This window comes from Nocardioides pacificus, assembly GCF_054775955.1.
The window spans coordinates 55,536-110,888 of the sequence record NZ_BAAHCI010000015.1 but is presented as its reverse complement, the minus strand read 5'-3'; the positions used below and the strand labels follow the sequence as shown (position 1 = coordinate 110,888).

Sequence of the window (55,353 nt, the reverse complement as noted above, 5' to 3'; positions counted from 1 at the left end):
CGAGCCTGCGCTGTCCTCGGCGAGTCAGGCCGGCCTGGTCAACAACCTCAACTTCGGCCTGTCGTGGGGACTCTTCCCGCTGCTGTTCGCCGGCTCGGGCCTCGAGGTCGCACAGATCGGGCTGCTGTTCGCGCTCTACCCCGGGGTGTGGGGTGTTGGCCAGCTCCTGACCGGCGTCCTGTCCGATCGTTGGGGGCGCAAGCACCTGATCACGACGGGGATGTTCACCCAGGCCACCGCCCTGGCCGTGATCGCCGCGGCCGACGGCTTCAGGCTCTGGGCGGTGGGGACCATGCTGCTGGGCGCCGGCACGGCGATGGTCTACCCGACCCTGCTCGCCGCCATCGGCGACGTCGCACACCCCGCCTGGCGCGGACGGGCTGTGGGGATCTACCGGGTCTGGCGCGACCTCGGCTACGCGGTCGGTGCCATCATGGGCGGCGTCGTGGCGGACCTGTGGAGCCTTCGTGCCGCCGTCTGGGTGGCCGCGGCCATCAGTGTCGTCTCCGCGCTCGTCGTCGCCATCCGGATGTACGAGACCCATCACGCACCCACCGACCACACGACTCGAGGAGCAGGCCATGGGTGAGCGTCCCAGCAAGGAGGCGCTGTTCGCCGAGTTCGCCGCGGTGGGCAAGGTGCTCGGCAATCCCAAGCGACTCGAGCTTCTCGATCTCCTGAGCCAGGGGCGCCGCAGCGTCGACGACCTCGCCGCCGCCGCCGCTCTCGGGATGAGCACCTGCTCGGCACACCTGCAGACGCTGCGAGAAGCAGGACTGATCAGCTCCCGCCGTGAGGGCAAGCGGATCTACTACTCCCTGGCCGGCGACGACGTGGCCGGCCTGTGGGACCACCTGCGCCGCGTCGCCCAGGCCCACCGACCGCACACCGAGCTCGCTCGACGCGCCTACCTCGGCCCCGAGGACACCGCCGCGGTCGACACCGACGAGCTGCTCCGGCGGATCCGCAGCGGGGATGCGGTCATCCTCGACGTCCGCCCCGAGGTCGAGTACGTCGCCGGCCACCTCCCCGGCGCGGTCCACATCCCCGTGGAGGAGCTGACCGACCGGCTGGCAGAGCTCCCCACGGGCCGCGAGATCGTCGCCTACTGCCGCGGCCAGTACTGCGTCCTGGCGCACGAGGCGGTCCGCCAGCTCAACGCCCGGGGCTTCGACGCGCGACGGGCCACCGACGGTCTCCTGGAGTGGCGCCTGGCCGGACTTCCCGTCGAGAGCGGCGCTGCCTGAAAGCCCTGATCGCCTGACCCTCGAGAGGACGTACCGGATGGCACAGACACAGCTTCCCCCGTGGAGGTCGGTGCTGGCAGTCGTCGCCCACCCCGACGACGAGTCGTTCGCGCTCGGCGGCCTGCTCGCCGCCTTCGCCGAAGCCGGCGCCGAGGTCTCCGTCCTCTGTCTGACCCGCGGCGAGGCGTCCACCCTGCACGGCGTCGTCGGAGACCTCACCGAGCTGCGCACCCAGGAGCTCGCCGCCGCTGCAGCAGCCCTCGGGCTGCACAACGTGACCCTCATGGGCTACCCCGACGGGCGCCTCCCCGAGATCGATCTGGACGAGCTCGCCGCGGACGTGGTCACGACCGCGCGAGACGTGGCTGCGGACGGCCTGCTCGGGTTCGACCTCACCGGGGTCACCGGCCATCCCGACCACGCGCACGCGACCGCCGCCGCCCTGCGTGCTGCCGAGACCCTCGACCTGCCGGTGCTCGGCTGGACCGTCCCGGACACCGTTGCCGCGAGGCTCCGCGAGGAGTACGGCGCACCCTTCGACGGCCACGCCGCATCCGACATCGACCTCGTGGTCACCGTCGACCGCGTCCTGCAGCTCCAGGCCGTCGAATGCCATCCCAGCCAGGCCGTGCCGGGCAGTGTCCTGTGGCGCCGCATCGAGCTGCTCGACGACAAGGAGCACCTGCGCTGGCTCCGCACCTGACGGCAGGACCGCTGCCGGTGGGGTCCACCGCTCAGCGCTGAGCGACCGTCCTCGGCCACGGCATCGCCGCCTCCAGCTGGGTCGCCACCGACAGCAGCAGCCCCTCCCCGCCGAGGTCCGCGACCAGCTGCACCCCGACCGGGACACCCGTCGAGTCCAGGCCGGCCGGCACCGACATCGCCGGCGAGCCGGTGACGTTGAAGACGCTGGTGAAGGCGGAGTACGTCGAGGCGTGCTCATAGATGCTCTCGGGACGCGTCGTGTCCAGCAGCCCGAGCGGCGGGGTGGGCTGGGCGAGCGTCGGCGTCAGCAGCAGGTCGTACGACGCGAACTCAGCCCCCACCCGCCAGCCGATGTCCTGAAGCGCGCGCAGGGCCCGATTGAGGTCGGCCGCCGACATCGTGGAGTAGTAGTCGTGCAGCATCCGCGTGAACGGCTCCACGTCGTCGTCGCGCAGGGCGCGGTCGAGCTCGGCGAGCCGGTCGCCGATGGTGACGACGAGGTGGGCGCCCATCACGACGCCCGACGCAGCAGCGACCTCGGCCGGGTCGTAGGGCGCGTCGATCTCGACGACCTCGTGTCCCAGCGCCTCCAGCTCCCGGGCGACGCGCAGCGTGGCCTCGACGCAGTGCGGGTCCGTGGAACGCGCGGGCAGCGAGGTGTAGACACCGACCCGCAGGCGACCCGGCTCCCGGGCGGCGAGCGCCACGAACGAGTCGGCCGGCGTCGGCGCCGCGAACGCGTCACCCGGCAGCGCCCCCGCCACCACGTCGAGCAGCAGCGCGCTGTCGCGCACGGTGGTGGTCACGGCGTGCTGCACCGAGACCAGGTTGGCCAGCGAGGCGGTCGAGGGCGCGGTCGTCACCCGACCCCGGCTGGGCTTGAGCCCGAACAGCCCGCACGCCGACGCCGGGATCCGGATCGAGCCGCCGCCGTCGCTGGCGTGCGCGACCGGCACCAGGCCCGCGGCGACCGCGACCGCCGACCCGCCGCTGGAGCCACCCGGCGAGCGCGCGGTGTCCCAGGGGTTGCGCGTCGGGCCCTGCCAGGTCGGCTCGGTGCTCGCGTTGAGCCCGAACTCCGGCGTGTTCGTGGTCCCGAGCACCACCATCCCGGCGCGGCGGTAGCGCGCGACGACCTCGGAGTCCCGGGCCGCGACGGCGTCGGCGAACAGCCGCGAGCCACCCGTCGCGGGCAGCCCGGCCACCTCCGTGCCGAGGTCCTTGATGAGCATGGGTACGCCGTGGAGCGGCCCCGCGGGCAGCCCGGCCGCGACCTCCGCGAGCGCCTCGTCGTACCTCCGGCTCACCATCACGTTGAGCTCGGCGTCCCCCGCCTCCAGACGCGCGATCGCCGCCGAGACGGCCTCGTGGGCCGTCATCTCGCCGGCCGCGATCGCCGCAGCCATACCCGTCGCGTCCCAGCCCTCCATGCCGCTCACCCGTTCGCCACGTGGTGGCACGCCACCGTGTGCCCGATCGCGATCTCCCGCATCACCGGCTCCTCGGCAGCACAGAGGTCAGTCGCCAGCGGACACCGCGTGCGGAACCGGCAGCCCGAGGGCGGGTTCAGCGGCGACGGCAGCTCGCTGGCGACCTGCTGGCCGTGCGGGTGGTCCTGCGCCTCGCCGGGGATCGAGGCGAGCAGCAGCCGGGTGTAGGGGTGCACGGCCTTGAGGTGCATCTCGTCGGAGGGGATCACCTCGCAGGCCTTGCCGAGGTACATCACCATCACCTTGTCGCTGATGTTCTTGACCACCGACACGTCGTGGGCGATGAAGACCATGCTCAGCCCGAAGCGGCGCGCGCTCTCCTCGAGCAGGTTGAGGATCTGGGCCTGCACGGACACGTCGAGGCTGGAGACCGGCTCGTCGCAGATCAGCACGTCGGGGTCCATCATCAGCGCCCGCGCGATGCAGACCCGCTGGCACTGGCCGCCGGAGAGCTCGTGGGCGTGCTTGTCGCGGACGGCGGCCGGGTCGAGACCGACCGCGCGCAGGGCCTCGTCGACCTTGGTGGCCTTGTCGTCGCCGTCGTAGCCCCAGATCGACAGCCCCTCCCAGATCAGGTCCTTGACCTTGCGTCGCGGGTTCAGCGCGGAGACGGGGTCCTGCATGATGATCTGCATCCGGGCGCGGGCCCGGCGCAGCTCCTTGGGGCTGAGCGAGGTCAGCTCGAGGTCGCCGAGCTTCACGCTCCCGGAGTCGGGCGAGGGCAGCTGGATCAGCGCGCGGCCGATCGTGGACTTGCCGCAGCCGGACTCCCCGAGGATCCCGAGCGTCTGCCCGGGCAGCACCTCGAGGCTCACCCCGGACACGGCGTGCACGACCTGGCCACGCCCGACGGGGAACTCCACCACGATGTCCTCGGCGCGCAGCGCGGAGTCGTGGACCCGGGTGCCGGGTCCGGCGGCGGGGTGCGGCGCGGCGACGGGTGCTGTGCTGGGTGGGGCGGCGTTCATGCTCCGACCTCCTGGTGCAGTACGGCGGACGCGGGCGGTTCGGGGGGCGCCGCGAGCGGGAAGTGGCAGGCGGCCAGGCTGTCCTCACGAGCCCCTCGGGGCGCGAGCTCCGGCGACTCGACGTGACACCGGTCGACGGCATAGCGGCAGCGCGCGGCGAACCGGCAGCCCACCGGCGGCGCGGTCAGGTCGGGCGGCGAGCCCTCGATGGTGGGGAGCAGCGTGTGCGGTCGCGAGCCGATGCGCGGGATCGACTCGATCAGCGCCTGGCTGTAGGGGTGGCGCGGGGCGCCGAAGACCGAGTCGGTGTCGGAGCACTCGGCGATCCGCCCGGCATACATCACCGCGACCCGGTCGGTGCGGCCCGCGACCGTGCCGAGGTCGTGGCTGACCAGGATGGTGGCCATGTCGAGCTCCTCGCCGAGCGTCTGGAGCAGGTCGAGGATCTGCTTCTGGACGGTCACGTCGAGGGCGGTGGTGGGCTCGTCGGCGATCAGCAGCTTGGGGTCGCAGGCCAGCGCCATCGCGATGACGACACGCTGGCGCATGCCGCCGGAGAGCTCGTGGGGATACTGCCCCGCCCGGCGCGCGGGCTCGGGGATGCCGACCAGGCGCAACAGCTCGACCGCGCGCTCCTTGGCGGCGCCGCGGGACAGCCCCAGGTGCAGCCGCAGGCTCTCGGTGAGGTGCAGCCCGATCTTCTTGACCGGGTTGAGCGAGGTCATCGGGTCCTGGAAGACCATCGCGACCTCGGTGCCCCACAGCGAGCGGCGCTGCGCCGACTTGAGCGCGTGCACGTCGCGCCCGCCGATGCGGACCGTGCCGGTGACCCGGGTGGTGTCGCCGTTGGAGATCAGGCCCATGATCGTGCGCCCGAGCACGGACTTGCCGGACCCGGACTCTCCGACGATGCCGAGGGTCTCCCCGGGCGCCAGGCTGAGCGAGACGCCGTCGACGGCGTGCATCTCGCCGCGCGGGGTGCGGAAGACGGTGTGCAGGTCGTCGACCTCGAGCAGGGGTGCGGTCACAGCTTCACGCTCCGGGAGTCCCAACGCTGGCGGGCCTTCTCGCCCACCAGGTTGAAGGCGAAAACGGTCAGGAACAGGAACATGCCGGGCACCAGGATGATCTGCGGGTGGTCCTCGAAGACGTCACCCTCGCCCTCGGCGATCATGTTGCCCCAGGTGGGCTCCGGCGGCTGGATGCCGAGACCGAGGAAGCTCAGCGACGCCTCGGCGACGATCAGCACCGAGATCATCACGATCGCCAGCGACACCAGCGGCAGCAGCACGTTGGGCAGCAGCTCGCGCAGCATGATCCGGGCCCGGGTGGCGCCCAGCGCGCGGGCGGCGACGACGAACTCGCGGTTGGCGTACGACATCGTGGTGGCCCGGCTCAGCCGCACCATGCTGGGGATCGTGAGCAGTGACAGCGAGAACGCGATGTTGCGCAGGTTGGGCTCGAGCACGGTCGCGAGCGCGATCAGCAGGATGAGCGGGGGTACGGCGAGCAGCGAGTTGGTGAAGACCCCGACGACCCGGTCGAGGGTCTTCTTGAAGTAGCCGGCGACCAGCCCGATGGCCCCGCCGATGATCGTGCCGATCACGACGGCGCTGAGCGCGATCAGCAGCGACGAGCGCGCGCCGTACACCGAGCGAGCGAGCAGGTCGAGGCCGAAGCCGTTGGTGCCGAGCGGGTGCTCCGAGGTCAGGTCGGGGCGGGCGAAGGGCTCCTCGAGCAGGGTGGTGGCGACGTCCTGGTGCTCGGCGAACGGCAGCAGCGGCGCGATCGCCGCGACCACGACGAGCCCGACCAGCCAGGCCAGCGCGAGCCAGTAGGTGAGGTCGAAGCCCGGCCCGGAGACCGTCCGGCCGATCCGGCTGCCCCCGACCATCGCCAGCGCGAAGCCGGCGAGGATCAGGGCCAGCTTGACCAGCCCGATCAGCGCGGCGGTGAGGGCGCCGAAGGTGAGCAGGGCCAGGCCGAGCACGGTCAGCGCGACGCCGACCAGGAGCTGGTTGCGGCGCGGCCCGCGGGCCGGGGCGGGCGCCGCCGCCTCGGGGGCGAGCGCGGCGGCCTCGGGAGTGAGCGCGGTCTCGGGGACCAGCGCCTTGGCGTCGGGGTCCTCGGGGGCGAGCGGGGTCATGGGCTCAGACATGGGCACGTCGCGTCCTCGGGTCGAGATAGCCGTATGACAGGTCGATGCCGGCGTTGATGAGCACGTAGAGCACGGCGATCACCAGCACCGCGCCCTGCACCATCGGGAAGTCGCCCTGGTTGGCGGCGTTGACGACCAGGGAGCCCATGCCGGGCAGCGAGAAGAGGTATTCGACGATCACGGTGCTGCCGATGAGGCGCCCGAGGCTGAGCCCCAGCAGCGTGACCAGCGAGAACGACGAGGGGCGCAGCGCGTCGGAGAAGAGGATCCGCAGCGGGTGCATCCCCTTGGCCCGCGCGGCGAGGATGTAGTCCTCGCGCAGCGTGGTGATCAGGTCGCCGCGCAGCACCCGGGCAAACATGGCGAGCTCCGCGAGCGCGACCGTCACCGCCGGCAGGAACGCGTGGTGCAGGTTGCCGAGGATGTCGCCGTCGCCGAGCCGCACCCACTCCGAGCGGGGGAACCATCCGGTCCCGCTGACCAGCAGCATGATCAGCAGCAGGCCGGCGAGGAAGCTCGGCACCGACAGCAGGGCGAAGGTGCTCGCCCCGATCAGCCGGTCGATCTTGCCGCCCTCGTGGTAGGCCGCGCGCATGGCGACCGGGACCGCCACGAGCAGGGCCATCAGCAGCCCCATCACGGCGATCTGGACGCTGACCGGCAGCGCCGAGGCGATCCGGTCGATCACGTCGGACTGCGGGGGGACCACGGACTGTCCGAGGTCCCCCTGCACGGCCGAGCCCAGCCACTCGAAGTAGCGGGTGAGCATCGGGTCGTTCAGACCGAGCTGGGTGCGCAGGGCGTCGTACGCCTCGGGTGCCCGCCCGGCTCCGAGGATCGCCACTGCAGGGTCGCCGGGGAGCAGCGCCATCAACGAGAAGACCCCGAAGCTGACGATCAGCAGGACGAGTGCGAGCTCCCCGACCTGCAGGGCGATCCTCCGGATCACGGCACGAGCCAGGCGTCGGAGAAGTCGGGCATGTACTCCGCCGCCATCTCCACGCCGTACACGTTGTCGTTCCACGCGTGGATGGCCGCGTTGGCGCCGGTGGTGATCACCGGGACCTCCTCGTTGAAGATCTCCTGGATCTTGTCGAGCACCGTCTGGATCTCCTCGTCGCTGCCGGCGGCCTGGAGCTCGACCAGCGCGGCGTCCATCTCCTCGGAGGCATAGCCGCTGGCGTTGCCATAGCTGGTGGAGCTGAGGTTGCTGATCAGGCGGTGGTAGGGGTCGGACTCCGAGACGCTCATCGCGCCGCGGGCGATGTCGAAGTCGTGGTCGACGAAGACCCGCGACGTCTGGTCGGCGATCGAAGCGACCAGGTCGGTCTTGACGGTGAAGCCGACGCGCTCGAGCATCGCCTTCATCGCGACGGCCTGGGTGCGCGAGGTGGGGTCGGTGCCGTCGAGGTAGGTGACGACGCCGTCGAACCCGTCGGCCTTGGCCTCCTCGACCAGCTTCGTGGCCTCGTCGAGGTCGGCCTCGAGGGCCTCGTCGCTGGTGTCCCACTTGGACTCCGGCGGGAACAGCTCCATGCCGGGCATGCCCTTGCCGTCGTAGGAGCGCTTGTAGTCCAGCTCGGGGTCGTAGGCCAGCGCGATCGCCTTGCGCACGCGCGGGTCGGAGCCCGGGTAGCCCTCGCGGTTGTTGATCGTGATCGTGTTGCCGAGGCTGGTCAGCGTCAGGTGGCCGGAGACGTCGGCGTCGACGGCCTGGTCGACGACCTTCGGGTCACGCATGAAGGCGACGTCGGCGGAGCCGTCGTTGAGGGCGTCGAGCTTGGCCTCGTCGGCCAGCGGCCAGAAGAAGCGCAGCCCGTCGAGGTGGGGCTTGCCGTCCCAGTAGTCCGGGTTGGCGGTGAGGGTGAGCTCCTCGGCCGGCTTGTACTCGTCGAGCGTGAACGCGCCCGCGCCGATCGGCTTGAACTCCGCACCCGCGTAGGCGGCCGGCGCGACGATCATGCCCGCGGCCTGGGCCAGCATCGAGGGGAACTTGGCCCACGCGTTGTTGAGGTTGAAGACGACCGTGCGCTCGTCGGTGACCTCCATGCCGGCCAGGTTCGGCGCGAGCATCGCGGTGTCGGCGCCCTGGCTCGTCATGTACCAGTTGATGCTGGCCACGACGGCCTTCGCGTCGAGCGGGGTGCCGTCGGAGAAGTTCACGCCCTCGCGCAGGGTCAGCGTCCAGGTCTTGAGGTCGTCGCTGCTCTCGAGGGACTCGGCGAGCTTGGGCTCGTAGGCCTGGGTCTCGGTGTCGAGGGTCATCAGCGTGTCGTAGACCGCGACCATCGCGCCGCCGCCCGAGGCGCCCGTGGCGTACGACGCGGCGGGGCTGAGGCTGCGGATCTCGCCGTAGTCGGCGAAGTTCAGCGTGCCGCCCTCGACCGGCTCGCCGGCCTCGGGCTGGTCGCCGATCAGCCCGAACGCGTAGCGACCGCGGTCGACGGCGGCGCTCGTGTCGTCGGACTTGCTGTCGGCGTCGTCGTCGGTGGAGGCGCACGAGGACAGCAGCAGCGCGCCGGTGACGGCGGCGACGGCGAGACGGGCGCTGAGACGGTGGGTCGACTTCACGGTGGTTCCTCCAGGTCGGGATGCAGATGCGATTCGGGGCGCATCCTGCGGGTCGGGACGCTAGGCGGGGTGTCCTGCATCACGTGACGCACGTCCCACTGATCGGAAGAATTTGAGACGCGTGTCTGAATCCTGTGGCGCCTGGCGGACGAGGGGTCTGGACCGGCAGCGGGAGCGGGGCCCGCCGCTGTTCGCCGTACGGCGGGGCAGGCGCGGCGCTAGGCTCGCTCTCGGCGTGCGCACGGGGGTGCCGGCCGGAGAGGAGTGCGCGTGTCCGAGGCGGCCAACGACACCCGGCGCCGGATGGTCGAGGTGGCCGAGCGGCTCTTCGCCGAGCACGGCACGGCAGCGGTCTCGCTGCGGATGGTGGGCCAGGAGGCCGGGCAGCGCAACAACTCCGCGGCGCAGTACCACTTCGGCGACCGGCAGGGCCTGATCGACGCGATCGTGCAGCTCAGGACGCCCCCAATTGACGCACGGCGTGCGGAGATGACGGCGCAGCTGGGCAGCGATCCCGACGTGCGCTCGCTGCTGCGCGTGCTCGTGCAGCCGCTCGCCGAGAGCGCCGCCGCCCCCGGACCGCGCACGCACTACCTGGGCTTCCTCGCCAACGTGATGGACGACTACCCGCCGTCGGACCAGTGGGAGGTGAGCCAGGTCCAGCCCGCGTCGTTCCAGCGGATCGTCATCCAGCTGGGCGAGGCGCTCCCCCACCTGCCCCCCAAGGCCTTCGAGCGCCGGATGCGCTGGGTCGCCCGGGTCAGCCTGCGACTGCTCGCCGACCACGAGCCGACGCTCGCCCAGGCTCGCGACCGGCCCGAGGAGACGGCCGAGATCCTGCACGACCTGGTCGAGATGCTGGCTGCGCTGTTGGAGGGGCCGGTGGGGGCGGTGGGGGCGGCTGGGGCTGGGGCGGCGGAGGTTTTGCCGGACAACATCAGCGTTCCCCGGCCGACCGGGGAAACCGACGCGCAGCGCCCCGACGCGTCGTACACGGGTGGGATGGGAGATGACAGCGGGACTGCCGAGCCTGATGAGGTAGTTCAGCCTGTCAATCACTGATGTTGTCGGGCGAAGCTTTGCCCGACAACATCAGCGTTCCCCGGCCGACCGGGGAAACCGCCGCCCCCGATCACCCGAAGTGCGCCTGCCCCCCGTCCAGCGGGATCGTCGCACCGGTGAGGTAGCGCATGTCCGGGCCCACCAGCGCGACGACGGCGCGGCCGATGTCGTCCTCGCAGTCGCCGATGCGCTTCATCGGGATGGAGGCGACGAACTCCTCCGCCTCCTCGGGGTTGGTCTCGGTCCACCACTTCAGGCCAGGCGACAGCGCGTGCGGGGCGATGCAGTTGGCGCGGATCCCGTCGGTGGCCCACTCGACGGCGGCGGTGCGGGTCAGCGAGCGCAGCGCCTGCTTGGAGGCGGCGTAGGCGCCGTAGTTGGTGAGGTCCCAGCGCACCATCGCCGACGTGACGAGGTTGATGATGTTGCCGCCGCCGCGCGCGGCCATGTGCGGATGGCAGGCCTTCATCAGCGTGAACGCGGCGAACGGCCCGCTCACGAACCCCTTGGTGAACGCGCGCTCGTCGAGGCTGAGCAGCGGCCCGTGCGCGCCGTCGTACGCGTTGTTGACGAGGATGTCGACGCCACCGAACTCCGCCACCACCTCGTCCACGACGCCGGGCAGCGTGTCGGTCTTGAGCACGTTGCAGGCGAACGGCTCGGCCTTGACGCCGCGCTCGCGCAGCTGCGCGCAGGTGTCCTCGAGCTTGGCGACGGTGCGCCCGAGCACCGCCACGTTGACGCCCTCGGTGGCCAGCGCGAGCGCGATGCCCTGCCCGACCCCCTGGCCGGCGCCGGTCACGATCGCGACCTGTCCTTCGAGCGTGCTCATGGTTCTCCTCTGTCGGTACGGCGTGCGGGGGCACGGCGCCGTCGGTACGGCGTGCGGCCGCCACCGTAGGAAGCCGTCCGCCGCGCGGGGGCCGAGGCGTCCCGATCACCGGGAGCCCGGCGTCGACGCGGCCGCACCGCCCGTTGGATGGGGCCATGGGAAGACTCGAGGGACGCGTGGCGATCGTGACCGGCGGCGGCGACGGGATCGGCGCGGGCATCGTGCGCCGCTTCGCCGCGGAGGGCGCGCGGGTGGTGGTCGCCGAGCTCGACGAGGAGACGGGCCGGGCGACGGCTGAGGCGGTGGGCGGCACGTTCGTCCGTACCGACGTCGGGGACCGCGCGCAGGTCGAGGCGATGGTCGACGCCGCGCTCACGACGTACGGCTCGGTCGACATCCTCGTCAACAACGCCTGGGGCTCGGGCAACATCGGCCGGGTCGAGCACAAGAGCGACGAGATGCTCGAGGCCGGCCTCCGGGTCGGCTACTACGGGCCGTTCTGGGCGATGCGCGCGGCGTTCCCGCACATGAAGGCGCAGGGCTGGGGCCGGGTGGTCAACATGGTCAGCCTCAACGGCGTCAACGCCCACATGGGCTCGCTGGAGTACAACAGCGCCAAGGAGGCGCTGCGCACCCTGACCCGTACGGCGGCGCGCGAGTGGGCACCGACCGGCGTCACCGTCAACGCGATCGCGCCGGGCGCGAAGAGCGCGGCGTTCCGCCGGATGATGGCCGAGCACCCCGAGCTCGAGGAGGCCGCCAACCAGGCGAACCCGATGGGCCGGATGGGCGACCCCGACGACGACATCGCGCCGGCCGCGCTGTTCCTGGCGTCGGAGGACTGCCGCTACGTCACCGGCAACACGCTCTTCGTCGACGGCGGCAGCCACATCAACGGCGTCAGCTGGGCGCCGGACCTGGGTGACTGAGCTGGGCGACTGACCCGCTGACTGACACGCTGGGGGCATGACACGCGAGCGGTGGCCCGGCTGGGTGTACGACGGGGGCGACGAGCCGGACTACCGGTTCAGCTTCGCCAACGAGCGGACCTTCCTCGCCTGGATCCGCACCTCGCTGGCGCTGCTGGCCGGCGGCGTCGCCCTCGACGTGGTCGACCTGTCGATGTCCGACGACGCCCAGCGCGGCCTCGCCGCCGTGATGGTCGGGCTCGGGATGCTCTCCGCCGTCGCCGCCTGGGTGCGCTGGGCGCGGGCCGAGCGGGCGATGCGCCGGCGCGAGGCACTGCCGTCGTTCGGGTACGGCGCCCTGTTCACCGCGTGCCTCGTCATCGCCGCGCTGGTGCTGATCGCGGTCGGGATCTGAGCGTGAGCGACCCGGTCGCCCCCGGCGCAGCCCCCACCCGGGCGGGCGCACCGGCCGGCGCCGAGGGCCTGGCCAACGAGCGCACCGCGCTCGCTTGGCAGCGCACCGCGCTGTCGCTGATGGCCGCCTGCGCGATCATGGCGCGGCTCACCTTCGCCGACCTCGGCGGCGCGGCGTTCGTGCCGCTGGGGCTGGCGCTGCTGCTGGCCGGGTGGGTCTTCGTGGAGAGCCGGGGACGCTACGCCCACGACGCCGGGCTGCGGCCACGACCGCGGCGACGCAGCGGTCGGGCGCCGACGACGCTGGCCGTCGCCACCGTGCTGCTCGGCGCGACCGAGCTCGGGGCGCTGGTGCTGCGATGAGCTGGAACGGGCGAGGCCGGCGGCGCGTCTCATCCCCATGAGCATTCTTCGGGTCACCCTCGCTGTCACCCTGCTGGCCGCAGCGCTGGCGGGCTGCAGCGGCGAGGGTCCGGCCGGCCCCGGTGACGCCTCCTGCGCGTCGCTCTTGGAGTACGACGGGCACGAGTACTCCGGATTCGGCGAGCTCAGGCGCACCCCCGCCGTCACCGGCCGGGTCGAGCCCGGCTTCGCGCCTGGCTGCGACGACGGCAACGGCGCCGCGGAGAGCTACGACGTCGAGGTCGCCGAGCTGGCCGACATCTCGAGTGACCGCGCGGTGCTCGTCAACGGGACGGTCTACGTGCGGACCGACCTGGACTTCCCCGAGGAGATCCGGATCTGGTTCACGTCGCCGAGGTGTGTGGAGGACGGGCCGTTCGAGGTCGACGGCGACTGGCTCGCGGTGTCGCCCTCGCTGACGACCGAGCCGGCCGGCGCCCTGCGCGCGCCGTACTGGGTGGAGCTGAAGGTGTCCGCGGGACCGCGCCGCTATCTCGGGACCACGATCCGGGTCCGGGTGACTGCGGCCACCGATCCCGGGCTCCGCAACGACGACGCCCGGACCTCTCTCCAGGAGGGCGGTGGGCTGCGGGCCGACGTGACCTGCCGCGAGGGTCGGTTCGTGGCTACGGGGCTGAGCAGCACGCCGGGGTAGCCACGGAGCTGTCGCTCGACACGGCACACTGACACGCATGGCCTGGCCCTGCCCCTGCTGCGGACACCGGACGCTGCCGAGCGGCCCCGGGGACTACGAGCTGTGCCCGGTCTGCTGGTGGGAGGACGACGGCGGCCAGCTGCGGTATCCGCTGCGCAACGACGGGGCGAACGGCGAGAGCCTGGTGGTGGCCCAGCGGAGGCATCGGCGCGGGCGAGGACTCCTCCTGCGGCTCAAGGGCAAGACTCGCCGCCCGCGTCCCGACGAGCCACTCGACCCCGACTGGCGGCCGTTCGACCCGGCCCGCGACTGGACCGACCCGACGCTCGAGAGCGAGCGGATGCCACGCAACCCCGAGGCGCTCTACTGGTGGCGCCCCACCTATTGGAACGGCGACCCGGACACGATGCCGCCCCCGCCCCGGGAGGTGACCAGCGCCGACCGGCTGGTGGAGCGCCTGCGCCGCGAGCTGCCCGAGGCGGCCGCGGTCATCGAGAAGGTCGACTGGACGTGGGGCCGGGTCGCGCCGTTCCGGGTGTGCGAGGCGATGGGCGAGCTGGCCGTCGCCGCCTACCGGGGCGGGGACCCGGAGCTGGGCGACCGGATCGCAGCCGTGATGAACGGCGGGCTCGCCGACGAGGAGATCCTGGCTCCGATGGCCGTCCGCGAGGGCTTCCTCGGGCGGCGCGACTGGCACGATCCCGACCTGGAGCACGTCGTCGACCGCTGGCCCGCGGAGCTCGCCCAGGACCTGCGCCGCCAGCGAGTCGCGAGGGTCGAGGCCGATGCGGAGGCGCTCGTCCCCCACCCGTGGGTCGACATCCCCGAGGCTCTCCACGACCTCGCCGGCACCCACCGCGGGCGCCCGCTGCCCGAGGCGGTCGCCACGCTGGGCGCGGCGCTCGAGGCGCAGGGCGTGTCCCTCGACGAGCGCACGCTCACCGAGCTCGCCGCCCGCGCCACCGAGCCGGGCTGGCGGTGGCGCCACCCGATCCGCGCCCGCCGTACCCGCGACCTGCGCCACCTGCGCCTCGCCGGCTGACTGCCTCTGTCGCCGGCTCTCAGGCCCCCGGCGCCAACGCGTGTACGACGAGCGACGCGAGCTCGGCGTATGCCTCCGAGTCGGTCATCTCCAGCCGCTGGAACATCTCGCCGCGCTGGATCCCGAACATGGTGGCCGCGACCATCTCGGCGACGAAGGCGGCGTTGACCGCACGGAAGGCGCCGGCCTCGATCCCCTCGGCGATCAGCTCGCGGGTCCGGTTGGCGGCGGCGGCGGTGTTGCGACGGTAGACCTCGGCGGCGGGCGCGAAGTCGGAGAGGTCGTCCATGAACTCCCGCGAGAGCGGCTGCAGCTGCGCGGCGACCGCCTCGAGGTAGGCCACCACCCGCCCGGCCGGGTCGTCGACCGCGGCGACCTTGGCCTCGACGTCGGCGACGGCGGTGCGGAAGTACTGCTTCGCGACCTCCACGACCAGCTCCTGCTTGGAGGAGGCGAGGGCGTAGAGCGTCGTCTTGGAGCAGCGCAGCCGCTCGGCCAGGTCGTCGAGAGTGAACGCCGCGAACCCCTCGGCGGCCATCAGCGCCACGAGCCGGTCGAGCAGGTCCAGCTGGCGCGCCGTACGGCGCCGGCCGGGCCGGGCGGGGGGCCGGGCCCGGGTCGACGCTCCCGCGGTGGGCATCAGCCGCGGAGCTCGGCGGCGCGCCGGGTGCGCAGCTGGAAGCGCTGGATCTTGCCGCTGGGCGTCTTCGGCAGCTCGTCGACCACGTGCACGGCACGGGGGTAGGCGTGGGCGGCGAGCTTGGTCTTGACCCGGTTCTTCAGCCGGTCCGTGAGCTCGTCGGTGGCCTCCACGCCGGGGGCGAGCACCACGAACGCCTCGATCACCTCGCCGCGCAGCTCGTCGGGCACGCCGACCACGGCCGCCTCGGCGACGTCCGGGTCCCCGACGAGCACGCTCTCGACCTCGAACGGACCGATCCGGTAGCCCGCCATGATGATCACGTCGTCGTCGCGGGCGGAGAAGAAGATGTAGCCGTCCGCGTCGCGGGTGCCGGCGTCGCCGGTGTAGTACCAGCGGCCGTCGCGGCTGAACCGCTCGGCGGTCTTGCCCGGCGCGTCGACGTACCCGGTGAACCACATCAGCGGGCTCGCCGCGAGGTCGATCGCGACCCGGCCGAGCTCGCCGGGCGCCGCGGGCTCGTCGGCGTCGTCGCGCAGCACGGCGGCCGACCAGCCGGGCATCGGGCGCCCCATCGAGCCCTCCTTGAGCTCGCCGCGGACGTCGTCGTGCCAGCCGTTGACGATCGACATGCCGAGCTCGGTCTGGCCGTAGGTGTCGTGGATCGGGCAGCCGAGCACCCGCTCGCCCCAGCTGACGACCTCGGGGTTCAGCGGCTCGCCGGCGGAGCTCGCGCGGCGCAGCCGGACGCCCTCGGGAGCGGGCACGTCGGCGCTGCGCAGCGCGCGGAAGACGGTCGGGGCGGCAGCGAGGTTGGTGACGCCGAGGTCGGCGATGACCTGCCAGGTGACGGCGGGGGTGAACCCGGCCTGGAGCAGGATCGAGCGCCGCCCGGCGGCAAGCGGCGCGGCGACGCCGTAGTAGAGGCCGTAGGCCCAGCCGGGGTCGGCGGCGTTCCAGTAGACGTCCTCGGCGGTCACGTCCAGGCCGTACTCGAGGTAGACCACGAACGTCGCCAGCGCCTTGACCGGGATCGGGACGCCCTTGGGGGTGCCGGTGGTGCCGGAGGTGAAGAGCCGGACCAACTCGGCGTCGCCGGAGACGCGGACGTCCGGGGCATCGGCGGGCTCGTGCTCCTCGAGCAGCGCGGCCAGGCCGAGGTCTCCGCCCTCGGCCTCGCCGCCGGCCTGGATGACCTGCCACGCCGGGTCGGCGGGGAGGTCCTCGCCGGGCTCGAGCTTGGCGCGCTGGCCCGCGTCGCACACGACGTACTTCGCCTGGCTGCCGTCGAGGCGCAGCGCGATCGCGGGCGTCGCGAACGCGGTGAAGAGCGGCACGTGGACCGCGCCCGCGCGCCAGATGCCGAGGATCGCGGTGACGAGGTCGGCCGACTTGCCCATCAGCGTCGCGACGCGGTCCCCGGGGCGTACGCCGCGCGCGGCCAGCGCGGCGGCGAAGCGGCGGGAGCGCTCCCCGATCTCGCCGTACGTCAGGTCGAGCGTGGAGAGGTCGGGCTGCACGACCGTGAACGCGACGGCGTCGGCCGGGTGCCGGTCGCAGAGCAGCTCGGCGACCGAGAGGTCGGGGACGTCGAAGGTGGCCAGCAGGTCGGCGACGCGCTCGTCGGGAGTCATCGAGATCCTCCAGGGTGACAGTGAGTACCAGAATCGATACTGTGGATCTGTCAATAGTATCAATATGATGCGACGTGCGCCACACTGTCCCTTCCGCCGCTTCCCTTCCCCTTCTCCCTCTGCGAGGTGCCGATGACCGCCAGCCGCGTGCTGCCCACCGACGAGGCCACCGACCTGCTCCGCCTGGTGCGCGAGCTCGCCGAGCGTGAGCTCGCCCCGCGCTCCGCGCAGGCCGAGGCCGACGAGGCGTTCCCGCGCGACGTCTTCCGGATGCTCGGCGAGACCGGACTGCTGGGGCTCCCCTACTCCGAGGAGTACGGCGGGGGCGGGCAGCCCTACGAGGTCTACCTGCAGGTGCTCGAGGAGATCGGCGCGGTCTGGTCGAGCGTCGGCGTCGGGGTCTCGGTGCACGCGCTGTCGTGCTTCGGCCTGGTCACCCAGGGCACCGAGGAGCAGAAGCGCGCGTGGCTGCCCGACATGCTCGGCGGCCAGCTGCTCGGGGCGTACTGCCTCTCCGAGGCGCACGCCGGCTCCGACCCCGCGGCGATGAAGACGTCGGCGCGGCTCGTGGGCGACGAGTACGTGCTCAACGGCGCCAAGGCCTGGACCACCCACGGCGGGCAGGCCGACTTCTACAAGGTGATGGCGCGGACCTCCGACGACCGCAACGGGATCTCCTGCTTCCTGATCCCCGCGGACACGCCCGGCCTCTCCGCGGACACCCCCGAGCGCAAGATGGGCCTGACCGGCTCGACGACAGCGACGATGCGCCTCGACGACGTGCGGATCCCCGTCGAGCGCCGCCTCGGCGCCGAGGGCGACGGCCTCAAGATCGCGCTGGCCGGCCTCGACTCCGGCCGCCTCGGCATCGCCGCCGTCGCCGTCGGCCTGGCCCAGGGCGCGCTGGACCGCGCGGTCGCCTACGCCCAGGAGCGCGAGACCTTCGGACGCCGCATCATCGACCACCAGGGCCTCGGCTTCGTCCTCTCCGACATGGAGGCGGCCGTCCAGAGCGCCCGCGCCACGACCCTGCACGCGGCCCGCCTCAAGGACCGCGGCCTCCCCTTCGGCCGCGAGGCCTCCATCGCCAAGATGGTCGCCACCGACAACGCCATGAAGGTCACCACCGACGCCGTCCAGGTCCTCGGCGGCTACGGCTACACCCGCGACTTTCCCGTCGAGCGCTACATGCGCGAGGCCAAGGTCATGCAGATCTTCGAGGGCACCAACCAGATCCAGCGGATGGTCATCGCCCGCCACCTCGACAAGGCGCAGGGCGGGCGGATCGTGACCGACCCCGGGGTCGCGCTGGGGTGAGGTGGGGCGCTCGGCGCTCGGCGCTCGACATGGGGCGGGTGGGGTGCGTGGGGTGCGTGGGGCGCGTGGGGCGCGTGGGGCGCGTGGGGCGGTTCGTTTCACGAGTTAACTCGTGAAACGGTCACTTCCCACACGAAGGTTCACGTGGGAAGTGACAGTTTCGTGTGGCCAGTACGACGCGCCGCGGCGCCGGCGTCGCCCCGCTACCCCGTCCCGCTACCCCGTCCCGCTACCTCGTCCCGCAGTAGTCCTCATAGCCCTCGGCGACCTGACCCGGCCGGCAGTACGACCCCTGCGCCGCCCACGCGATCCCGCCGAACGCCAGCACCGCCACGAGCGGCACCACCAGCGCCACTACCGCCAGGGTCCGCGCCCGCATCCGCCGCACCACCGGCGGCAGCCACAGGGCCAGCGCGACCGCGAACAGGACGCCCTGCAGGATCCAGCCGCCGGTCACGAGGAAGTTCGCGGACGCACACGGCGAGCAGTGAGCCGGGCTGCAGCTGTAGTTGTTGGTGCAGTCGGTCATCACCGCGAACGCCAGCCCGAGGGAGCCGAGCGTCGCCAGGAAGCCGGTGACGAGCGGGCCGGGCACCCGCGCGAGGACGAGGAGGGAGGAGGTCACCCCACCACCATCCGGCGCGCCCACCCCGGACCGCCTGAGCACGCATGCTCAACCCTCAACCCAGCAGCGCCGCCACCCGCCGTACCTGCTCCACATCCGATCCCGTCGGGATCAGCTGCACCTCGTCGGCGCCCAGCGCCTCCAGCTGCTTGAGTACGGCGAGCAGCTCGTCGCCGGTCCCCGCGAACCCGGTCGTCGGCAGCATCGCCTCGACCAGCGCGGGGTCGATCCAGTTGAAGTAGCGGCGCAGATGCCGATCCACCTGCGCCCGTGCCCGCCCTTCTCCCGGCACCCCATCCCCTGGCACATCGTCGAGCGCAAACCACAGCGACGTCGTCAGCCGCGGCGCCGGCCGCCCGGCCTCGGCCCACGCCGCCCGCACCTGCTCGAAGGTCCGCTCCACGACGCCCATGTCGAGGTCCATCGTGATCCCCGCGATCCCGTCGGCCCACGCGGCGGCGCTGCGGATCGACTTCGGCCCGACCGCTCCGATCAGCAACGGCGGCCCACCCGGCTGCACCGGCAGCGGCCCCACCGGGCGACACGCATCCACGACCTGCTCACCCGCCCAGACCGACCGCATCACCGCCACCCGCTCGGCCGTGTCCCGCCGGCTCCGCCACGCCAGGTCGGCCCCCACCGCCGCGTAGTCCTCGTCGCGCCCGCCCACGCCCAGCCCCACGGTCAGCCGCCCGCCGCTGATCACGTCGCCGGTCGCGAGCGCCTTGGCCAGCATCACCGGGTCGTGCAGCTGCGGCACGATCACGGTCGTCACCAGCCGCACCCGCCGGGTCCAGGCGGCGCACGCGCCGAGCAGCGTCAGCGACTCGGGGTTGTCGAAGGCCATCCGCTCCCCGAACGCCAGCGACGCGAACGGCCCCTCGTCGATCGCCCGCGCCCACGCCTCCAGCACCTCTCCGGTGAGATCGGGCTCCATCACCGGCATCGTCATCCCTACGTCCATGGCGCCACTGTGGCAGTCCCAGCCCCCACTAGGGTGGACGTGACCCACGCCACGCCGCGCCCTCGAGGAGCCCGCATGCCCGAGCCGTCACCCGTCCTGCAGGCCCGCCAGCAGTCGCTCGGCGACCTCCCCCGCCGTACGGCGCGCAGGGTGCCGACGCGCACCGCGATCGTCGACGGCGACGTGCGGCTCACCTTCGCCGAGCTCGACGCGGTCGTCGACCGTGTCGCGGCGGCGCTCGACGCGGAGGGGGTGACCAAGGGCGACCGGCTCGCGCTGTTGAGCCACAACTGCTGGCAGTTCGCCGTACTCTCCTTCGCCACGGCCCGCCTCGGGGTCGTGCTGGTGCCGGTCAACTTCATGCTCGGCGGCGACGAGATCGCGTTCATCCTCGACCACAGCGGGGCCACGACGTTCGTCGTCGAGGCGGCGCTGGTGCCGGTGGCCGAGCAGGCGATGGCGGCCTCGAGCGGGTCGGTCTCGCTGCGCGCCGTGATCCAGCCCAACGGCCCCGCGACGCCCCCGCCGACCGGCTGGCACGACGTCCAGGCGTGGTGCGACAACGAGGGCACCCCGCCCGAGGTGCACGTGGCCGACGACGACCCGCTGCGGCTGATGTACACCTCCGGCACCGAGTCGCGCCCCAAGGGCGCCCAGCTGTCGAGCCGCTCACTGCTGTGGCAGTACGTCTCCTGCACCGTCGACGGGTCGATGAGCGCCGACGACATCGACCTGCACACCCTGCCGCTCTACCACTGCGCGCAGCTCGACTGCTTCCTCGGCCCGGACGTCTACCTCGGCGCCACCAGCGTGATCCTGCCCGGCCCCGACCCGGCGGCGATCCTGCGCACCATCGAGGCCGAGCGGGTCACGAAGTTCTTCGCCCCGCCGACGGTGTGGATCGGGCTGCTGCGCGCGCCCGAGTTCGAGACCGCGGACCTCTCGAGCCTGCGCAAGGGCTACTACGGCGCGTCCGCGATGCCGGTCGAGGTGCTCAAGGAGATCCGCGAGCGGCTGCCCGAGGTCGACCTGTGGAACTTCTACGGCCAGACCGAGATGGCGCCGCTCGCCACGATCCTCGGCCCCGACGAGCAGCTCTCCCACGCCGGCTCCGCGGGCCGCGCCGCGCTCAACGTCGAGACCCGCATCGTCGACGACATCGACGCCCCGGTCCCGGCCGGCACCGTCGGCGAGATCGTGCACCGCTCGCCGCACGCGACGCTCGGCTACCACGACGACGAGGCCAAGACCGCCGAGGCGTTCCGCGGCGGCTGGTTCCACTCCGGGGACCTGGGCTACCTCGACGACGAGGGCCGGCTCTACGTCGTCGACCGCAAGAAGGACATGATCAAGACCGGCGGGGAGAACGTCGCCAGTCGCGAGGTCGAGGAGGCGATCTACGGCCTCGCCGACGTCGCCGAGGTCGCGGTCTTCGGCGTCAGCCACCCCCGCTGGGTCGAGGCGGTCGCCGCGGTCGTCGTACCCAAGCCGGGCGCGACGCTGAGCGAGGAAGACGTGATCGCCCACTGCCACTCGGTGCTGGCGGGCTACAAGACTCCCAAGTACGTCGTGGTGACCGACGCCCTGCCGAAGAACCCCTCCGGCAAGATCCTCAAGCGCGAGCTGCGCCAGGCCCACGGAGACATCGCCACCGCCTGACCACCCGTTGGTCGAGCAGGTTGCGCAGCAACCGACGTCGAGACCCCACTCGCTGGTCGAGCAGGTTGCGCAGCAACCGACGTCGAGACCAACCGACGTCGAGACCCCCGACCAGCAAGTAACTGGAGGAGTTCACGCACCTGGTGCGTGAAGATCTCCAGTTACCCGCCGGTCGGGGCACCACGGCGGGGTCTCGAGACGCTCGCTGGCGCTCGCTCCTCAACCACCGCGCGCTCAGAACCGCCGACTCCCGCCCGACCTCCGCGACGACCGCCGGCTCGACCCGCCACCCGAGCTCCGCCGCCGCGACGAGGTCGACCCCCGCCCGGAGGACCCCGACCCGGACGACCCCGATCCGGACGACCCCGACTCCCACACGAACGACACCGTCTTGCGCTGCTTCGGCGCCGTCGGCGCGGCGGTCGGGGACGACGAGCGGAAGTCCTTGTCGTCGGCCCGACGCACCCGCTCGGCGGCCGGGTCGGCGAACCGGTCGCGCTGCCAGTACCCGTTGAGGTAGGGCCGGCTGGCACGCCCGAGGTCCCAGTAGAACCGCCGATCGCCGTCGATCCTCACCGTCCGCGTCGTCGGGATCCGTTTGGCCTCGACCTGCGCCCGGCAGTCGACGCACACCGGCACTTCCCGCTCGGTGCCGCGCGAGGGCGTGAACGCGTGGGTGTCGACGCTGGGCCCGTGGCGCGGATCGAAGAAGCAGGGCGGTGTGCGAGGCGGCACGGGCCGGCCGTGGCGCAGCGCGTCGAGGACCGTCAGCTCGTAGCGGGCGTCGGCCAGCCGGGTGACGACCCCCTCCACGTCGGCGGAGGTGGCCAGCGTGTCGAGTCGCTGCCGGGCTCCTTCGATGAGGTCCAGGATCGTGCGCGAGCGACGTGCCTCGTCGGAGTCGGCGGGCGCGGGCGGCAGTGCGGAGATCGTCGCGGAGAGCTCGATGACCTCCTCGTTGAGGGGCTCGCGCCAGGCGTCGGCGATGGCGGCGTCGGCCTGCTGCTGGGTACGACGCCGGCGCCACCACCGCAGCCCGCCGTACCCGCCCGCGCCCGCGGCACCGGCCCCGCCGATCCACGCCGCCCAGGCCCAGAGGTTGGCCTCCTCCTCGCCGGCCTCGGCGATGAACCGCTCCAGCATCGGCGCATAGACGGGCGCGCAGCAGTCGACGGCGCTGTCGAGCGCGTCCTCGACCTGGAAGAACGGCCGCTCCTCGGCGAACTGGTAGGCCGTGAACGACCGGCTGCTCTCCGGGCTGTCGGCGGCGACGAGTACGGCGTAGGTCCCGTCGACGCCGACCCGGTCGTAGACCTGCGCGACCAGCTCCTCGGGGGGATAGACGAGGTTGTCCTCCTGGTTGGCCCACTCGACGGGGTTGTCGATGACGAGCGACTCGGCCGGTAGCACGGCGATCCGCACCGGGCCGGCGGTGTCGGCCGCCGCGTCGTCGAGCTCCGCAGCCTCCGCAGCACTCAGGTCGTTTGCCTCGATGACCGCGGGATCGACGTACACCCCTGGCCGCGCGAGCTCGATCGCCACGTCGTCGAGGTAGCGGTCCGCGGCGCCGCCGTTGCGGGGGCCCAGCGTCGGGCCCTCCGAGGTCTCCGGGCCGGAGCAGTTCCCGAGCGCGACGAACGCCAGGATCAGCACCACGAAGGCCGGGGCGACGACGTTGGCCAGGTTGATTCTCATGCGGTGATCTTCATGCGGTGACTCTCATCCGGTGATCCGATCGAGGCAGGTGCGGCAGACAGGGACGGGGCGCTCGACACCGCCGGGTGGCGCCCAGCGGGCGTCGGTCACGGAGATCCCATGGGCGGGGTCGACGAAGCACGGCACCCGGCGCGGCGGCGGCGGATCCCCCGAGAGCCGGGCGCGCGCGCAGGCGAGCTGCCAGCGGGCGTACTCCACGACCTCGCCGATCTGGCGCAGCCCCTCGTCGGTGGTCAGCGCGTCGACGCGGCGCGAGGCGTCGTAGTAGGCGTCCAGCCCGGCCCCGACGTGCGCGGCGACCGCCGGGTCGGTGGTCGGGAGGTCCTCGCGGTCGATCTCCTCGCCGAGGCGGGTGACGTCCTCGCGGGCCAGCGCGGCGCGCTCCTCGACAGTGTCGTGCTCGTCGTCGTGTACGGCGAACGCCGGGCGGTAGTCGGCGGGGCCGGCCCAGCGCTCGTCCTCGCTGGGCTGCCGGCTCGACCGAGCGCCAGTCCGAGCGCCGGTCCGAGCGCCGGCCCGCGACAGCGCCCACCACGCCACGATGCCCCCGGCGCAGGCCCCGAGGATGACGACGACCAGCACCCACCCCCACGGGAAGCCGCCCTCCCCACCGGGAGCGCCGAGCCCGTCGAGCACCCCGTGGAGGATCTGGTCGACCTGCCCGAGGGTGTGCTCGTCGACCTCCTCGGCGACGATCGGGCCGACCCTGTCGTCGGTGCCGTAGGCCGCGCCGTAGGTCCCCGCTCCGCTGAAGCTCACGACGTACACGCCGTCGCGGCCCACCTCGTCGGCCACCCCGTCGACGAACGCCATCGCCTGCGCCGGGTCGCTGCCGCCGGGCATCGCGGAGAGCGCGGCGGCCGGGACCACCACGACGTACACGTCGTCGCGCCAGCCGTCGATCCGCTCCTCGAGCACGTCGACCTGCGCGGGGGTGATCGCGCCGCTGTCGTCGCTGAGGTGGACCGGGCCGTCGGCCAGCGCGGCGGCGGCCTCGGCGACGTAGTCGGTCGCGGCGGCCGCCGGGAACGCGGGGGTGAGGAGAAGCAGGAGGAGTACGACGAGCAGCCGGCGGGTCACGCGGCAGTACCTACCGCGCGGCGAGCCCGGCCAAACCGCGTCACCGGGCGAACGTCGGCTTCTCCTTGGCCACGAACGCCCGCACACCCTCGGCGAAGTCGTCGCCGGTGTAGACCGCGCGCAGCAACTCGTCGTCACCGGCCGGCTCGGCCTCGAGGACGCGGGCGCGGGCGGTCAGCTGCTCCTTGGTGGCGCGCAGGGTGACGCCGGAGGCGGTGAGCAGGCCCTCGACGACGGCGTCGACCTCGGCGGTGAGCTCGTCGGCGGGTACGACGGACAGGAGCGCGCCCACGGCGTAGGCCCGGTCGGCGGTCGTCAGCCGCGAGGTCAGCAGCATCTCCCGGGTCAGGGACTCGCCGAAGACCGCGGCACAGCGATAGACGACCGACGCCGACAGCGCGTTGCCGAGCGTGCGCGCGATGGGATAGCCGAAGCGCGAGCCCTCCGTCGCGATTCGCAGGTCGCAGTGCGTCGCGACCGCGAGCCCGCCGCCCACGCACACGCCCTCGACGGCCGCGATCGTCACCTGCGGCAGCTCGAACAGCGCCCGCAGCAGCTCGCGGATCGACCCCTCGTAGGCCACCGCGTCCGCCTCGACGAAGTCGGTGATCTCGTTGCCCGCCGCGAAGGCCCGCCCTCCGGCCCCGCGCAGCACCAGCACCCGTACCGACGGGTCCTCGTGCAGCTCCTCGCAGAGCGCGCGCAGCTCGGCATACATCGCCTTGGTGAACGCGTTGTGCCGCGCCGGCCGGTTGAACACCACCTCCACCACCCGGTCGCGCCGGGTGATCAGCAGCTCGGCGGCTGCATCGGACGAGGAGGCAGAGGAGGAGGCGGGCGTGGGCTCAGCAGAGGCGGGAGGCTCAGCAGAGGTATCAGGCGAAGTCACGCCAGCACCCTAGTCCCCCGCCCACCCCCGAGTCGGCGCAGTTTCACCCCCCAGTCGGCGCATCTTCACCCCCCAGTCGGCGCAATTTGTCAGCCCAGTCGGCGCAATTTCGCCGGCGAGGGCAGGTACGGCGTGAAGTTGCGCCGACTCGGCGGTGAAGTTGCGCCGACTCGGCGGGGAGGGGGCTGGGATCTGGGTCAGGCCCGGAGGACCGTCACCACGTCGGCCACGTCCGCGCGCGTCGTACGGAACGCGTTGACCGGGTCCTCGAGGTCGGCGTACCCGAACGAGACGGCGCACACCACCATCCGGTCCTCGGGCAGCTCGAGGAACTCGCGGACGTGGTCGGAGTACATCGCGATCGCCGCCTGCGGGACGGTCGCGATCCCGAGCGTGTGCGCGGCGTGCATCAGGTTGGCGACGTAGCCACCGCAGTCGATCGCGCCGTACACCCCCTGCTCGCGGTCGGTGGTGATCACCGCGACGTGCGGGGCGCCGAAGAACGTGTAGTTCTTCAGCATCTGCACCAGCCGCGCGTCGCCGTCGGCGCGGTCGATCCCGAGGCTCGCATAGAGCGCGTAGCCACCCTCGCGACGCCGCTCCTGATAGACGCCGGAATAGCCCGTCGGCATCGGCAGGTCCGAGGTCTGCGGGCTGGCCAGCACGTGCTCGGTGAGGCTCTTCGAGAAGCGCTGCGTCGCCTCGCCGGTCGTGACGTGGACCTGCCACGGCTGGGTGTTGCACCACGACGCCGTGCGCTGGGCGAGCGCGAACATCTGCGTCAGCTGCTCGTCGGGGACCTCGTCGGCGAGGAACGCGCGGCAGCTCCAGCGCTGGTCCATCAGCTCGGGGAAGGTGAGGGGCGCCGGGGCTGCGGCGGGGGCGTCGTTGACAGTCACACTGTCAGGGTACGACGTGAGGTGCGGGTCACACAGCCACTCTCGCTCAGCGGGTCCAGCGGGTGCCGAGAGTTTCTGACGGGCCACCTGACAACTTGCGCCGACTCGGCGGTGAAGTTGCGCCGACTCGGCGGTGAAACTGCGCCGACTCGGCGGGGTGGGCGGGCGGGTGGTGGAACTCACATGGCGGTGTCGGCTGGCGGACCTACACTCAGACGACCCTGCCGCCCGACTCCCCCTGAGGACGTCAGCTGTGAAGCTCTCCACCCGCAACACCCCTGGTACGACGAACGCCCCGGCCCCCGCGAGCGCCGGGCGCGACCTCGCGCTGGTCGCGATCTTCGCGGGCGTCATCGCGGCGCTCGGCGTGATCCCGGCGATCACGCCGCTCGGCGGGAGCGTGCCGATCACCGCGCAGTCGATGGGGATCATGCTGGCCGGCGCGCTGCTCGGCCCGCGCCGCGCGACGATGGCGGTCGTCCTCTTCCTGGCGCTCGTCGCCATCGGGCTGCCGCTGCTCGCCGGTGGGCGTGGCGGGCTGGGGGTCTTCGCGGGCCCGAGCGTCGGCTACCTCCTCGGCTGGCCGATCGCCGCGTTCGTCATCGGGTGGCTGACCCAGGTCGCCGGCGCGCCGTACCGGCTGTGGACCGGCATCGCCGCCAACCTCCTCGGCGGCGTCGTCGTGCTCTACGCGTTCGGCGTCCCCGGCACCGCGATCCGCACCGACACCAGCCTGTGGGCCGCGCTGGTCGCCGCCTGGGTCTTCATCCCCGGCGACATCGCCAAGGCCATCATCACCGGCATCGTCGCGCGCGGGGTGCACGCCGCCTACCCCGGCCTGATCCGCGAGCGCCGCTCGGCCAGCCCAGCCAGCACAGCCGCGAAGCCCGCCGCCTGACCACGTGACCGCCACGACCGCGCCGCCTCCGGTCGAGGTGCTCCTCGCCGCCGACCCGGTCCAGGCCTTCCTCGACGCCGATCGCGACGGCCGCGACGTCGTCCTCGCGACGTCCGGCACCTCGACGCAGCCGCGCCACGTCGTACGCACCACCCGCTCCTGGACCGACTCCTTCCCCGTCGTCGCCGACCTCACCGGCCTAGCCGCGGAGAGCCGGGTCTGGGTGCCCGGCCCGGTCACCGCGAGCATGAACCTCTTCGCCGCCGTCCACGCCGCGTGGGCCGGCGCCGCGCTGGTCCCGGCCCTCGACGAGGCCACGCACGCCCAGCTCACCCCCACCGCGCTGCGCGGACTCCTCTTCTCCAGCCGCGCCGCGCTGGCCGGCGTGAGCGTGCTGGTGGCCGGCGACAGCCTCGACCGCGCGACGTACGACGAAGCGGTCGCGGCCGGCGCGCGGGTGCAGCACTACTACGGCGCGGCCGAGCTGTCGTTCGTCGCCTGGGGTCCGCACGCGGGCGAGCTGCGGGCGTTCCCGGGCGTCGAGGTCGAGGTGCGCGACGGCGAGCTGTGGGTGCGCTCGCCGTACCTCGCGAAGGGCTACCTGGAGCCCGGCGGGCGGCGCCCCGGCGCGCACCGCACCAACTCCCGCCGGGCCCACTTCCATCGGGGCAGCACCGGCCCGCTGCGCACCGACGCCGACGGCTGGGCCACGGTCGGCGACCGCGGCGCGCTGGTCGACGACGAGTTTGGGGGCAGGGTCGAGGTCCACGGCCGCGCCGGCGGCATCACCACCTCCGGCGTGACCGTCCAGGTCTCCGACATCGAGCAGGTCCTGCGCGGCCAGGCCAGCGGCCAGGTCGTGGTGGTGGGTACGCCGCACCCCGAGCTCGGCGAGGTCGTCACCGCCGTCCTCACCCGGGCCGACGACTTCGCGACGCTGCGGACCGTGGCGCGCGCCGAGCTGTCGCCCGGTCAGCAGCCCCGCCGCTGGTATCACCTCGAGCGGCTCCCCTCCTCCACCGCCGGCAAGGTCGACCGCGAGGCGCTCGCCCGGCTGGTCGTCACGCCGGGTGCCGCGCAGCCGCTGGTGTGAGGCGCACTAGCGTGGCCCTGCCATGACCTCCGCCTCCCCAGACGCTCCCGTGATCGTCGCCGCTCTGCGTACCCCGATCGGCACCGCCGGCCGCTCGCTCGCCGGCATCGACGCCGCCGGGCTCGCCGCCCCCGTGCTCGCCGCCCTCGTCGAGCGCACCGGTCTCGACCCGGCGCAGATCGACGACGTGGTGCTCGGCAACTGCATGGGCCCCGGCGGCGACGTCGCGCGCGTGGCCTCCCTGGCCGCCGGCCTCCCCGTCACCGTCCCCGCGCTCACCGTCGACCGCCAGTGCGGCAGCGGTCTGGCCGCGATCGACGTCGCGGTCGCGATGGTCCGCGGCGGCGCGCAGGTCGTGCTGGCCGGCGGCGTCGAGTCGGCCTCCACGGCCCCCTGGCGCTCGTGGCCGCCGGCGACGCCCGACGCGGAGCCGGTCCGCTACGAGCGTGCCCCCTTCGCTCCCGCCGAGCTCGGCGACCCCGACATGGGTCTGGCCGCCGACCTGCTCGCCGAGGAGTACGACGTGAGCCGGGCGCGCCAGGACGCATACGCCGCGCGCTCCCACGCGCTGGCGATGGCCGCGCGCGACTCCGGCGCCTATGACGAGATGCTCCCCGTCGCCGGCGTCGCGCTCGACGACCGGCCCCGCGCGGGCCTCGGCGTGGAGCGTCTCGCCCGCCTGCGCCCGGCCTTCCGCGAGGGCGGCACGGTGACCGCCGGCAACTCGTGCGGCATCAGCGACGGGGCCGCCGCGGTGGTCGTCGTCGACGCCGCGGCCCACGAGCGCCTCGGCCGGACGTCCCCGGACGCCAGCGCCCCCCGCCGACGCCTCCCCGGCCTGCGCGTCCTCGCCACGGCCACCGCCGGCGTCGACCCCACCCGCCCCGGCATCGGCATCGTCCCCGCCGCCCGGCTCGCGCTCAGCCGCGCCGGACTCACCCTGGACGACGTCGACGTGGTCGAGCTCAACGAGGCCTTCGCCGGCCAGGTCCTCGCCTGCTGCGACGCGCTCGGCCTGGACCCCGGCCGGGTCTGCCCCGAGGGCGGGGCGCTCGCGCTGGGCCACCCGTGGGGCGCGTCCGGCGCGGTGCTGGTGACGCGACTCTTCTCCCAGCTGGTGACCCGCGGGGCCCCCGGTCGGATCGGGCTGGCCGGCATCGCCGTCGGCGGCGGCCAGGGCGTGGCGATGGTGGTGGAGTCGTGCTGATCGAGGTCGCGGGCGTCTCGCACTCCTACCCGGGCACGGGCACGCCGCGCTTCGTCGTACGCGACCTCGACGTGACCCTCACCGAGCACCGCATCGGCGTCGTCGGAGCCAACGGGTCGGGCAAGTCGACCTTCGCCCGGATGCTCAACGGGCTGATCGTGCCGAGCGCCGGCAGCGTGCGCCTCGACGGCCTCGACACCGCCAAGGACGGCAAGGCGGTGCGCAAGCGGGTCGGGTTCTGCTTCACCGACCCCGACGCCCAGATCGTGATGCCGACGGTCGGCGAGGACATCGGCTTCGGCCTGCGTCGCCGTGGGCTGAGCAAGGACCAGATCGCCGCCAAGGTGGCCGCCGCCCTCACGTCGTACGGCCTCGCCGGCTTCGGCGACCACCCCGCCCACCTCCTCTCCGGCGGGCAGAAGCAGCTGCTTGCGCTGGCGTCGGTGCTGGTCACCGAGCCGGACCTGCTGGTGATGGACGAGCCGACGACGCTGCTCGACCTGCGCAACGCGCGGCGCGTCTCCGAGGTCGTCGCGGGGCTGAGCCAGCAGGTCGTGCTGGTCACCCACCACCTCGAGCTGCTCGCCGACTTCGACCGGGTGCTCGTCTTCGACGAGTCGCGGCTGGTCTTCGACGGGCTGCCCGGCGAGGCGGTCGCGCACTACCGGGCGCTGATGGGATGAGCACGATCGGGCTCTACCAGCCGGGTGGCTCGGTGCTGCACCGGCTGCCGGCGGGCGTGAAGCTCGGCGCGATGGTGCTCGCGGGCATCGGCTCGATCTTCCTCGACACCTCCGCGCAGGTGGGGGTGGCGCTGCTGGTCGTGCTGGTGGGGTACGTCGTGGCGCGCTCGCCGTGGCGGGTCGGGCTGCGGCTGCTCAAGCCGGTGCTGTGGTTCTCGCTGCCGCTGGGCGCCTTCCACGTGATCGTGAACGGTTGGGAGCGGGCCGCGGTGGTGGTCGGCGTGATCGTCGTGCTCGTGCTGCTCGCCAACCTCGTCACGCTCACCACGCGCACCACCGCCCTGGTCGACGTGGTGGTCGCGATCTGCCGTCCGCTGCGCCCGCTCGGCGTCAACGCGGAGCGGGTCGGGCTGCTGCTGATGCTCGGCATCCGTGCCGTCCCGATCGTGGTCGAGCTCGCCGAGGAGGTGCGCGACGCCCAGCGCGCCCGGGGGCTGAGCGCGAGCCCGCGGGCGTTCGCCGTACCCCTCATCGTCGGGGCGCTGCGCCGCGCCGACGCGCTCGGCGACGCGCTGGCCGCCCGGGGCCTGGACGACTGAGCGGCCCCGCCCGGCCCCGCCCGATATGATGCGACGTATTGGCTGCGATCGGGCCGGTTCTCCAGCCATTACGTCGCATTGTTTCGGGGAGTCAGTCGTTGCGCGTCCACCACGCGGCGAGCCCGCCACCGAGCGCGCCGAACAGGTGTCCCTGCCACGACACCCCGGGCTGGCCGGGCAGCACGCCCCACAGCAGCCCGCCGTACGCCACCAGCACCAGCACGCCCAGCGCGATCTGCCCCGGCCGGCGCGTGAACAGCCCGCGCAGCAGGAGGTGCACCAGCCACCCGAAGACCAGCACGGACGCCCCGAGGTGGATCGTCCACGGGTCGGCGGTCAGCCACACGCCGGCGCCGCCGATCAGCCAGATCGTCGCGGTCACCACGGCCCAGTGCTGGACTCCCGACAGTAGGATCAGGAAGCCGAGCACCAGCAGCGGCACGGTGTTGCCCGCGAGATGCCCCCACCCGACGTGCAGCAGCGGCGCGAACAGGATCCCCGCCAGCCCCTCGTCGGAGCGCGGGCGCACCCCGAGCCCGTCCATCCGGTTGTCGAGCAGCGTGTCGAGGAGCTCGAGCGCCCACAGCAGCGCGACGAACCCGAGGATCACGCGCATGGCCGTGCCCCACGCGGCGTTGCGGCGACGGGCCGGCGCGACCTGACTCATGCCCCCAACGCTAGACGTGCCTGCCAACCAGCCAGCGCGCGAGCAGGGTGCCGTCGTGCTCGAGGAGCGTGTGCAGGGTGAGGGGTACGTCGAGCGCCGGGCCGGTCGTGATCCGCGGATGGACCCCGCCCACCAGGCTCGGGACCACCGTGGCGCACAGCTCGTCGACGAGGCCGGCCGCAAGCAGGTCGCCGAGCAGCGTCGGCCCGCCTTCGCCGAGCAGCTGGCGCAGGCCGCGGTCGTGCAGCGCGGCGACGAGCCCCGGCAGGTCGACGGCGCCGTCGCCGGTGACCAGGACGTGCTCGTCCCCGAGCTCGGCGCGGGCGGCGGCCAGGCCGGGGGCGCCGGCACAGGTCGCCAGGAGTACGGCGCCCGCGGGTGCGCCGCGCAGCGTCTCGGGGACCTCGCCCCGCCCGCTGACCACGACGATCGGCGTGGCGCCCGGCCCGTAGCCCTCGGCCCGCGCCGTACCCGCCCCCACCACGACCGCGTCCGCCATCACCCGCAGCGCGTCGAAGACCCGCTTGTCGGCGGCGTTGTTGATCGACCCGGAGTGCCCGTCGGCGCCGGTCGCCGCACCGTCGACGGTGGAGACCATGTTGACCCGCAGCCACGGGGAGCGCGGCGGGGTCGCGTAGAGCGTGGCGAGGTCGGGGTCCGCGCCCGCGGGGATCAGGACACGCACTGCCACCGCACCACCCACCACTGCACGCCGTAAGGGTCGCCGGCCCACACCACCTCGGCCTCGCACCGCCCGGTCACCACGCGCCCCAGCGTCCGCAGCGCGGGGACGCCGCCCGCCAGCAGCTCGGCCCCGAGCACCTCGTCGATATCACGGAGCACCTCCACGTCGGCCCGCGCCAGGGCCGACCCGATCGCCTCGTCGAACGCGAACGCCCGCTCGTCCAGGTGCCCCGGCGCCTTCTCACCGCGCCGAGCGGAGCCGTCGGCGACGACCAGTACTTCGGCGTCGGTGATGTCGAGCAGCGTGCCGGGCTGGGTCGCCTCGATGATCTCGCCGGCATACCCCGCATCTGCGAGCAGCGAGCGCGCCACCCGCATCGACAGCGGCTCGGTGACACCGTGCGCAACGCTGACCGGGTCCGGCGCGGCTCCGAGCACGACCACCCGGGAGACCCCCTGGCCGGTCAGCCACGCGACCGCGTCGACGGCGGCCGCGCGCATCTCGGCGACCGGGTCGGTGAGGCTGGCGTACGACGCGAGCAGGGCCAGCGCGGACGGGACGACGACGACGCGGGCGGTCATGCCGCCCACCTCGGGCACGGGCGGCTCATGCCAGCCCCCGGATCGCCCGGGCGGGTGGCCGACGCCCGGCGATCGTCCACACCATGTCCACGGTCTGCCGGGTCTCGACGACCTCGTGCACGCGATAGATCCGCGCCCCGGCGAGTGCGCAGACGGCGGTGGCGGCCAGCGTGCCGGTGAGCCGCTCGCCGACGGGCAGGTCGAGGGTCTCGCCGACGAAGTCCTTGTTGGACAGCGACACCAGCACCGGCCAGCCGGTCGCGACCATCTCGCCGAGCCGGCGGGTGAGCTCGAGGGAGTGGAAGGTGTTCTTGCCGAAGTCGTGGGCCGGGTCGATCACCACCGAGTCCGGGTGCACGCCCGCTGCGATCGCGCGCTCGGCGTAGGCGACGGTGTCGGCGATCGCGGCCGCGACCACGTCGTCGTACTCCATCCGGTGCGGGCGGGTCCGCGGCGTCACCCCGCCGGTGTGGGTGCAGATGATCGCGGCGCCGTGCTCGGCCGCCACGTCGACGAGCTCGGGGTCGGCGCCGCCCCAGGCGTCGTTGAGCACGTCGGCCCCGGCCTCGCAGGCCGCGCGGCCGACGGAGGCGCGCCAGGTGTCGACGGAGATCACCAGGTCGGGGAAGGCCTCGCGCACCCGCGCCACGAAGTCCACGACGCGGCCGCGCTCCTCCGCCTCGTCGATCTCGGCGCCGGGCGCGGCCTTGATCCCGCCGATGTCGACCATCTCGGCGCCCTGGGCCACGACGTGCGCGACCCGCTCGAAGGCCTTGTCCTCGGCCCAGGTCGCGCCCTTGTCATAGAACGAGTCAGGGGTCCGGTTGACGATCGCCATCATGATCGTGGCGTCGTCGGCGAACTCATGGCGCCCCAGCCGCAGCGTCATGCCGTCGCCCCCGATCCCGATGCCGATCCCCCGGTCGTGTGCCCGAGGGCGCGCTCCGGCGCGTCGCCAGGCACACGACCCGGCCGCGACCCGGCTCCCCGTGATCCAGTGCCCCCCGGCAACGCGCCGGCGGGCGGCCGCTCCCCCGTGCCGACGTCGCGCACCAGTGGCGCGATCGCCCCGTCGTCGCCGCGCGCGTGGCCGAACTGCTGCAGCAAGACGGTGTTGTGACCGTGCGCCCCGGCGCGCCGCTGGGCGGCGGCGATGATCTGGGTGGCCATCGCGCCGAGGTCCTGCAGCGCCTGGTGGCGGTGCGCGCGCCGGCCGAGGTCGACCTGCGCGATCGCGTCGAGCCCGGGGCCGCGCGCCGTGTCGATCAGCGCGGCCAGCTCCACGGCGTACCCCGTCGGCACGTGCAGCGACTCGAAGAGCGAGCGCCGCACCGCCCACTCGCCGGCCAGCGGCTGCACCAGCCCGGCCAGCTCGGGGAAGAGCAGCGCGATCAGCGGTCGGGCGACGAGCTCGGTGACCCGCCCGCCCTCGTACGCCGCGGAGGCCGGGGCCTGCGCAGCGGTCTCGAGCATCGGGCGCTCGTAGAAGCCCTTGACCAGCGCCACCTCCGGCGTGGTCAGCAGCGGGCCGAGCAGGCCGGGGACGAAGTGGGAGTCCCAGTCGAGCAGGTCGGCGTCCATGAACACCAGCACGTCGCCGGAGGTGACGAACAGCGACTTCCACATCGCCTCGCCCTTGCCCGGCATCCAGCCCAGGTCGGGGCGGATCTCGGAGGCGCGGTGCACGACGGCGCCCGCGTCGGTCGCGACGGCGTAGGTGTCGTCGGTGGAGTCGGAGTCGATGACCACGATCTCGTCGAGCAGCCCGACGGTGTCGACGAGCCGCTCGCGGACCCGGGTCACCACGTCGCCGACGGTGGCGCCCTCGTTGCGCGCCGGCACGACCAGGCTGACGCCGGTGCCGGCCTTGGCCTGCATCAGGTCCTCGAGGGACCAGTCCTGCCAGCGGTGCGTCCGCCGCGCGAACCAGTCCTCACTCACTCCTGCACCCTAGCCAGTGCCCCCACCGACCCGGGTCGTGTGCCCGAGACCGCGCCCCGGCGCGCGCTCAGGCACACGACCGAGGTCTGGGTGGGGGGAACGCCCGGCCACTCAGAAGACGCTGTAGCCGCCGTCGATGACGACGGTGCTCCCGGTCTGGTACGACGAGGCGTCGCTGGCGAGGTAGACGGCGATGCCGGCGAAGTCCTCCGGCTGCCCCCAGCGCCGCGTCGGCACCCGGGTGAGCACCCGGTCCGCGAAGGCCGAGGAGTCCTGGGCCGCGACGGTCATGTCGGTGGCGATCCACCCGGGCAGCACGGCGTTGACCCGGATCCCCGAGCGGCCCAGCTCGACGGCCGAGGAGCGCACCAGTGCGGTGAGCGCCGCCTTCGTCGCGCCGTACGCGTGGTTGCGGCCCGCTCCCTCGATCGCGGCGAGGCTGGCGACGGCGATGATCGACCTGCCACGGGCGGCGGCGCCGTCCTCCGCGGCCTGCTCGGTCATCACCGCGGCGGCCTCACGCATGGTCCAGAACGCGCCGTCGAGGTTCGTCGCCAAGGTCGTGCGGTAGTCCTCGGTGGTCGAATCGACCAGCTTCGCGAGCGGCAGTCCCACGCCGGCGTTGACGACCACGACGTCGAGGGAGCCGAGCAGCCGGGCGGCCTCCCGCATGCCGGTGCGCACCTCGTCCTCCTGCGAGACGTCGACGCGCTGCGCGTGGGCGGTGAGGCCCTCGGCGACCAGGGCCTCCGCCGCGCCGCGGACCTTCGCCTCCGTGCGGCCCCACAGCGAGACGGCGGCGCCGGCACCGGCGAGCCCCCGGGCCATCGCCAGTCCGATCCCGGACCCTCCCCCGGTCACGACGACGCCGCGCCCGGTCAGGTCGAAAAGCTCACTCGTCATGTCCAGCTCCCTTGTTGTCGTCACGCAGGCGGCGCACCAGATCCGGTGACGCTCCCACCGTGTGCGCCGCGATCTCGGCGTACTTGCGCGCCAGCGCCGCCGGGGAGACCTCTCCCTCGGGGTGGTACCAGACGGCGATCGCCTGGACCATCCCGATGAGGGCCCGAGCGGTGTCGCGCGCGGAGCGTACGTCGAAGTGCCCGGCGTCCATCCCCGCCTGAACCGCCTCGACGAGCAGCTGCTCGACCTCGCGTCGGCGCTCGACGTAGGCAGCGCGCCGCTCGGCGCTCAGCGACCTGATCTCACTGTCGAGCGCCGCCAGCTTGGTGCTGTGCGCCATGTAGCGCACCAGCGCCTCGATCAGGTTGAGCAGGCGCTGCTCGGTGTCGTCCCCGGCGTCGACGACCGCGGCACGGCACAGCCCCGCCAGCCGGTCGATCGAGAGCATCTGGAGCGTGTGGAGGATGTCCTCCTTGTTGGCGTGGTGGTAGTACAGCGCCGGCACCGTCACCCCGACCCGGCGGGCGATGTCGCGCACGGTCGTGCCGTGGTAGCCGTGCTCGTTGAAGGCGTCGAGCGCCGCGAGCAGGATCGGGCTGAGCTCGAGTTGCACCGACGAGCGCCAGGCGCCCCCGAGAAGGGTGTCGTCGACCTGGGTCACGGCCGGTACCCCACGATGCCGAGCGAGAACTGGACGTACTGCGTCGCGATCTCCTCCGGGGTGAGCGGCCCGCCTGAGCGATACCAGTTCGCCACCGCCACGCACATCGTCACCACGGCGCGGGCGGCCTCGTGCGGCACCGGAGTCCGGAACAGACCCTCCCGCACGCCGTTCTCGACCTCGTCGTCGAAGAGCTGCTGCTGGGCCGTGCGCAGCGCGGCGTGGCGCCGCCGCTCACGCGGAGCCAGGCTGCGCAGCTCGCTCGTGCCGAGGAAGGCCAGCTCGCGGCGGTGGGCGTGGAAGAGGGTGAGCGCCTCGACCAGCAGCGAGAACCGCTCGACCGGGCCCGTGCCCTCGGCCCGAGCCGCCTCCCCTCGGGCGAGGAGGTCCTCCATCGCGTGCTCGAAGAGCGTGTTGAGCATCGCCTGCTTGCTCGGGTAGTAGTGGTAGAGGCCCGGCACGGACAGCCCGCAGCGCCGCGCGATGTCTCGCACGGAGGCTCCGTGGTAGCCGGTCATCGTGAACGACTGGAGCGCTGCCAGGAGGGCGGGGTCGTAGGCCAGCGGCGGGAAGGTGCGCCAGTCCCGAGGGTCCACTGCCGGGGGGTGCTCGCCGACGTGCTGGCCGGCCAGCTCGGGTGACAGCTCAGCGGGATCCACGTCGAGTGCGCGGGCCAGCTGGACCACTCGCGCCGGGCGGGCGCCGGCCTTGCCGGTCTCGATCTGGCTCAGCGTCGCCGCACTCACGCCGGCGAGCTCCGCGAGACCGCGCAGGCTCAACCCCTTCGCCTGCCGCATCGTGCGCAGCAGCGGCCCCACCTCGGGACCCAGCTTGTCCTCGCGCAACACCCACCGACTCCTCATCCGCCGTGCGGCACCTCCGGCCGACTCCCATGAAGCGTACAAGAGGTTTAGCGACTCGATCGCTCACTCTGGCCAAACAGTCGAAACTGGTCACTTCTCAGCGTAGACAAGCCCGACACGCCACTACTAACCTAGCGCTCACTCTGTATCACTAAACACTCACGGCAATGAAGGGCTACCGCCATGGACTTCGCGCTCCCCGACGGGATCCAGGACTTCCTGGACGAGATCGACGCCTTCATCGAGAAGGACATCGCTCCCCTCGAGCAGGAGAACATCCAGTACTTCGACCATCGGCGGGAGTGGGCCCGCACCGACTGGGAGGCAGGCGGCACACCGGCGAAGGCGTGGGAGGAGCTGCTCGCCGAGATGCGTCGCCGTGCCGACGACGCCGGCTTCCTGCGCTGGGCACTCCCCGAGGACCTCGGTGGCCGGGGTGCCTCCAACCTCGAGCTGGCCATCGTGCGCGAGCACCTCGCCCACCGGGGCCTGGGCCTGCACAACGACCTGCAGAACGAGTCCTCGATCGTCGGCAACCTGCCGTTCGTCCACATCGTCCGCGACTTCGGTACGCCGGAGCAGCGCGAGGAGCTGCTCGAGGGCATGATCACCGGCGACGTCATGGTCGCCTTCGCGCTCACCGAGCCCGACCACGGCAGCGACGCCACCTGGATGGAGACCAAGGCGGTCCGCGACGGCGACGAGTGGGTCATCGACGGCGCCAAGCGGTGGAACTCCGGCGTCCACCACGCCACCCACGACGTGGTCTTCGCCCGCACCAGTGGCAAGGACGGCGACGCGCGGGGGATCACGGCGTTCGTGGTGCCGATGGACACGCCGGGCCTCGAGGTCACCAGCTATGACTGGACCTTCAACATGCCGACCGACCACGCCAACGTGGCCGTCCGCGGGGTCCGGGTCCCGCACTCCGCCATCCTCGGGGAGGAGGACAGCGGGCTGATGATCGCCCAGCACTTCCTGCACGAGAACCGGATCCGCCAGGCGGCCTCGAGCCTGGGCGCCGCGCAGTACTGCATCGACCGCGCCGTCGAGCGGGCTCGCACCCGGGTCACCTTCGGCGAGCCGCTGGCGAAGCGCCAGGCGGTCCAGTGGCCGCTGGTCGAGCTGCACACCGAGGCCGAGATGGTGCGCGGCCTGGTGCGCAAGGCCGCCTGGACCCTGGACCGGGCCGGCGACCCCACCGAGGTCAGCGAGTTCGTCTCGATGGCCAACTTCCGCGCCAACCGGCTGGTCTGCGAGGCCGCGGACCGCGCGATGCAGGTCTTCGGTGGGGAGGGCTACTCGCGCAACCAGCCCTTCGAGCACATCTACCGCCACCACCGCCGCTACCGCATCACCGAGGGCGCCGAGGAGATCCAGATCCGCAAGGTCGCCGGCACGCTGTTCGGCTTCATGGGCCGCCGCAAGGCGCACGCCTAGCCGCGGTCGTGCAGGCGGCGGTTGACCACCGCCGCCTGCTCGTCGGTCCCGATCAGGGAGGCGATCACCTCCTGCTCGGCCGCCAGGCCGGCGGCGAGGTCGACCCGCCCGGCCAGGCCGACGAGCCGCTTGATCCCGCGCGTTGCCGCGCCGCTGTGCCCGGCGATCTCGCCGGCGAGGGCGGTCGCGGCGGCCAGCGGCTCGTCGGCGACCCGGGTGGCCAGGCCAAGCTGGACGGCCTCCTCCCCCGACACGCGTCGCCCGGTCAGCGCCAGCTCCAGCGCCCGGTCGCGACCGACCAGCTCGGGCAGCAGCTGGGTGCCCATCATGTCCGGCACGAGACCCCACTGGACCTCCATCAGCGCGAGCTTGGCGTCCGGCGCCACGATCCGGAGGTCGGCGCCCAGCGCCAGCTGCAGCCCTCCACCGAGCGCGACGCCGTGCACGGCGGCGATCACCGGCGCCTCGACGAGCGACCAGACGTGGACGGCCTGCTGGGCCAGCGCCTCGGCGGCCCCGAGTGGCTCACGCCGCGGCAGCGTCGGGCGCTCGCCCGCAGCGGTCTGCCCGGCCCCCTGGGCCATCAGTGCGAACTGCTCCAGGTCGAGACCGGCGCAGAACGCCCGCCCCTCGCCGCTGAGCACCACCGCGCGGACGTCGTCGCGTCCGATCAGGGAGGTGCCCGTGGCGACCAGCGCCTCGAACATCGCCGGGTCCAGCGCGTTCATCTTGTCCGGACGGGTCAGCCGCACCTGGGCGACGCCGTCGGCGACCGTGCAACTGACCCGGGCCGGCGCCTCGTGCCCGGTCGCGGCGCCCATCAGCGCCGGCCCACGATGTCGCGGCCGATGATGTGGCGCATGATCTCGTTGGTGCCGCCGTAGATCCGCTGGACCCGGGCGTCCTGGAAGGCCCGCGCGACGGGGTACTCCAGCATGTAGCCGTAGCCCCCGTGCAGCTGCAGGCACTGGTCGACGAGACGGCCCTGCACCTCGGTGGCCCAGAGCTTGGCCTTGGCCGCGTCGACGGCACCGAGGTCGCCCTCGTTGTAGGCGAGCAGCGCCTTGTCGACGAAGGCCCGGGTGACGTCGAGCTCGGTGGAGAGGTCCGCGAGCCGGAAGCGGGTGTTCTGGAAGTCGGCGACCGGCTGTCCGAACGCCTGGCGCTGCTGGGTGTAGTCCAGCGTCGTGGCGAGCACCGCCTCGGAGGCGGCCACCGACCCGACAGCGATGGAGAGCCGCTCCAGCGGCAGGTGCGACATCAGCTGGCGCAGGCCGCCGCCCTCGACTCCGAGCAGGTTCGCGTCGGGCACGAAGACGTCCTCGAAGACCAGCTCCGCGGTGTCCTGGGAGGGCAGGCCGATCTTCTTGAGCTTGCGGCCGCGGGAGAAGCCGGCCATCTCGCGCTCGACGACCAGCAGGCTGAAGCCCCGCGACCCGGCGTCGGGATCGGTGCGCACGACGACGACGACCAGGTCGGAGTGGATGCCGTTGGTGATGAAGGTCTTGGCCCCGTTGACCACCCAGCCGCCCTCGACGCGGGTGCCGCTGGTGCGGATGCCCTGCAGGTCGCTGCCGGTGCCGGGCTCGGTCATCGCGATCGCGCCGATCAGCTCCCCGGCACACATCCGCGGCAGCCAGCGCTGCTTCTGCTCCTCGGTGCCCAGCGAGACGAGGTAGGGGATCGCGATGTCGTCCTGGAGCGAGAAGCCCGACGTGAGCGAGGCGGCGTGCACCTTCGCGAGCTCCTCGAGGACCACCGCGCGGTAGCGGTAGTCCGCGCCCACACCGGCTCCGCCGTACTCGGTCGGCGTGGAGAGGCCGATGATCCCCTGCTTGCCGGCGGCCAGCCAGACGCTGCGGTCGATCAGCCCCTCCTCGTCCCACCGCTCCACGTGGGGCGCGACCTCGCGCGCCACGAACTCGGCGACGACGCCGCGGAAGGACTCGTGGTCGTCGGTGTAGAGGCCACGCCTCATGACTGCTCCTCAGGTCGGGTGCGGGTGGCCGGGCTGACCACGGGCGGCTGGTACGACGGAGCCGGGCGGCCGGCGAACAGGTCGGGGAGGTCGGCGGAGACGGTCAGCGGGAAGCGCGCGGGCCGCTTCTCCAGGAAGGCGGAGATCCCCTCGGCCGCGTCGTCGCTGGTGCCGCGGACCGCCAGGGCGTGGGTCTCGATCTCGTGGGCGGCCATCGGGTGCTCGGCGCCCCACATCCGCCACAGCATCTGGCGCGAGAGCGCCACCGAGACCGGCGCGGTGTTGTCCGCGATCTCGCGCGCCAGGCCGTAGGCGACGTCGAGCAGCTCGTCACGCGGGTGCAGGCTGCGCACCAGGCCGGCGGCCAGGGCCTCGCTGGCAGGGAACACCCGGCCGGTGAACACCCACTCCAGGGCACGCTGCATGGGGACGACCCGCGGGAGGAACCACGACGAGCACGACTCCGGGACCAGTCCGCGCCGGTTGAAGACGAAGCCCATCTTGGCGTCGTCCGCGGCGAGGCGGATGTCGGCGGCCAGCGTGAGGGTGATGCCGACGCCCACGGCCGGACCGTTGATGGCCGCGATCAGCGGCTTGTCCATCTCGAACATCCGCAGCACGACGCGGCCGCCGCCGTCGCGGCGCGGGGTCGCGGCCTCCCCTACGGGTGCCTCGCCTCCCCACTCGTCGAAGGCCGCGGCCCCGGCGCTGAGGTCCATCCCGGCGCAGAACGCGCGACCGGCTCCGGTGATCACCACCGCCCGGACGTCGTCGTCGCGGTCGCACGCGTCGAGCGCCGCCAGCATCTCGACCTCCATCCGGTCGGTGAAGGCGTTGAGCGAGGCGGGCCGGTTCAGCAGGATCGTCGCGATGCCGTCGCTGACGGCCAAGGAGATGTCTGACAGGGAGATGTCCTCCACGGGATCAGAGCCGCTCGATGATCGTGGCGTTGGCCATGCCGCCGCCCTCGCACATCGTCTGCAGGCCGTAGCGCCCACCGGTGGCCTCGAGGTGGTGCAGCATGGTGGCCATCAGCCGGGTGCCGGACCCGCCGAGCGGGTGCCCCAGGGCGATCGCGCCGCCGCAGGCGTTGAGCTTGGCGGGGTCGGCGTCGAGCTCCTGGGCCCAGGCCAGCGGGACCGGCGCGAACGCCTCGTTGACCTCGTAGGCGTCGATGTCGTCGATCGACAGCCCCGAGCGCTCGAGCGCCTTGCGGGTGGCCGGGATGACGCCGGTCAGCATCAGCAGCGGGTCCGACCCGGTCACCGCGAACGTGTGGAACCGCGCCCGTGGGGTCAGTCCCAGGGCGGCCGCCTTCTCCTCGCTCATGATCAGCGCGGCCGACGCCCCGTCGGTCAGCGGCGAGGAGTTCCCCGGGGTGATCACCCAGTCGATCTCGGGGAACCGCTCGGAGAAGCCCGGGTCCTGGAACGCCGGGCGCAGCCCGGCGAGCCCTTCGGCGGTGGTGGAGGCGCGCACGGTCTCGTCGACGGTGTGCACCGAGCCGTCCGGCAGCGTCACCGGCACGATCTGGGAGTCGAAGCCCCCGCCGGCCGCGGTGGTCGCGGCCCGCTGGTGGGAGGTCGCGGAGTAGGCGTCGAGGTCCTCACGGGTGAGCTTCCAGCGAGCGGCGATCAGCTCCGCGCCGATCCCCTGGTGCGCCAACCCCTCGGGATAGCGCGCCGCCAGCGGGCCGTGGGCGTCGCCGCCCTGGGCGCTCATCCCCATCGGAACCCGGCTCATCGACTCCACGCCACAGGCGATCGCGATGTCGTAGGCGCCGGCCATCACGCCCTGGGCGGCGAAGTGCGCGGCCTGCTGGCTGGAGCCGCACTGCCGGTCGATGCTGGTGCCGGGCACGGACTCCGGGAAGCCGGCCACCAGCAGCGCGGTGCGAGCGACGTTCAGCGCCTGGTCCCCGACCTGACCCACGCAGCCGGCGATCACGTCGTCGACCAGCGCCGGGTCCAGTCCGTTGCGCTCGACGAGCGCCTGCAGGGTGGTGGCCAGCAGGTCGGCTGGGTGCACCCCCGACAGTGCGCCGCCGGGCTTGCCCTTGCCTGAGGCGGTGCGGACGATGTCGACGATCACGGCGCTGTTCATGGGATCTCCTCTAGGACTTGTCGGCCGTGGCCAACGGGGGGACGGACTTGGTGAGGCTCGGACCGGCCGAGCGGCTGCTCAGCGGGCCACGCTTGCCGGGGATCCGCTCCACGACCGGCCGTAGCCCGGCCCGGGCCAGCCCGGCGATGCCGAAGGGCATCACGAACATGAAGAGGATCAGCGAGACGCCGTAGACCAGGCCGGCCGCCGATGCGTTGACGTCCGCGGTCCACTCGGGGACGTAGGTGATGAAGAAGGCCCCGAAGACCGCCCCGCTGAGCGTTCCGAGCCCGCCCACCACGATCAGCGAGATGAACGCGATCGCCATCACCAGACCGAACGAGTCCGGGCCGACGAACTGCACGACGTACACGTAGAGCACGCCCCCGACCCCGGTGTAGGCCGCCGAGATCGCGAACACGGCCGTCTTGGTCCGCGAGCTGCGCACCCCGAGGGTCCGGGCCACGGTCTCGTTGTCTCGCACTGCGACGAGGGAGCGGCCGATGCGTCCCGTCGCCAGCCGGCGGGTCAGGATCCACGCCACCAGGACGGCGGCGAGGCACAGCAGGTACACCCACTGGTCCCGCTCCAGACCCGTCCACTCGGGCGGCTCCGCGGTGTAGAGCGAGATCCCCTCCTGCCCCTGGGTGAAGTCGTCGAGCCGCTTGATGGCGGCCGGCGTGACGATCGCCAGCGCGAGCGTGACCAGGGCGAGCTGCAGGCCCTGCAGGCGCAGCGCGGGCAGCCCGAAGAGGTAGCCGAGCACGAAGGTCGCCACGACCGCCACCGGCAGCACCGCGAGGTAGTGCCAGCCCTCCTGGATCAGCACCGCCGCCACGTAGGCGCCGGTGGCGAAGAAGGCACTGTGCCCGAGCGAGATCTGCCCGTTGAATCCGGTCAGCAGGTTGAGTCCCATGCCGACGACGGCGTAGATCATCACCATGCTGAGGTCGAAGTTCACGTAGGGCGCCGAGTTGAACGGCACCAGTGCCGCGGCACCGGCGACGGCGACGAAGACCGCCGCGCGCAACCAGATCGGCGCGTCCAGCACCGCCTGCGACTCGCGCAGGGCGAGCAGCCTGCTCGTCCATGCCCGGACTCCGCTCGGGGCACCTGTCCTGACCATGCTCATACGCGTGCCACCGTCCTCGATCCGAAGAGACCCTCCGGCTTGAGCAGCAGCACCGCCATGATGATGATCAGCGCCACCGCCTGCTTGAAGTCGTTGCCGATGAAGTCGACGTAGGTGCCGGCGAGGTTCTCCAGCACGCCGACGATCAGTCCGCCGACGAGCGCCCCCACGGGGCTGTCGAAGCCGCCCAGCGTCGCCGCGGCGAAGGCGTAGAGCAGCATCGCGGCCATCATGTTGGGCTGCAGGAAGAGCTGCGGCGCGGCGAGCGCTCCGACCAGCGCGCCGATGGCGCCGGCCAGACCCCAGCCGAGCATCAGCATCCGGCCCACGGGGATCCCCGACAGCCTCGCGGACTCGGGGTTGCTGGCCGCGGCCCGCATGTTGAGCCCGAGCCGGGTGTGCTGGAACAGCCAGTAGAGGACCGCGGCGACGACCGCCACCGCTGCCACGATGCCCAGCGCCTGCCGCGACATCGCGGCGGTCCCGAGATCGACGGCGCCCTCGCCGAAGGCCGGCGGCACCTCCTTGGTGAGGTAGCCCCAGATCCAGCCCGCGCCGCTGGTCAGCACCAGCATCAGCCCGAGCGTGACGATGATCAGCGACAGGTGCGCCGACGCGGTCGTGCCGAAGGGACGGATCAGCATCCGCTCGACCACGGCGCCGAAGGCGAAGGCGATGGCCATCGAGATCAGGATCGCGAAGACCAGTGGGACGCCCCAGGTCCAGGCCTGCCAGGTGAGGAAGGCGGCGAACATCGCCATCTCCCCCTGGGCGAAGTTGACGATCCCCGACGCGCGATAGACGAGTACGACGCTCAGTGCCAGCGCGCCGTACAGCGCCCCGGACGCGACGCCGTCGAGCAGTTGTTGCAGCAGCAGCTCCATCATTGCTCCCTAGTAGCCGAGATAGGCACGGCGGATCTCTTCGTTGTTGCGCAGGTCCTCGGCCCGGCCGGCGGACACGACCTCGCCCGCCTCGAGCAGGACGGCCGTGCTGCCGATGTCGAGGGCGAGGTGGGCGTTCTGCTCGACGACGAGGATCGCCGTCCCGGTCTCGCGGTTGATCTGTCCGAGTGAGTCGAACAGCGAGCGGGTGGTGTTGGGCGCCAGGCCCAGCGACGGCTCGTCGAGCAGCAGCAGCCGGGGGGAGAACATCAGGGCCCGCGCGATCGCGAGCATCTGCTGCTCCCCACCGCTCAGGCTGCCGGCCTGCTGGGCGGCGCGGTCACCGAGGCGGGGGAAGATCGAGTACCAGTGCTCGATCTGGGCCCGCTCCTCGCGGTCTCGTCGCAGGTGGGCGCCGATGCGGAGGTTCTCCTCGACGGTCATGTCGCTGAACGTGCCGCGCCCCTGCGGCACGTGGGCGATGCCCAGTGCCGCGATCTTCTCACTGGAGCGGCCCAGCAGCTCGTGGCCGTCGAAGGTGACCCGGCCGCTGCCCTTGATGATCCCCGACAGCGCCCGCAGCAGGGTCGTCTTGCCGGCGCCGTTGGCGCCCAGCACGACCGACACCTCACCCTGCTCCACGTTCAGGCTCACCTGGTGCAGGACCCGGACGGGGCCGTAGCCGGCGACCAGCTGGTCGACCTCGAGCAGACTCATGCCGCCCCTCCCAGGTAGGCCTCGATGACCTCGGGGTGGGCCCGCACCTCAACGGGCGGGCCGTCCGCGATCTTGCGTCCGAGGTTGAGCACCACGACCTGGTCGGAGGTGCGCATCACCATCGCCATGTGGTGCTCCACGAGGAGCACGGAGAGTCCGCGCTCGTCGCAGAGCCGACGGATGGTGTCGGCCAGCTCGATGACCTCGGAGTGGATGAGGCCGTTGGCCGGCTCGTCGAGCATGAGCAGCTCCGGCTCCGCCATCAGCGCCCGCGCCAGCTCGACCCGCTTGAGCGTGCCGTAGGGCAGTCCTGCGGCGAGGGAGCCGGCCACCGGCGTGAGGTCGAGGTCCTCGATCAGCTCGCGGGCCCGGGTCACCTCCCTGCGCTCCTCGCGGGCCACGCCCAGCCAGCCGAGCCCGGTGGCCACCATCCCTGAACGGGTGCGGTGGTAGCCGCCGGCCAGCACGTTCTCCAGGACGGTCATGGAGCCGAAGAGCCCGAGGTTCTGGAAGGTGCGGGCGATGCCGACCGAGGCGATCTGCTCGGTGCGCAGGGACAGCAGGTCGGTCCCTGCCAGCGTGATCTCGCCGGAGTCGGGCTCGTAGAGCCGGCTGATGCAGTTGAACAGCGTGGTCTTGCCCGCCCCGTTGGGACCGATCAGGCCGCAGACCTCGCCCTTGGCCAGGTCGAACGACGGCCCGTCGAGGGCCACCACCCCGCCGAAGCGCAGGCGCACGTCGCGGACCGAGAGGAAGGGCTGGCCGGCGGCCACGCTGCTCCTCGAGGACGTCGCCGCCGGGGTCATCGCCGTCACTCCCGCTCGAGGACGTCGCCCTCGAGCTGCCAGGTGGTGCCGTCGAAGGTCATCATCTGGACCTGGCTCGTGAAGAAGGGATAGTCCTCGGTGGTGGAGGCCTTCACCTCGGGCAGGTAGAGGTCGGGCTGGACGTCCGACATGCTCTGAGCCGCTTCGAGCATGTCGTCGCGCGTGCAGCCGTCCATCTCCTCCAGCACCGAGACCATCAGCTGCGCCGTGGTGTAGCCGTTGGCGGCGGTGGAGTCCGCGGCCTCGACGTCGCCGCTGTGCTTCTCGGCGAAGGCCTTCCAGGCCTGCATGCCCTCGTCGTCGTTCCACCCCGGGTCCGACACGTCCTTGAGCCAGGTGAAGGAGACCGCGTCCATCGCGCCGGCTCCCGCCGGTTGCATGATGTTCTTCGCGTGGTTGGTGCCCGAGGTGATCATCTTCAGCGGCTCCCAGCCGATCTCGTCGGCCTTCTTCAGCGACTGGGTCATGAACGTGCCCGTGGCGTAGTTGAGCCAGACGTCGGCCCCCGACTTGGCGAGGTTGACGACCTGGGAGTCGGCGGTGCCGCCGGACTGCTCGTAGGCCTGCGAGGCGACGATCTCGACGTCGGTGCCCTCGAACTGCTCCTCGAAGTTCTCCAGCATCCCCTTGCCGAAGCCGTCGTTCTGGTAGAGCACGGCGACCTTGGCCTGCGGGTTCTTGTCCAGGACGTAGTTCGCCATCGCCTGCGCCTCGAACTCGTACTGGGGCAGGAAGCCCATCGTCCAGTTCTCGTCCTGGTCGAGGAACTCGTCGGTGCCGGTCATCGCGAAGAGGTTGGGCACCCCGGCGCCGGCGACGAAGTCGCTGATGGCGAGGTTGGGGGACGTGCCGAGCACGTTCATCATCGCGAACACCTGGTCCTGCTCGACCAGCGTGCGGGTGTTGCTCACGGTGCGGGCGGGGTCGTAGGCGTCGTCGATGGCCTTGTACTCGATCTTGCGCGTCTTCCCGTCGCCCATCTCGACGCCGCCCTCGGCGTTGAGGTCCTCGAAGTAGCCCTCGGTGGCGCGGGCGATCGCGCCGTACACGGCGGCGGCACCCGACATCGGGATGCTCGTGCCGATCTTGATCGTGTCGTCGGTGATGCCCGGGGAGCAGTCCCCGCTGGCGCCCGTGGAATCGTCCCGGCCCCCGCAGCCGGAGAGGAGCAGGGCTGCGCAGGTGACGGCGAGCAGGGAAAGACGGTGGTTCATGGTCAGCCTCCAGGGGTAGCGCCCGGTCTTGTGCCAGCGACGACGTTCACTGATTACCGAGCGATCGCTTGAAAGCAAACACACTCCAACCGGCTTTCGTCAATGACTTGACGCGAAAAGGTGTGAGCGACTTCACTCATCCCTGTCCGAGAATCGTTTAGAGTCACGAGCGACCGTTCGCTCATTGCTTGACGAACAGCGGGTCGCGGATCTCGGGCCCAGCGAAAGGAGACGCCGTGGACGAGCAGGCTGCCCTCGAGGGCAAGCTCGCCCCCCTGGTCGAGAGGCTCTTCGACCCCGGGTGCACCCTGCAGGGGCTGCGCCGGGTCTCCGGCGGAGCCAGTCGCCAGACCTGGACCTTCGAGGTGGACGCCCCCGACGGAGGACACCGACAGCTGATCCTGCGGCGCGACCCGCCCTCGGAGCCCCGCCCCGAGGAGATGTCGCGCGAGGCCGCCGCGCTCGCCGCGGCCCGGCGCCACGGCGTCCCCGGACCGGACCTCATCGACTTCTCCGCCGACCCCGGCCCGCTCGGCGCGCCGTACCTGCTGATGACGTTCGTGCCGGGCGAGACCATCGCCCGGCGGATCCTGCGCGACGACCGCTACGCCGGGGCGCGCGACGTGCTCGCCGCCGACCTCGGGGCCGCCGCGGCCCGCATCCACCAGGTCCCGCTCAGCGAGGTGCCGCTGATCCCCCACATCGACACCCTCGAGGACCTGCGCGCGAGGTACGACGCGACGGGGGTCGCGCGCCCCGTTCTCGACCTGGCGCTGCGCTGGCTGGAGGACCACCGACCGCCGGTGACGGGCGCTCCCGTGCTGGTGCACGGCGACTTCCGGCTGGGCAACGTCATCGTCGACGAGGCCGGGCTCGCGGCGGTGCTGGACTGGGAGCTCGTCCACGTCGGCGACCCGATGGAGGACCTGGGCTACCTCTGCATCCGCGCGTGGCGCTTCGGCGGGCCCCGGCCGGTGGCGGGGGTGGGCGACTTCGCCCAGCTGTTCGACGCCTACGAGGCCGTGAGCGGTCACCGACCCGATCCGGACGTCGTCCACTGGTGGCAGGTCGCCGGAACCCTGTCGTGGGGGGTCGGCTGCCTGGTGCAGGCGGGGCGGCACTTCGCCGGCACCACGCGCTCGGTCGAGCTCGCTGCCATCGGGCGCCGGGTCGCCGAGCAGGAGTACGACCTGCTGAACATGCTGCACGGCCGGGTCCCGGCCTCGTCGGCCCACTCGGGCCCCTCGTCCGCCGCACCGGCCCCGATCGCGATCCCGGGAGGGACCCGCTGATGCTGCACACCTATCCCGACGCCAGCGAGATCGTCGTGGCCGTGCGCGAGTTCCTCGAGCACGACGTGATGCCGGCGACCGAGCCCGGCCTCTCCTTCCACGCCCGGGTCGCCGCCAACCTGCTGCGCACCCTGGAGCGCGAGCTCGCGCTCGGCCCCGGCGGCGAGGAGCGCTTCCAGCACCGGCTCGCCGAGCTGGGCGCCGCCGACGAGGAGGACCTCGCGCGGCGCATCCGCACCCGTGACCTCGATCCCGCGGACGAGCGCCTGCTCGACGCGCTGCGCACGATCACCGGGGACCGGCTCGCGGTCGCCAACCCGAAGTACCTGTCCGACGAGGTCGACGACGACCCGCGCTCCGCCGGCCGTTGAGACAGCCCGTCCACATCGAGAGGGAGACCCATGGACACCACCACCGTGACCGACCACATGACCGGCCACCCCAGCCAGCCCCTCACCTGGGTCCACCAGGTCACCAAGCACGCCCAGTCCCAGCCCGACCGGGCCGCGATCCGGTTCCGGGGGGCCACCACCACCTGGGCCGAGCTCGACGACCGGACCCGCCGACTCTCGACCGTGCTGGAGCAGCGCGGCGTCGGCGCCGGTGACCGGGTGCTGGTCCTCCTCACCAACCGGCCCGAGTTCGTCGAGGCCCTGGTCGCGATCAACCGGCTCGGCGCGATCGCCGTACCGGTGAACTTCCGGCTCGTGGCGAGCGAGGTGGCCTTCCTCGCGGAGAACTCCGGGTCACGCGCGGTCGTGGTCGAGGAGGCCCTGGCCCCGCTCGTCGCCGGCGTGCGCGAGGCCCGCGCGGGCGGCCTGCCCTGCCTGGTCGTCGGTGCCGACGTGGCCCCGGCCGGGCCGGGCGCCGAGCTCTACGAGGACTCCCTCGCCTCCGCGGAGCGGCACGCCGCGAGCGGCCCGGACAACGTCGACACGCTGGCGCTGATCATGTACACCTCCGGCACGACGGGCCTGCCCAAGGGGGCGATGCTGACCTACCAGAACCTGCTGGGCCAGACGATCACGCTCGTCCAGGCGTTCCGGCTCTTCCGCGACGACGAGATCGGCCTGGTCACCTCCCCGCTGTTCCACATCGCCGCCGTGGGCGCGCTGGTGCCCCAGCTGGTGCTCGGCTTCACCACCGTCATCACGCCCACCGGCGCGTTCGACCCCGAGTCCTTCCTCGACCTCGTCGAGTCGGAGGGGGCGACCAGCGCGTTCCTGGTCCCCACCCAGTGGCAGGCGGTCTCGGCCAGCCCGACGATCCCGCAGCGCGACATCCGGCTGCGGAGCATGGCCTGGGGCGCGGCGCCCGCGACGCCCGCCGTGCTGCGAGCGATGGAGGCGGCCTTCCCCGGCGTCCCCAACGTGTGCACGTTCGGCCAGACCGAGATGTCGCCGATCACCACCGTGCTGCCCGGCGAGGACGCGATCCGCAAGATCGGCTCCATCGGCAAGCCGGTGCCACTGGTCTCGGTGCGCGTCGTCGACGCGGAGATGAACGACGTCGCACCCGGCGAGATCGGGGAGATCGTCTATCGCGGTCCGCAGACGATGCGCGGCTACTGGGACAACCCGCGGGCCACCGCCGAGGCCTTCCGCGGAGGCTGGTTCCACTCCGGCGACCTGGTCCGCGTCGACGAGGAGGGCTTCTTCTACGTCGTCGACCGGCTCAAGGACATGATCATCTCCGGCGGTGAGAACATCTACAGCGCCGAGGTCGAGGCCGTCGTCGCCGACCACCCGAAGGTGCGCGAGGTCGCCCTCGTGGGCAGCCCCCACCCCAAGTGGGGCGAGACCCCGGTCGCCGTGGTGGTGCCGCACGACCCCGCGGACGCGCCGACCGAGGAGGAGCTGATCGCGTTCTGCGCGACCCGGCTCGCGTCGTACAAGAAGCCGACGCGGGTGGTGGTGCTCGGCGAGATGCCGCGCAACGCCTCGGGCAAGATCCTCAAGACGCCGCTGCGCGACCTGGTCCGCGACGAAGCCGCGGCGGTGAGCTGAGATGGACCTGTCCCCCCAGGGCCTGGGCCAGGAGCTCGTCGACGGCGTCCTCCACCTGCAGCTGAACCGTCCGGACAAGCTCAACGCCGTCACCACCGAGCTGCTCGAGGAGATCACCGCGACCCTGCAGCGGGTGAGCGCCCAGGGCGGCGTCCGGGCGGTCACGCTGTCCGGCGCGGGAAGGGGCTTCTGCTCCGGGGCCGACCTCAGCGACACCGACGAGGAGGTGTCGGTCGACGCGGCCAACGCCGCGGTGCGTGCGCTGCGCGGCGCCCCGGTCCCCGTGGTGGCGATGGTCCACGGTCCGGCGGCCGGCGTCGGCTGCTCGCTGGCCCTGGCCTGCGACCTGGTGCTGATGGGCTCCTCGTCCTACCTGATGCTCGCGTTCACGAAGATCGGGCTGATGCCCGACGGCGGGGCGACCGCGCTGGTCGCCGCCTCGGCCGGGCGGGCCCGGGCGCTGCGGATGGCGCTGCTCGCCGAGAAGGTTCCCGCCGCCGACGCCCTGGCCTGGGGACTCGTCGCAGGCGTGACCGACGACGACCGCCTGCAGGAGGAGGGGCGGGCGCTCGCCGCCCGGCTCGCGCAGGGGCCCACCCGCGCCTACGCCCTGACCAAGGACGCGATCAACGCCGCCAGCCTGGCCGAGCTGGAGGGCGCACTCAGCCGCGAGGCGGAAGGACAGACGGTGCTGGCAGGCACCGCCGACTTCGCCGAGGGCGTCGCGGCGTTCCAGGAGCGGCGCGATCCGGTGTTCACCCACCACTGACCCGAGCCTTCGACCTCAGGAGACCTAGATGCGTGCATGGCAGATCCGAGCCGCCGGCGAGCCCGTCGACGTGATGCACCTGGCCGAGGTCGCCGACCCGGTGGCCGGTCCTGACGAGCTGCTGGTCCGGGTGGAGGCCGCGGCGCTGAACTTCCCCGACCTGCTGCTGTGCCGCGGCGTCTACCAGGAGCGTCCCGAGCTGCCGTTCACGCCCGGGCTGGAGGCCTGCGGGCGCGTCGTCGGCGGGGAGCGCGACGGCGAGCGCGTCCTGCTCGCGCCCCGCCTCCCCCACGGCGCGCTCGCCGATCTCGTGACGGTGCCCGCCCCGGCCGTCCTCTCCGTCCCCGAGGCGATGTCGCCCGTCACCGCGGCGGCCATGCTCACGACGTACCAGACCGGCTGGGCGGGCCTGCACCGACGGGCCGGTCTGCGGGCGGGCGAGACCCTGCTCGTGCATGCGGGAGCAGGAGGGGTCGGGAGCGCCGCGATCCAGCTCGGCAAGGCGGCCGGCGCTACGGTCATCGCGACGGCGGGCGGGCCCGACAAGGCGGAGATCTGCCGCGAGCTGGGCGCCGACGTCGTGGTGGACTACCTCGCCGACGACTTCGTCGCGGCCGTGAAGGACGCCACCGACGGGCGAGGCGCCGACGTCATCTATGACTCGGTCGGGGGCGACGTCTTCGACCGCAGCCGCAAGTGCATCGCGTTCGAGGGACGCATCGTCGTGGTGGGCTTCGCGGGCGGGCGGATCCCGGAGGTGGCGGTCAACCACCCGCTCATCAAGAACTACAGCATCGTCGGCCTGCACTACGGGCTCTACGCGCGCCACGAGCCGTCGTACGCCGCGCAGGTGCACGCCGAGCTGCTCGCCCTGTGGGAGGCGGGCCGGATCGATCCGCTCATCGGCGGCGAGGTGGCCTTCGAGGACGCGCCCACCGCGCTGACGTGGCTGGGCGAACGAGGCACGATCGGCAAGATCCTGGTCCTGCCCGGCGGCGGGTCATGAGCCCGCTCGACGCGTTCCGCCTGGACGGCCGGACGGTCGTGGTCACCGGCGCCAGCTCCGGCCTCGGCAGCGGCTTCGCCCGAGCGCTCGGCGCCGTGGGAGCGCGGGTCGTGCTCGCCGCGCGGCGCGCCGACCGGCTCGCTGACCTGGCGGCCGAGCTCGAGGGGCAGGGCACCGAGGTGCTGGTGCACGCCACCGACGTGACCTCGCCCGACGCCTGCGCCACCCTCGTCGAGGCCGCTATGGCGCGCTTCGGGTCGGTGGACGTGCTGGTCAACTGCGCCGGGGTCGGCGGCGCGGTGACGGCTCTCAAGGAGACGCCGGAGCACTTCCGCGGCGTCGTCGACACCAACCTGCACGGCACCTACTGGATGGCGCAGGCCTGCGGCCGGGTGATGCAGCCGGGCAGCGCCATCGTCAACGTGTCCAGCGTGCACGGGCTGCGGGCGTCGCGCTTCCCGCAGGCGGCGTACGCCGCGAGCAAGGCCGGCGTGCTGGGCCTGACCCGCGACCTCGCGCAGCAGTGGACGCAGCGGCGCGGCATCCGGGTCAACGCCCTGGCGCCGGGCTACTTCGCCAGCGAGATGACGACGGACGGGGAGGCGGCCCTGCAGGACATGGTGGCGCGCCACGCGCTGATCCCGCGCTTCGGCCGCCAGGAGGAGCTCGACGGTGCGCTGCTGTTCCTGGCCAGCCCGGCCTCGAGCTATGTCACCGGCACGACGGTGGTCGTGGACGGTGGGCTGTCGGTGACGGTGTGAGTGCCTGGTCGTGAAGGGACAGGCGGCCTCAGGCGAGGAAGCGCTGCGGCGCCGGCCGGGGTCGCTGGTCGAGGTCGCTGGTCGAGGTCGCTGGTCGAGGTCGCTGGTCGAGGTCGCTGGTCGAGGTCGCTGGTCGAGCAGGTTGCGCAGCAACCGACGTCGAGACCTACCGCCCCGTCACCGCCCGCAGACACGCCAGCACATAGTCCGGGTCCAACATCACCTGCTGCCAGGTGAACCGCAGCACGGTCCACCCCTCCAACACCAGCGCGTTGTAGCGCCAGCAGTCCCGCTCGTGCGCCTCCTTGCCGGTGTGGAACTCCCAGGAGTCGGCCTCGAGGACCAGGCGCCGGCCGGCGTCGACGAGGTCCGGGTGCAGCATCCGCCCTCCGGCCGAGACCGGGTGCTGCGGCACGACGCTCAGCCCAGCCTCGATCGCCAGCGCACGCAGCACGGACTCGAACGCGTTGGCCGCGCGCGCATCGGCTGCGGAAGCAACCCGTCGCGCCGCACCGGCCCCCTTCCCGCGCACCTGCTCGGCGGCACGCACGAGCGAGTGCGGGTCGACGTCGCCGCTGCGCAGCGCCGAGTCGGCCACGGCCAGCGCCGGCGCGAACGGCAGCGTCCGGGCGCAGTCGACGACGGTGCGGAGCTTGGAGGTGACGAGCCCGGTCTCGCCGTCGAGGTCGGCGTAGTGGAGGTGCACGCCGCGCCGACTCTTGCGCGCCGCATTGCGCGGCACGGTCACCCACGGCATCGATGGACGGAAGGCGAGTCCCCACTCGTGGTGCTGCGCGGCACTCAGGTGGGACACGACCCCATGCAGCTCTCCGGCCTTCTGCAGGGCTCGGTCGATGTCCGGCAGCCCGTAGCGGTTGCGGGTGAGGCGCTTGATGTCACCGCGGCCCACCGCTGTCCGCACGCGGCGGATGGTGGTCAGTCTCAGCAGCCGCTGCCGCGTCGCGACGCCCCCCAGTCGGATGAGCGCATCGACAGGGTCCAGGGCAAGGATCTCGTCCTCCCACTCGAGGGCCTCAGCACCAACTGACACGGCCTCAGCCTGCCGAAACGGACGGAACGCCGCTGACGTCATCCACAAGCGACCGTTCAGAAGGAAAACTCGCCGTGGCCCCCGCTCAGGGCTGGTCCCGAGGGGCGTGTCTTCCTTCTGAACGGTCGCTGCCGGGCACGGCGTAACCTGCGGATGCCCCACCGAACCCCCGAAGGACCCGCCATCCCCGCCGCTCCCACCCCCCAAGAGCCCCAGCCCCACCCCCAACCCTGGCTCCTCACCACCCTCGCCCTCCTCACCACGGTCACCGCGGTCGTCAGCAGCCTCGGCGCCCCGTTGGTCCCGGTCATCGCGGAGGAGCACGGCGTCTCCCTGCACGACGCGCAGTGGACGCTGACCGCGACGATGCTGATGGGCGCGGTCTCCACCCCGGTGCTGGGCCGTCTCGGCAGCGGCCGCCATCGCCGCCGCGTAGTCCTCGCCGGCCTCGGCGTCGTCCTGCTCGGCCTCCTGCTCGCCGCCCTCCCCCTCGGCTTCGCGGCCCTGCTCGCCGGGCGCACCCTGCAGGGCGTCGGCCTGGCGCTGACCCCGCTCGCGATCGCCGCGGCCCGCGACGGCATCCGCGGCCCCCGCCTCCCCGGCGCAGTCGCGCTGCTGTCGGTGACGACGGTGGCGGGCGCGGGGCTCGGCTACCCGGTCACCGGACTCGTGGCCCAGGTCGGCGGCATCCAGGGCGCGTTCTGGTTCGGCCTCGTCCTGTGTGCCCTGACGCTCGCCGCCGCGGTCGCGTTCCTCCCGCCGGTCACCGACGCGGAGGCGACCCCCGTCGACTGGACGGGGGCGGTCCTCCTCGGCTCCGGCACCGCCGCCGTCCTGCTCGCCGTCAGCCAGGGCGGCACCTGGGGCTGGTCGTCCGTCACCACGCTCGCCACCGCCGCCCTCGGCCTCGTCGCACTCGTCGGCTGGGTCGCCCACGCGCTGCGCACGCCGTACCCCCTGGTCGACCTGCGCCTCGCGCTGCGCCGCGGTGTGGTGGCCGCGCACGCGACCGGGCTGGCCGGCGGCGTCGGCATGTACATGATCCTCACGCTGTCCGTGGTCCTCATGCAGTCCGACGACTGGGGGCTCGGGCAGCCGGTGAGCATTGCCGCTCTGGTGCTGGTGCCCTACTCGCTGATGAGCGTCCTGGGCAGCCGCGTCTCCCTGGCGGTCGGCCGCCGGATGGCCCCGGAGCTGGTGCTGCCGATCGGCTGTCTGCTGTACGTCGTCGCGGCCAGCGGGATGGCGCTGTGGCACGGCCACGTGTGGCTGGTGCTGGTGTGGATGGCGCTCGCGGGGCTGGGCAGCGGCGGGACGTTCGCCAGCATGCCGGGCGTGATCGTGCGCCACGTGCCGCAGGCGGAGACGGCGAGCGCGCTGTCGTTCAACCAGGTGCTGCGCTACCTCGGCATGTCCATCGGCACCACGCTCGGCGTGACCGTGATGGCCCTGGCCTCGACCACCGAGGCAGACGAGCAGGGCCTGGAAGCGGCCCTCTGGACGGCAGCCTCGATC

At 72.7% G+C, this 55,353-nt stretch carries 57 protein-coding genes (2 of these 57 running past the window's edge); 24 read left to right on the top strand and 33 right to left on the bottom strand.

The annotated features are described in order from the left end of the window. The 3 genes in view from ACYU7L_RS19145 to ACYU7L_RS19135 are tightly spaced (at most 37 nt apart) and all read left to right on the top strand, a layout consistent with a single transcriptional unit that may run on beyond the window. Positions 1-589, top strand: the final stretch of a protein-coding gene (locus ACYU7L_RS19145; protein WP_460800105.1) for an MFS transporter. 764 nt of this gene lie to the left of the window's left edge; only the last 589 of its 1,353 coding nucleotides appear in the window; the start codon falls outside the window, past its left edge; its stop codon occupies positions 587-589. Continuing rightward, on the top strand, positions 582-1,247 hold the full coding sequence (locus ACYU7L_RS19140; RefSeq protein ID WP_460800103.1) for an ArsR/SmtB family transcription factor: 666 nt from the start codon (positions 582-584) through the stop codon (positions 1,245-1,247). The genes ACYU7L_RS19145 and ACYU7L_RS19140 overlap by 8 nt, the downstream gene beginning before the upstream one ends. Positions 1,248-1,284: 37 nt before the next feature. Beyond that, the gene (locus tag ACYU7L_RS19135; RefSeq protein ID WP_460800101.1) at positions 1,285-1,950 is read left to right on the top strand and encodes a PIG-L family deacetylase; all 666 of its coding nucleotides are present in this window, start codon (positions 1,285-1,287) and stop codon (positions 1,948-1,950) included. A gap of 31 nt (positions 1,951-1,981) precedes the next feature. On the opposite strand, the gene ACYU7L_RS19130 is transcribed toward ACYU7L_RS19135, so the two are convergent. The 6 genes from ACYU7L_RS19130 to ACYU7L_RS19105 are packed head-to-tail and all read right to left on the bottom strand — an operon-like array spanning position 1,982 to position 9,139. Next, on the bottom strand, positions 1,982-3,382 hold the full coding sequence (locus tag ACYU7L_RS19130; protein ID WP_460801709.1) for an amidase: 1,401 nt from the start codon (positions 3,380-3,382) through the stop codon (positions 1,982-1,984). A gap of 5 nt (positions 3,383-3,387) precedes the next feature. Continuing rightward, the gene (locus tag ACYU7L_RS19125) at positions 3,388-4,410 is read right to left on the bottom strand and encodes an ABC transporter ATP-binding protein (RefSeq protein ID WP_460800099.1); all 1,023 of its coding nucleotides are present in this window, start codon (positions 4,408-4,410) and stop codon (positions 3,388-3,390) included. Then, positions 4,407-5,438, bottom strand: a complete 1,032-nt coding sequence (locus tag ACYU7L_RS19120) for an ABC transporter ATP-binding protein (protein WP_460800096.1) — start codon at positions 5,436-5,438, stop codon at positions 4,407-4,409. The genes ACYU7L_RS19125 and ACYU7L_RS19120 overlap by 4 nt, the downstream gene beginning before the upstream one ends. Continuing rightward, the gene (locus ACYU7L_RS19115; RefSeq protein WP_460800094.1) at positions 5,435-6,568 is read right to left on the bottom strand and encodes an ABC transporter permease; all 1,134 of its coding nucleotides are present in this window, start codon (positions 6,566-6,568) and stop codon (positions 5,435-5,437) included. The genes ACYU7L_RS19120 and ACYU7L_RS19115 overlap by 4 nt, the downstream gene beginning before the upstream one ends. Beyond that, a complete protein-coding gene (locus ACYU7L_RS19110; RefSeq protein WP_460800092.1) occupies positions 6,561-7,517 on the bottom strand; it encodes an ABC transporter permease in 957 nt (318 codons plus the stop codon). The genes ACYU7L_RS19115 and ACYU7L_RS19110 overlap by 8 nt, the downstream gene beginning before the upstream one ends. Beyond that, positions 7,514-9,139, bottom strand: coding sequence for an ABC transporter substrate-binding protein (locus ACYU7L_RS19105; protein ID WP_460800089.1), 1,626 nt, complete (start codon positions 9,137-9,139; stop codon positions 7,514-7,516). Before ACYU7L_RS19105 ends, ACYU7L_RS19110 begins: the two co-directional genes overlap by 4 nt. A 270-nt stretch (positions 9,140-9,409) precedes the next feature. Here ACYU7L_RS19105 and ACYU7L_RS19100 point away from each other — a divergent pair, with 270 nt between their 5' ends. Continuing rightward, positions 9,410-10,201, top strand: a complete 792-nt coding sequence (locus tag ACYU7L_RS19100) for a TetR family transcriptional regulator (RefSeq protein WP_460800087.1) — start codon at positions 9,410-9,412, stop codon at positions 10,199-10,201. Between the two features lie 70 nt (positions 10,202-10,271). Here the strand turns inward: ACYU7L_RS19100 and ACYU7L_RS19095 are convergent, their stop codons facing one another. Then, positions 10,272-11,033, bottom strand: a complete 762-nt coding sequence (locus ACYU7L_RS19095; RefSeq protein WP_460800085.1) for an SDR family NAD(P)-dependent oxidoreductase — start codon at positions 11,031-11,033, stop codon at positions 10,272-10,274. A gap of 155 nt (positions 11,034-11,188) precedes the next feature. On the opposite strand from ACYU7L_RS19095, the gene ACYU7L_RS19090 reads away from it, so the two are divergent. Genes ACYU7L_RS19090 through ACYU7L_RS19070 form a run of 5 tightly spaced genes read left to right on the top strand, consistent with a single transcriptional unit; the run spans position 11,189 to position 14,454 of the window. After that, a complete protein-coding gene (locus tag ACYU7L_RS19090; protein WP_460800083.1) occupies positions 11,189-11,962 on the top strand; it encodes an SDR family NAD(P)-dependent oxidoreductase in 774 nt (257 codons plus the stop codon). 37 nt (positions 11,963-11,999) lie between these two features. Beyond that, positions 12,000-12,356, top strand: a complete 357-nt coding sequence (locus ACYU7L_RS19085) for a YidH family protein (RefSeq protein ID WP_460800081.1) — start codon at positions 12,000-12,002, stop codon at positions 12,354-12,356. Positions 12,357-12,358: 2 nt separating this feature from the next. Continuing rightward, positions 12,359-12,718: a DUF202 domain-containing protein gene (locus ACYU7L_RS19080; protein WP_460800078.1), complete on the top strand. Its 360-nt coding sequence runs from the start codon at positions 12,359-12,361 to the stop codon at positions 12,716-12,718. Between the two features lie 37 nt (positions 12,719-12,755). After that, a complete protein-coding gene (locus tag ACYU7L_RS19075; protein ID WP_460800076.1) occupies positions 12,756-13,412 on the top strand; it encodes a hypothetical protein in 657 nt (218 codons plus the stop codon). A gap of 37 nt (positions 13,413-13,449) precedes the next feature. Then, entirely contained in the window at positions 13,450-14,454 is a 1,005-nt protein-coding gene (locus ACYU7L_RS19070) for a CPCC family cysteine-rich protein (RefSeq protein ID WP_460800073.1), read from the top strand. A gap of 19 nt (positions 14,455-14,473) precedes the next feature. Here ACYU7L_RS19070 and ACYU7L_RS19065 read toward each other — a convergent pair whose 3' ends face one another. Then, positions 14,474-15,094, bottom strand: a complete 621-nt coding sequence (locus ACYU7L_RS19065; protein ID WP_460800072.1) for a TetR/AcrR family transcriptional regulator — start codon at positions 15,092-15,094, stop codon at positions 14,474-14,476. Beyond that, complete coding sequence (locus tag ACYU7L_RS19060) at positions 15,094-16,728, bottom strand: AMP-binding protein (RefSeq protein ID WP_460800070.1); 1,635 nt, start codon at positions 16,726-16,728, stop codon at positions 15,094-15,096. Before ACYU7L_RS19060 ends, ACYU7L_RS19065 begins: the two co-directional genes overlap by 1 nt. Positions 16,729-16,860: 132 nt before the next feature. Here ACYU7L_RS19060 and ACYU7L_RS19055 point away from each other — a divergent pair, with 132 nt between their 5' ends. Next, the gene (locus ACYU7L_RS19055) at positions 16,861-18,045 is read left to right on the top strand and encodes an acyl-CoA dehydrogenase family protein (RefSeq protein ID WP_460800068.1); all 1,185 of its coding nucleotides are present in this window, start codon (positions 16,861-16,863) and stop codon (positions 18,043-18,045) included. Positions 18,046-18,274: 229 nt separating this feature from the next. Here ACYU7L_RS19055 and ACYU7L_RS19050 read toward each other — a convergent pair whose 3' ends face one another. After that, positions 18,275-18,670 (bottom strand): hypothetical protein, encoded by a 396-nt coding sequence (locus tag ACYU7L_RS19050; protein WP_460800066.1) that lies wholly within the window; start codon positions 18,668-18,670, stop codon positions 18,275-18,277. Positions 18,671-18,725: 55 nt separating this feature from the next. After that, positions 18,726-19,634: an LLM class flavin-dependent oxidoreductase gene (locus ACYU7L_RS19045; RefSeq protein WP_460800063.1), complete on the bottom strand. Its 909-nt coding sequence runs from the start codon at positions 19,632-19,634 to the stop codon at positions 18,726-18,728. Positions 19,635-19,709: 75 nt separating this feature from the next. Between ACYU7L_RS19045 and ACYU7L_RS19040 the strand changes: the two genes are divergently transcribed. After that, the gene (locus tag ACYU7L_RS19040) at positions 19,710-21,293 is read left to right on the top strand and encodes an acyl-CoA synthetase (RefSeq protein ID WP_460800060.1); all 1,584 of its coding nucleotides are present in this window, start codon (positions 19,710-19,712) and stop codon (positions 21,291-21,293) included. Positions 21,294-21,527: 234 nt separating this feature from the next. On the opposite strand, the gene ACYU7L_RS19035 is transcribed toward ACYU7L_RS19040, so the two are convergent. From ACYU7L_RS19035 to ACYU7L_RS19020, 4 genes are all read right to left on the bottom strand, one after another. After that, the gene (locus ACYU7L_RS19035) at positions 21,528-22,988 is read right to left on the bottom strand and encodes a hypothetical protein (RefSeq protein WP_460800058.1); all 1,461 of its coding nucleotides are present in this window, start codon (positions 22,986-22,988) and stop codon (positions 21,528-21,530) included. Positions 22,989-23,012: 24 nt separating this feature from the next. Then, positions 23,013-24,089, bottom strand: a complete 1,077-nt coding sequence (locus ACYU7L_RS19030) for a hypothetical protein (protein WP_460800055.1) — start codon at positions 24,087-24,089, stop codon at positions 23,013-23,015. Between the two features lie 40 nt (positions 24,090-24,129). Continuing rightward, complete coding sequence (locus ACYU7L_RS19025) at positions 24,130-24,978, bottom strand: enoyl-CoA hydratase-related protein (RefSeq protein ID WP_460800052.1); 849 nt, start codon at positions 24,976-24,978, stop codon at positions 24,130-24,132. Positions 24,979-25,175: 197 nt separating this feature from the next. After that, complete coding sequence (locus ACYU7L_RS19020; protein WP_460800050.1) at positions 25,176-25,877, bottom strand: nitroreductase; 702 nt, start codon at positions 25,875-25,877, stop codon at positions 25,176-25,178. Positions 25,878-26,130: 253 nt separating this feature from the next. On the opposite strand from ACYU7L_RS19020, the gene ACYU7L_RS19015 reads away from it, so the two are divergent. From ACYU7L_RS19015 to ACYU7L_RS18995, 5 genes are read left to right on the top strand one after another with little or no spacing between them, the layout of a single operon-like run. After that, positions 26,131-26,775, top strand: a complete 645-nt coding sequence (locus tag ACYU7L_RS19015; protein WP_460800047.1) for a biotin transporter BioY — start codon at positions 26,131-26,133, stop codon at positions 26,773-26,775. A 4-nt stretch (positions 26,776-26,779) separates the two neighbouring features. Further along, the gene (locus ACYU7L_RS19010; protein WP_460800045.1) at positions 26,780-27,868 is read left to right on the top strand and encodes an AMP-binding protein; all 1,089 of its coding nucleotides are present in this window, start codon (positions 26,780-26,782) and stop codon (positions 27,866-27,868) included. A 22-nt stretch (positions 27,869-27,890) separates the two neighbouring features. After that, entirely contained in the window at positions 27,891-29,075 is a 1,185-nt protein-coding gene (locus ACYU7L_RS19005) for a thiolase family protein (RefSeq protein WP_460800043.1), read from the top strand. Next, positions 29,069-29,758 (top strand): energy-coupling factor ABC transporter ATP-binding protein, encoded by a 690-nt coding sequence (locus tag ACYU7L_RS19000; protein ID WP_460800041.1) that lies wholly within the window; start codon positions 29,069-29,071, stop codon positions 29,756-29,758. Before ACYU7L_RS19005 ends, ACYU7L_RS19000 begins: the two co-directional genes overlap by 7 nt. After that, positions 29,755-30,357 carry an energy-coupling factor transporter transmembrane component T family protein gene (locus ACYU7L_RS18995; protein ID WP_460800039.1) on the top strand — a complete coding sequence of 201 codons (603 nt, stop codon included), beginning with the start codon at positions 29,755-29,757 and terminating at the stop codon, positions 30,355-30,357. Before ACYU7L_RS19000 ends, ACYU7L_RS18995 begins: the two co-directional genes overlap by 4 nt. Positions 30,358-30,448: 91 nt before the next feature. Here the strand turns inward: ACYU7L_RS18995 and ACYU7L_RS18990 are convergent, their stop codons facing one another. From ACYU7L_RS18990 to ACYU7L_RS18955, 8 genes are all read right to left on the bottom strand, one after another. After that, entirely contained in the window at positions 30,449-31,024 is a 576-nt protein-coding gene (locus tag ACYU7L_RS18990; RefSeq protein ID WP_460800036.1) for a rhomboid family intramembrane serine protease, read from the bottom strand. 10 nt (positions 31,025-31,034) lie between these two features. After that, a complete protein-coding gene (locus tag ACYU7L_RS18985) occupies positions 31,035-31,715 on the bottom strand; it encodes a dihydrofolate reductase family protein (protein ID WP_460800034.1) in 681 nt (226 codons plus the stop codon). Beyond that, entirely contained in the window at positions 31,697-32,290 is a 594-nt protein-coding gene (locus ACYU7L_RS18980; protein WP_460800031.1) for a class III extradiol ring-cleavage dioxygenase family protein, read from the bottom strand. The genes ACYU7L_RS18985 and ACYU7L_RS18980 overlap by 19 nt, the downstream gene beginning before the upstream one ends. 25 nt (positions 32,291-32,315) lie before the next feature. After that, positions 32,316-33,179, bottom strand: a complete 864-nt coding sequence (gene folP / locus ACYU7L_RS18975) for a dihydropteroate synthase (RefSeq protein ID WP_460800029.1) — start codon at positions 33,177-33,179, stop codon at positions 32,316-32,318. Next, positions 33,176-34,231, bottom strand: a complete 1,056-nt coding sequence (locus ACYU7L_RS18970) for a glucosyl-3-phosphoglycerate synthase (protein ID WP_460800027.1) — start codon at positions 34,229-34,231, stop codon at positions 33,176-33,178. The genes folP and ACYU7L_RS18970 overlap by 4 nt, the downstream gene beginning before the upstream one ends. 111 nt (positions 34,232-34,342) lie before the next feature. Further along, positions 34,343-35,134 (bottom strand): SDR family NAD(P)-dependent oxidoreductase, encoded by a 792-nt coding sequence (locus ACYU7L_RS18965; protein ID WP_460800023.1) that lies wholly within the window; start codon positions 35,132-35,134, stop codon positions 34,343-34,345. Beyond that, positions 35,124-35,795 carry a TetR/AcrR family transcriptional regulator gene (locus ACYU7L_RS18960; RefSeq protein WP_460800021.1) on the bottom strand — a complete coding sequence of 224 codons (672 nt, stop codon included), beginning with the start codon at positions 35,793-35,795 and terminating at the stop codon, positions 35,124-35,126. The genes ACYU7L_RS18965 and ACYU7L_RS18960 overlap by 11 nt, the downstream gene beginning before the upstream one ends. Beyond that, positions 35,792-36,643, bottom strand: coding sequence for a TetR family transcriptional regulator (locus ACYU7L_RS18955; RefSeq protein ID WP_460800019.1), 852 nt, complete (start codon positions 36,641-36,643; stop codon positions 35,792-35,794). The genes ACYU7L_RS18960 and ACYU7L_RS18955 overlap by 4 nt, the downstream gene beginning before the upstream one ends. Positions 36,644-36,841: 198 nt before the next feature. Between ACYU7L_RS18955 and ACYU7L_RS18950 the strand changes: the two genes are divergently transcribed. Then, on the top strand, positions 36,842-38,098 hold the full coding sequence (locus ACYU7L_RS18950; protein WP_460800017.1) for an acyl-CoA dehydrogenase family protein: 1,257 nt from the start codon (positions 36,842-36,844) through the stop codon (positions 38,096-38,098). Here ACYU7L_RS18950 and ACYU7L_RS18945 read toward each other — a convergent pair. From ACYU7L_RS18945 to ACYU7L_RS18905, 9 genes are read right to left on the bottom strand one after another with little or no spacing between them, the layout of a single operon-like run. Continuing rightward, positions 38,095-38,919, bottom strand: a complete 825-nt coding sequence (locus ACYU7L_RS18945; protein WP_460800015.1) for a crotonase/enoyl-CoA hydratase family protein — start codon at positions 38,917-38,919, stop codon at positions 38,095-38,097. The two genes, ACYU7L_RS18950 and ACYU7L_RS18945, sit on opposite strands and share 4 nt — an antisense overlap. Next, a complete protein-coding gene (locus tag ACYU7L_RS18940) occupies positions 38,919-40,076 on the bottom strand; it encodes an acyl-CoA dehydrogenase family protein (RefSeq protein ID WP_460800013.1) in 1,158 nt (385 codons plus the stop codon). Before ACYU7L_RS18940 ends, ACYU7L_RS18945 begins: the two co-directional genes overlap by 1 nt. After that, positions 40,073-40,996 carry a crotonase/enoyl-CoA hydratase family protein gene (locus ACYU7L_RS18935; RefSeq protein ID WP_460800010.1) on the bottom strand — a complete coding sequence of 308 codons (924 nt, stop codon included), beginning with the start codon at positions 40,994-40,996 and terminating at the stop codon, positions 40,073-40,075. Before ACYU7L_RS18935 ends, ACYU7L_RS18940 begins: the two co-directional genes overlap by 4 nt. 4 nt (positions 40,997-41,000) lie before the next feature. Continuing rightward, positions 41,001-42,179, bottom strand: a complete 1,179-nt coding sequence (locus tag ACYU7L_RS18930; protein ID WP_460800008.1) for a thiolase family protein — start codon at positions 42,177-42,179, stop codon at positions 41,001-41,003. Positions 42,180-42,189: 10 nt separating this feature from the next. Next, a complete protein-coding gene (locus ACYU7L_RS18925; RefSeq protein ID WP_460800005.1) occupies positions 42,190-43,305 on the bottom strand; it encodes a branched-chain amino acid ABC transporter permease in 1,116 nt (371 codons plus the stop codon). A 2-nt stretch (positions 43,306-43,307) separates the two neighbouring features. Then, positions 43,308-44,195, bottom strand: coding sequence for a branched-chain amino acid ABC transporter permease (locus ACYU7L_RS18920; protein ID WP_460800003.1), 888 nt, complete (start codon positions 44,193-44,195; stop codon positions 43,308-43,310). Between the two features lie 9 nt (positions 44,196-44,204). Next, positions 44,205-44,912 carry an ABC transporter ATP-binding protein gene (locus ACYU7L_RS18915; protein ID WP_460800001.1) on the bottom strand — a complete coding sequence of 236 codons (708 nt, stop codon included), beginning with the start codon at positions 44,910-44,912 and terminating at the stop codon, positions 44,205-44,207. Next, positions 44,909-45,685: an ABC transporter ATP-binding protein gene (locus ACYU7L_RS18910; protein ID WP_460799999.1), complete on the bottom strand. Its 777-nt coding sequence runs from the start codon at positions 45,683-45,685 to the stop codon at positions 44,909-44,911. The genes ACYU7L_RS18915 and ACYU7L_RS18910 overlap by 4 nt, the downstream gene beginning before the upstream one ends. 38 nt (positions 45,686-45,723) lie before the next feature. Continuing rightward, positions 45,724-46,953: an ABC transporter substrate-binding protein gene (locus ACYU7L_RS18905; protein WP_460799997.1), complete on the bottom strand. Its 1,230-nt coding sequence runs from the start codon at positions 46,951-46,953 to the stop codon at positions 45,724-45,726. Positions 46,954-47,189: 236 nt separating this feature from the next. Between ACYU7L_RS18905 and ACYU7L_RS18900 the strand changes: the two genes are divergently transcribed. Genes ACYU7L_RS18900 through ACYU7L_RS18875 form a run of 6 tightly spaced genes read left to right on the top strand, consistent with a single transcriptional unit; the run spans position 47,190 to position 52,787 of the window. Continuing rightward, positions 47,190-48,245: a phosphotransferase family protein gene (locus ACYU7L_RS18900; protein WP_460799995.1), complete on the top strand. Its 1,056-nt coding sequence runs from the start codon at positions 47,190-47,192 to the stop codon at positions 48,243-48,245. Further along, positions 48,245-48,616, top strand: coding sequence for a DUF6285 domain-containing protein (locus ACYU7L_RS18895; RefSeq protein ID WP_460799993.1), 372 nt, complete (start codon positions 48,245-48,247; stop codon positions 48,614-48,616). The genes ACYU7L_RS18900 and ACYU7L_RS18895 overlap by 1 nt, the downstream gene beginning before the upstream one ends. Before the next feature lie 30 nt (positions 48,617-48,646). Next, the gene (locus ACYU7L_RS18890; RefSeq protein ID WP_460799991.1) at positions 48,647-50,251 is read left to right on the top strand and encodes a long-chain-fatty-acid--CoA ligase; all 1,605 of its coding nucleotides are present in this window, start codon (positions 48,647-48,649) and stop codon (positions 50,249-50,251) included. 1 nt (position 50,252) lies between these two features. Beyond that, entirely contained in the window at positions 50,253-51,020 is a 768-nt protein-coding gene (locus tag ACYU7L_RS18885; RefSeq protein ID WP_460799989.1) for an enoyl-CoA hydratase, read from the top strand. A gap of 28 nt (positions 51,021-51,048) precedes the next feature. Further along, positions 51,049-52,026, top strand: coding sequence for an NADPH:quinone oxidoreductase family protein (locus tag ACYU7L_RS18880; protein ID WP_460799987.1), 978 nt, complete (start codon positions 51,049-51,051; stop codon positions 52,024-52,026). Further along, positions 52,023-52,787, top strand: a complete 765-nt coding sequence (locus tag ACYU7L_RS18875; protein WP_460799984.1) for an SDR family NAD(P)-dependent oxidoreductase — start codon at positions 52,023-52,025, stop codon at positions 52,785-52,787. Before ACYU7L_RS18880 ends, ACYU7L_RS18875 begins: the two co-directional genes overlap by 4 nt. Before the next feature lie 166 nt (positions 52,788-52,953). On the opposite strand, the gene ACYU7L_RS18870 is transcribed toward ACYU7L_RS18875, so the two are convergent. Continuing rightward, on the bottom strand, positions 52,954-53,838 hold the full coding sequence (locus ACYU7L_RS18870) for a DUF559 domain-containing protein (RefSeq protein ID WP_460799982.1): 885 nt from the start codon (positions 53,836-53,838) through the stop codon (positions 52,954-52,956). A 153-nt stretch (positions 53,839-53,991) separates the two neighbouring features. Here ACYU7L_RS18870 and ACYU7L_RS18865 point away from each other — a divergent pair, with 153 nt between their 5' ends. Further along, positions 53,992-55,353, top strand: the 5' portion of a protein-coding gene (locus ACYU7L_RS18865; RefSeq protein ID WP_460799978.1) for an MFS transporter. 66 nt of this gene lie beyond the right edge of the window; 1,362 of the gene's 1,428 nt are visible here — the first part of the coding sequence; it begins with the start codon at positions 53,992-53,994; its stop codon lies beyond the right edge, outside the window.

What these genes read in the sequence shown, in the direction of transcription:
- ACYU7L_RS19005 (WP_460800043.1), top strand. Translation starts at nt 27,891, where the DNA reads ATGACCTCCGCCTCCCCAGACGCTCCCGTGATCGTCGCCGCTCTGCGT.
- ACYU7L_RS18915 (WP_460800001.1), bottom strand. Translation starts at nt 44,912, where the DNA reads ATGAGTCTGCTCGAGGTCGACCAGCTGGTCGCCGGCTACGGCCCCGTC.
- ACYU7L_RS18885 (WP_460799989.1), top strand. Translation starts at nt 50,253, where the DNA reads ATGGACCTGTCCCCCCAGGGCCTGGGCCAGGAGCTCGTCGACGGCGTC.
- ACYU7L_RS18950 (WP_460800017.1), top strand. Translation starts at nt 36,842, where the DNA reads ATGGACTTCGCGCTCCCCGACGGGATCCAGGACTTCCTGGACGAGATC.
- ACYU7L_RS19095 (WP_460800085.1), bottom strand. Translation starts at nt 11,033, where the DNA reads ATGAGCACGCTCGAAGGACAGGTCGCGATCGTGACCGGCGCCGGCCAG.
- ACYU7L_RS19035 (WP_460800058.1), bottom strand. Translation starts at nt 22,988, where the DNA reads ATGAGAATCAACCTGGCCAACGTCGTCGCCCCGGCCTTCGTGGTGCTG.
- ACYU7L_RS18990 (WP_460800036.1), bottom strand. Translation starts at nt 31,024, where the DNA reads ATGAGTCAGGTCGCGCCGGCCCGTCGCCGCAACGCCGCGTGGGGCACG.
- ACYU7L_RS19040 (WP_460800060.1), top strand. Translation starts at nt 19,710, where the DNA reads ATGCCCGAGCCGTCACCCGTCCTGCAGGCCCGCCAGCAGTCGCTCGGC.
- ACYU7L_RS18980 (WP_460800031.1), bottom strand. Translation starts at nt 32,290, where the DNA reads ATGACCGCCCGCGTCGTCGTCGTCCCGTCCGCGCTGGCCCTGCTCGCG.
- ACYU7L_RS19140 (WP_460800103.1), top strand. Translation starts at nt 582, where the DNA reads ATGGGTGAGCGTCCCAGCAAGGAGGCGCTGTTCGCCGAGTTCGCCGCG.
- ACYU7L_RS19060 (WP_460800070.1), bottom strand. Translation starts at nt 16,728, where the DNA reads ATGACTCCCGACGAGCGCGTCGCCGACCTGCTGGCCACCTTCGACGTC.
- ACYU7L_RS18880 (WP_460799987.1), top strand. Translation starts at nt 51,049, where the DNA reads ATGCGTGCATGGCAGATCCGAGCCGCCGGCGAGCCCGTCGACGTGATG.
- ACYU7L_RS19115 (WP_460800094.1), bottom strand. Translation starts at nt 6,568, where the DNA reads ATGTCTGAGCCCATGACCCCGCTCGCCCCCGAGGACCCCGACGCCAAG.
- ACYU7L_RS19125 (WP_460800099.1), bottom strand. Translation starts at nt 4,410, where the DNA reads ATGAACGCCGCCCCACCCAGCACAGCACCCGTCGCCGCGCCGCACCCC.
- ACYU7L_RS18875 (WP_460799984.1), top strand. Translation starts at nt 52,023, where the DNA reads ATGAGCCCGCTCGACGCGTTCCGCCTGGACGGCCGGACGGTCGTGGTC.
- ACYU7L_RS19090 (WP_460800083.1), top strand. Translation starts at nt 11,189, where the DNA reads ATGGGAAGACTCGAGGGACGCGTGGCGATCGTGACCGGCGGCGGCGAC.
- ACYU7L_RS18920 (WP_460800003.1), bottom strand. Translation starts at nt 44,195, where the DNA reads ATGGAGCTGCTGCTGCAACAACTGCTCGACGGCGTCGCGTCCGGGGCG.
- ACYU7L_RS18995 (WP_460800039.1), top strand. Translation starts at nt 29,755, where the DNA reads ATGAGCACGATCGGGCTCTACCAGCCGGGTGGCTCGGTGCTGCACCGG.
- ACYU7L_RS19135 (WP_460800101.1), top strand. Translation starts at nt 1,285, where the DNA reads ATGGCACAGACACAGCTTCCCCCGTGGAGGTCGGTGCTGGCAGTCGTC.
- ACYU7L_RS18930 (WP_460800008.1), bottom strand. Translation starts at nt 42,179, where the DNA reads ATGAACAGCGCCGTGATCGTCGACATCGTCCGCACCGCCTCAGGCAAG.
- ACYU7L_RS19065 (WP_460800072.1), bottom strand. Translation starts at nt 15,094, where the DNA reads ATGCCCACCGCGGGAGCGTCGACCCGGGCCCGGCCCCCCGCCCGGCCC.
- ACYU7L_RS19085 (WP_460800081.1), top strand. Translation starts at nt 12,000, where the DNA reads ATGACACGCGAGCGGTGGCCCGGCTGGGTGTACGACGGGGGCGACGAG.
- ACYU7L_RS18905 (WP_460799997.1), bottom strand. Translation starts at nt 46,953, where the DNA reads ATGAACCACCGTCTTTCCCTGCTCGCCGTCACCTGCGCAGCCCTGCTC.
- ACYU7L_RS18945 (WP_460800015.1), bottom strand. Translation starts at nt 38,919, where the DNA reads ATGGGCGCCGCGACCGGGCACGAGGCGCCGGCCCGGGTCAGTTGCACG.
- ACYU7L_RS18965 (WP_460800023.1), bottom strand. Translation starts at nt 35,134, where the DNA reads ATGACGAGTGAGCTTTTCGACCTGACCGGGCGCGGCGTCGTCGTGACC.
- folP (WP_460800029.1), bottom strand. Translation starts at nt 33,179, where the DNA reads ATGACGCTGCGGCTGGGGCGCCATGAGTTCGCCGACGACGCCACGATC.
- ACYU7L_RS19045 (WP_460800063.1), bottom strand. Translation starts at nt 19,634, where the DNA reads ATGGACGTAGGGATGACGATGCCGGTGATGGAGCCCGATCTCACCGGA.
- ACYU7L_RS19055 (WP_460800068.1), top strand. Translation starts at nt 16,861, where the DNA reads ATGACCGCCAGCCGCGTGCTGCCCACCGACGAGGCCACCGACCTGCTC.
- ACYU7L_RS19075 (WP_460800076.1), top strand. Translation starts at nt 12,756, where the DNA reads ATGAGCATTCTTCGGGTCACCCTCGCTGTCACCCTGCTGGCCGCAGCG.
- ACYU7L_RS18895 (WP_460799993.1), top strand. Translation starts at nt 48,245, where the DNA reads ATGCTGCACACCTATCCCGACGCCAGCGAGATCGTCGTGGCCGTGCGC.
- ACYU7L_RS18940 (WP_460800013.1), bottom strand. Translation starts at nt 40,076, where the DNA reads ATGAGGCGTGGCCTCTACACCGACGACCACGAGTCCTTCCGCGGCGTC.
- ACYU7L_RS19130 (WP_460801709.1), bottom strand. Translation starts at nt 3,382, where the DNA reads ATGGAGGGCTGGGACGCGACGGGTATGGCTGCGGCGATCGCGGCCGGC.
- ACYU7L_RS19070 (WP_460800073.1), top strand. Translation starts at nt 13,450, where the DNA reads ATGGCCTGGCCCTGCCCCTGCTGCGGACACCGGACGCTGCCGAGCGGC.
- ACYU7L_RS18890 (WP_460799991.1), top strand. Translation starts at nt 48,647, where the DNA reads ATGGACACCACCACCGTGACCGACCACATGACCGGCCACCCCAGCCAG.
- ACYU7L_RS18925 (WP_460800005.1), bottom strand. Translation starts at nt 43,305, where the DNA reads ATGGTCAGGACAGGTGCCCCGAGCGGAGTCCGGGCATGGACGAGCAGG.